The 56,100-nt window shown below is 65.1% G+C and carries 50 protein-coding genes; 28 read left to right on the top strand and 22 right to left on the bottom strand.

Features of this window, described 5'->3' with window-relative positions:
• Window positions 1–19: 19 nt before the first annotated feature.
• Window positions 20–1,045, bottom strand: coding sequence for a PadR family transcriptional regulator (locus tag PQR02_RS26045; RefSeq protein WP_408237962.1), 1,026 nt, complete (start codon window positions 1,043–1,045; stop codon window positions 20–22).
• A gap of 495 nt (window positions 1,046–1,540) precedes the next feature.
• Between PQR02_RS26045 and PQR02_RS26040 the strand changes: the two genes are divergently transcribed.
• On the top strand, window positions 1,541–1,912 hold the full coding sequence (locus tag PQR02_RS26040; protein ID WP_408237959.1) for a YciI family protein: 372 nt from the start codon (window positions 1,541–1,543) through the stop codon (window positions 1,910–1,912).
• Window positions 1,909–3,177 (top strand): RNA polymerase sigma factor, encoded by a 1,269-nt coding sequence (locus PQR02_RS26035; protein WP_408237956.1) that lies wholly within the window; start codon window positions 1,909–1,911, stop codon window positions 3,175–3,177. Before PQR02_RS26040 ends, PQR02_RS26035 begins: the two co-directional genes overlap by 4 nt.
• A gap of 300 nt (window positions 3,178–3,477) precedes the next feature.
• Here the strand turns inward: PQR02_RS26035 and PQR02_RS26030 are convergent, their stop codons facing one another.
• The 3 genes from PQR02_RS26030 to PQR02_RS26020 all read right to left on the bottom strand — a co-directional run bounded on the left by PQR02_RS26030 (window position 3,478) and on the right by PQR02_RS26020 (window position 6,063).
• The gene (locus PQR02_RS26030) at window positions 3,478–4,218 is read right to left on the bottom strand and encodes an SDR family NAD(P)-dependent oxidoreductase (RefSeq protein WP_408237953.1); all 741 of its coding nucleotides are present in this window, start codon (window positions 4,216–4,218) and stop codon (window positions 3,478–3,480) included.
• A 272-nt stretch (window positions 4,219–4,490) separates the two neighbouring features.
• Window positions 4,491–5,138 (bottom strand): glutathione S-transferase family protein, encoded by a 648-nt coding sequence (locus PQR02_RS26025; RefSeq protein WP_408237950.1) that lies wholly within the window; start codon window positions 5,136–5,138, stop codon window positions 4,491–4,493.
• Window positions 5,139–5,316: 178 nt separating this feature from the next.
• Window positions 5,317–6,063, bottom strand: a complete 747-nt coding sequence (locus tag PQR02_RS26020; protein ID WP_408237947.1) for an SDR family NAD(P)-dependent oxidoreductase — start codon at window positions 6,061–6,063, stop codon at window positions 5,317–5,319.
• A gap of 183 nt (window positions 6,064–6,246) precedes the next feature.
• Here PQR02_RS26020 and PQR02_RS26015 point away from each other — a divergent pair, with 183 nt between their 5' ends.
• Window positions 6,247–7,146: a LysR substrate-binding domain-containing protein gene (locus tag PQR02_RS26015; RefSeq protein ID WP_408237943.1), complete on the top strand. Its 900-nt coding sequence runs from the start codon at window positions 6,247–6,249 to the stop codon at window positions 7,144–7,146.
• Here the strand turns inward: PQR02_RS26015 and PQR02_RS26010 are convergent.
• From PQR02_RS26010 to PQR02_RS25990, 5 genes are all read right to left on the bottom strand, one after another.
• Window positions 7,056–7,472, bottom strand: a complete 417-nt coding sequence (locus PQR02_RS26010; protein WP_408237980.1) for a glutathione S-transferase C-terminal domain-containing protein — start codon at window positions 7,470–7,472, stop codon at window positions 7,056–7,058. The two genes, PQR02_RS26015 and PQR02_RS26010, sit on opposite strands and share 91 nt — an antisense overlap.
• A 185-nt stretch (window positions 7,473–7,657) precedes the next feature.
• Window positions 7,658–9,274: an MFS transporter gene (locus PQR02_RS26005; protein ID WP_408237940.1), complete on the bottom strand. Its 1,617-nt coding sequence runs from the start codon at window positions 9,272–9,274 to the stop codon at window positions 7,658–7,660.
• A gap of 202 nt (window positions 9,275–9,476) precedes the next feature.
• Window positions 9,477–9,944: a CBS domain-containing protein gene (locus PQR02_RS26000; RefSeq protein ID WP_408237937.1), complete on the bottom strand. Its 468-nt coding sequence runs from the start codon at window positions 9,942–9,944 to the stop codon at window positions 9,477–9,479.
• A gap of 204 nt (window positions 9,945–10,148) precedes the next feature.
• Window positions 10,149–11,060, bottom strand: coding sequence for a MurR/RpiR family transcriptional regulator (locus PQR02_RS25995; protein WP_408237934.1), 912 nt, complete (start codon window positions 11,058–11,060; stop codon window positions 10,149–10,151).
• Between the two features lie 269 nt (window positions 11,061–11,329).
• A complete protein-coding gene (locus tag PQR02_RS25990) occupies window positions 11,330–13,480 on the bottom strand; it encodes a phosphocholine-specific phospholipase C (protein WP_408237931.1) in 2,151 nt (716 codons plus the stop codon).
• Window positions 13,481–14,014: 534 nt separating this feature from the next.
• Between PQR02_RS25990 and PQR02_RS25985 the strand changes: the two genes are divergently transcribed.
• Window positions 14,015–14,767, top strand: coding sequence for an AraC family transcriptional regulator (locus PQR02_RS25985; protein ID WP_408237928.1), 753 nt, complete (start codon window positions 14,015–14,017; stop codon window positions 14,765–14,767).
• A gap of 125 nt (window positions 14,768–14,892) precedes the next feature.
• Here the strand turns inward: PQR02_RS25985 and PQR02_RS25980 are convergent, their stop codons facing one another.
• A complete protein-coding gene (locus tag PQR02_RS25980; RefSeq protein ID WP_408237925.1) occupies window positions 14,893–16,470 on the bottom strand; it encodes a DHA2 family efflux MFS transporter permease subunit in 1,578 nt (525 codons plus the stop codon).
• Window positions 16,471–16,722: 252 nt separating this feature from the next.
• Between PQR02_RS25980 and PQR02_RS25975 the strand changes: the two genes are divergently transcribed.
• The 3 genes from PQR02_RS25975 to PQR02_RS25965 all read left to right on the top strand — a co-directional run bounded on the left by PQR02_RS25975 (window position 16,723) and on the right by PQR02_RS25965 (window position 19,785).
• Complete coding sequence (locus PQR02_RS25975) at window positions 16,723–17,382, top strand: alpha/beta hydrolase (protein ID WP_408237922.1); 660 nt, start codon at window positions 16,723–16,725, stop codon at window positions 17,380–17,382.
• 188 nt (window positions 17,383–17,570) lie between these two features.
• Complete coding sequence (locus PQR02_RS25970) at window positions 17,571–18,623, top strand: rod shape-determining protein (protein WP_408237919.1); 1,053 nt, start codon at window positions 17,571–17,573, stop codon at window positions 18,621–18,623.
• Between the two features lie 367 nt (window positions 18,624–18,990).
• Window positions 18,991–19,785 (top strand): alpha/beta fold hydrolase, encoded by a 795-nt coding sequence (locus PQR02_RS25965; protein ID WP_408237977.1) that lies wholly within the window; start codon window positions 18,991–18,993, stop codon window positions 19,783–19,785.
• Window positions 19,786–19,803: 18 nt separating this feature from the next.
• Here PQR02_RS25965 and PQR02_RS25960 read toward each other — a convergent pair whose 3' ends face one another.
• Window positions 19,804–20,205: a hypothetical protein gene (locus PQR02_RS25960; RefSeq protein ID WP_408237916.1), complete on the bottom strand. Its 402-nt coding sequence runs from the start codon at window positions 20,203–20,205 to the stop codon at window positions 19,804–19,806.
• Window positions 20,206–20,659: 454 nt separating this feature from the next.
• Here PQR02_RS25960 and gltA point away from each other — a divergent pair, with 454 nt between their 5' ends.
• From gltA to PQR02_RS25930, 6 genes are all read left to right on the top strand, one after another.
• Window positions 20,660–21,958, top strand: a complete 1,299-nt coding sequence (gene gltA / locus PQR02_RS25955) for a citrate synthase (protein WP_408237913.1) — start codon at window positions 20,660–20,662, stop codon at window positions 21,956–21,958.
• A gap of 278 nt (window positions 21,959–22,236) precedes the next feature.
• On the top strand, window positions 22,237–24,516 hold the full coding sequence (locus tag PQR02_RS25950) for an amylo-alpha-1,6-glucosidase (RefSeq protein WP_408237910.1): 2,280 nt from the start codon (window positions 22,237–22,239) through the stop codon (window positions 24,514–24,516).
• A gap of 97 nt (window positions 24,517–24,613) precedes the next feature.
• A complete protein-coding gene (locus PQR02_RS25945; protein ID WP_408237907.1) occupies window positions 24,614–25,468 on the top strand; it encodes a MurR/RpiR family transcriptional regulator in 855 nt (284 codons plus the stop codon).
• A 143-nt stretch (window positions 25,469–25,611) separates the two neighbouring features.
• Entirely contained in the window at window positions 25,612–26,670 is a 1,059-nt protein-coding gene (locus tag PQR02_RS25940) for a C45 family autoproteolytic acyltransferase/hydrolase (RefSeq protein WP_408237904.1), read from the top strand.
• A 32-nt stretch (window positions 26,671–26,702) separates the two neighbouring features.
• Complete coding sequence (locus PQR02_RS25935; RefSeq protein WP_408237901.1) at window positions 26,703–28,031, top strand: aspartate aminotransferase family protein; 1,329 nt, start codon at window positions 26,703–26,705, stop codon at window positions 28,029–28,031.
• 33 nt (window positions 28,032–28,064) lie between these two features.
• Window positions 28,065–28,619: a carboxymuconolactone decarboxylase family protein gene (locus PQR02_RS25930; RefSeq protein WP_408237898.1), complete on the top strand. Its 555-nt coding sequence runs from the start codon at window positions 28,065–28,067 to the stop codon at window positions 28,617–28,619.
• A gap of 237 nt (window positions 28,620–28,856) precedes the next feature.
• On the opposite strand, the gene PQR02_RS25925 is transcribed toward PQR02_RS25930, so the two are convergent.
• Entirely contained in the window at window positions 28,857–29,165 is a 309-nt protein-coding gene (locus PQR02_RS25925) for a DUF4148 domain-containing protein (protein WP_408237974.1), read from the bottom strand.
• A 372-nt stretch (window positions 29,166–29,537) separates the two neighbouring features.
• On the opposite strand from PQR02_RS25925, the gene PQR02_RS25920 reads away from it, so the two are divergent.
• The 4 genes from PQR02_RS25920 to PQR02_RS25905 all read left to right on the top strand — a co-directional run bounded on the left by PQR02_RS25920 (window position 29,538) and on the right by PQR02_RS25905 (window position 33,122).
• Entirely contained in the window at window positions 29,538–29,963 is a 426-nt protein-coding gene (locus PQR02_RS25920) for an OsmC family protein (protein WP_149669253.1), read from the top strand.
• Window positions 29,964–30,128: 165 nt separating this feature from the next.
• Window positions 30,129–30,767: a TetR/AcrR family transcriptional regulator gene (locus PQR02_RS25915; protein ID WP_408237894.1), complete on the top strand. Its 639-nt coding sequence runs from the start codon at window positions 30,129–30,131 to the stop codon at window positions 30,765–30,767.
• 31 nt (window positions 30,768–30,798) lie between these two features.
• Complete coding sequence (locus PQR02_RS25910) at window positions 30,799–32,373, top strand: MFS transporter (protein WP_408237891.1); 1,575 nt, start codon at window positions 30,799–30,801, stop codon at window positions 32,371–32,373.
• A 476-nt stretch (window positions 32,374–32,849) separates the two neighbouring features.
• Window positions 32,850–33,122 carry a YodC family protein gene (locus PQR02_RS25905; protein WP_408237888.1) on the top strand — a complete coding sequence of 91 codons (273 nt, stop codon included), beginning with the start codon at window positions 32,850–32,852 and terminating at the stop codon, window positions 33,120–33,122.
• 145 nt (window positions 33,123–33,267) lie between these two features.
• On the opposite strand, the gene PQR02_RS25900 is transcribed toward PQR02_RS25905, so the two are convergent.
• Window positions 33,268–33,576, bottom strand: coding sequence for a superinfection immunity protein (locus PQR02_RS25900; protein WP_408237885.1), 309 nt, complete (start codon window positions 33,574–33,576; stop codon window positions 33,268–33,270).
• 162 nt (window positions 33,577–33,738) lie between these two features.
• Here PQR02_RS25900 and PQR02_RS25895 point away from each other — a divergent pair, with 162 nt between their 5' ends.
• Together PQR02_RS25895 and PQR02_RS25890 are read left to right on the top strand one after the other, a co-directional pair.
• Window positions 33,739–35,202, top strand: coding sequence for a M20 family metallopeptidase (locus PQR02_RS25895; protein WP_408237882.1), 1,464 nt, complete (start codon window positions 33,739–33,741; stop codon window positions 35,200–35,202).
• A 98-nt stretch (window positions 35,203–35,300) separates the two neighbouring features.
• Window positions 35,301–36,404, top strand: a complete 1,104-nt coding sequence (locus PQR02_RS25890; protein ID WP_408237879.1) for a malate/lactate/ureidoglycolate dehydrogenase — start codon at window positions 35,301–35,303, stop codon at window positions 36,402–36,404.
• An 82-nt stretch (window positions 36,405–36,486) separates the two neighbouring features.
• Here the strand turns inward: PQR02_RS25890 and pdeR are convergent, their stop codons facing one another.
• A complete protein-coding gene (gene pdeR / locus PQR02_RS25885; RefSeq protein ID WP_408237876.1) occupies window positions 36,487–38,490 on the bottom strand; it encodes a cyclic di-GMP phosphodiesterase in 2,004 nt (667 codons plus the stop codon).
• Between the two features lie 268 nt (window positions 38,491–38,758).
• Entirely contained in the window at window positions 38,759–43,429 is a 4,671-nt protein-coding gene (locus tag PQR02_RS25880) for a DEAD/DEAH box helicase (protein ID WP_408237873.1), read from the bottom strand.
• 345 nt (window positions 43,430–43,774) lie between these two features.
• Between PQR02_RS25880 and PQR02_RS25875 the strand changes: the two genes are divergently transcribed.
• Window positions 43,775–44,824 carry an aldo/keto reductase gene (locus tag PQR02_RS25875; protein ID WP_408237870.1) on the top strand — a complete coding sequence of 350 codons (1,050 nt, stop codon included), beginning with the start codon at window positions 43,775–43,777 and terminating at the stop codon, window positions 44,822–44,824.
• A gap of 187 nt (window positions 44,825–45,011) precedes the next feature.
• Here the strand turns inward: PQR02_RS25875 and PQR02_RS25870 are convergent, their stop codons facing one another.
• Window positions 45,012–45,374: a carboxymuconolactone decarboxylase family protein gene (locus tag PQR02_RS25870; protein ID WP_408237867.1), complete on the bottom strand. Its 363-nt coding sequence runs from the start codon at window positions 45,372–45,374 to the stop codon at window positions 45,012–45,014.
• A 116-nt stretch (window positions 45,375–45,490) separates the two neighbouring features.
• Between PQR02_RS25870 and PQR02_RS25865 the strand changes: the two genes are divergently transcribed.
• The gene (locus tag PQR02_RS25865) at window positions 45,491–46,447 is read left to right on the top strand and encodes a cupin domain-containing protein (protein WP_408237864.1); all 957 of its coding nucleotides are present in this window, start codon (window positions 45,491–45,493) and stop codon (window positions 46,445–46,447) included.
• Here the strand turns inward: PQR02_RS25865 and PQR02_RS25860 are convergent.
• The 4 genes from PQR02_RS25860 to PQR02_RS25845 form a co-directional block, all read right to left on the bottom strand.
• The gene (locus PQR02_RS25860; protein WP_408237861.1) at window positions 46,444–47,025 is read right to left on the bottom strand and encodes an FUSC family protein; all 582 of its coding nucleotides are present in this window, start codon (window positions 47,023–47,025) and stop codon (window positions 46,444–46,446) included. The genes PQR02_RS25865 and PQR02_RS25860 overlap by 4 nt on opposite strands.
• A gap of 99 nt (window positions 47,026–47,124) precedes the next feature.
• On the bottom strand, window positions 47,125–48,444 hold the full coding sequence (locus tag PQR02_RS25855; protein WP_408237858.1) for a cation:proton antiporter: 1,320 nt from the start codon (window positions 48,442–48,444) through the stop codon (window positions 47,125–47,127).
• 105 nt (window positions 48,445–48,549) lie between these two features.
• A complete protein-coding gene (locus tag PQR02_RS25850) occupies window positions 48,550–48,960 on the bottom strand; it encodes a DUF3175 domain-containing protein (protein WP_408237855.1) in 411 nt (136 codons plus the stop codon).
• A gap of 151 nt (window positions 48,961–49,111) precedes the next feature.
• A complete protein-coding gene (locus PQR02_RS25845) occupies window positions 49,112–49,636 on the bottom strand; it encodes a PRC-barrel domain-containing protein (RefSeq protein ID WP_408237852.1) in 525 nt (174 codons plus the stop codon).
• A gap of 357 nt (window positions 49,637–49,993) precedes the next feature.
• Here PQR02_RS25845 and PQR02_RS25840 point away from each other — a divergent pair, with 357 nt between their 5' ends.
• Window positions 49,994–50,287, top strand: coding sequence for a hypothetical protein (locus PQR02_RS25840; protein WP_408237849.1), 294 nt, complete (start codon window positions 49,994–49,996; stop codon window positions 50,285–50,287).
• A 234-nt stretch (window positions 50,288–50,521) separates the two neighbouring features.
• Here PQR02_RS25840 and PQR02_RS25835 read toward each other — a convergent pair whose 3' ends face one another.
• Complete coding sequence (locus PQR02_RS25835; protein WP_408237971.1) at window positions 50,522–51,823, bottom strand: DNA topoisomerase IB; 1,302 nt, start codon at window positions 51,821–51,823, stop codon at window positions 50,522–50,524.
• Between the two features lie 189 nt (window positions 51,824–52,012).
• Between PQR02_RS25835 and PQR02_RS25830 the strand changes: the two genes are divergently transcribed.
• The 5 genes from PQR02_RS25830 to PQR02_RS25810 all read left to right on the top strand — a co-directional run bounded on the left by PQR02_RS25830 (window position 52,013) and on the right by PQR02_RS25810 (window position 54,736).
• Window positions 52,013–52,357 carry a chemotaxis protein gene (locus PQR02_RS25830; protein ID WP_408237846.1) on the top strand — a complete coding sequence of 115 codons (345 nt, stop codon included), beginning with the start codon at window positions 52,013–52,015 and terminating at the stop codon, window positions 52,355–52,357.
• A gap of 139 nt (window positions 52,358–52,496) precedes the next feature.
• Window positions 52,497–53,048, top strand: a complete 552-nt coding sequence (locus tag PQR02_RS25825; RefSeq protein ID WP_408237843.1) for a type 1 glutamine amidotransferase domain-containing protein — start codon at window positions 52,497–52,499, stop codon at window positions 53,046–53,048.
• 94 nt (window positions 53,049–53,142) lie between these two features.
• Window positions 53,143–53,706: a DUF4142 domain-containing protein gene (locus PQR02_RS25820; protein ID WP_408237840.1), complete on the top strand. Its 564-nt coding sequence runs from the start codon at window positions 53,143–53,145 to the stop codon at window positions 53,704–53,706.
• Entirely contained in the window at window positions 53,703–54,047 is a 345-nt protein-coding gene (locus PQR02_RS25815; RefSeq protein WP_408237837.1) for a DUF1488 family protein, read from the top strand. Before PQR02_RS25820 ends, PQR02_RS25815 begins: the two co-directional genes overlap by 4 nt.
• A gap of 104 nt (window positions 54,048–54,151) precedes the next feature.
• Window positions 54,152–54,736, top strand: a complete 585-nt coding sequence (locus PQR02_RS25810; RefSeq protein ID WP_408237834.1) for a hypothetical protein — start codon at window positions 54,152–54,154, stop codon at window positions 54,734–54,736.
• Between the two features lie 133 nt (window positions 54,737–54,869).
• On the opposite strand, the gene PQR02_RS25805 is transcribed toward PQR02_RS25810, so the two are convergent.
• Window positions 54,870–55,115 carry a hypothetical protein gene (locus PQR02_RS25805; protein WP_408237831.1) on the bottom strand — a complete coding sequence of 82 codons (246 nt, stop codon included), beginning with the start codon at window positions 55,113–55,115 and terminating at the stop codon, window positions 54,870–54,872.
• 357 nt (window positions 55,116–55,472) lie between these two features.
• Between PQR02_RS25805 and PQR02_RS25800 the strand changes: the two genes are divergently transcribed.
• Window positions 55,473–55,922, top strand: coding sequence for a PA2169 family four-helix-bundle protein (locus PQR02_RS25800; protein ID WP_408237828.1), 450 nt, complete (start codon window positions 55,473–55,475; stop codon window positions 55,920–55,922).
• Window positions 55,923–56,100: the final 178 nt, after the last annotated feature.

Raw genomic sequence — 56,100 nt, 5'->3', positions numbered from 1 at the left:
AGGGACGCGGGGTGTGAATTCAGGCGGTGGGCTCGCTGTTGGCGTCGTTGCCGGCGTCGTCCGCTTTGTCTCCGCCTTCGATTTCTCGCGCCGCGCGCATCAGGATCGCGGCGATGCGGCGCTGTTCGGCGGCCGGCGCGTTGTCACGGCGCAGCAGCGCATGCTTCAGCGTGCGGCGCGCTTCGGTCAGCTCGGGCAGCCAGCCGCCTTCGCTAATATCGGCTGGTTCCTCGCCGGCAAACGCGCGGCGCACCGAATCCATCTTGCGTGCGATGTGCGTCAGACGCGCCAGCATCAGTTCGACGCGCTCGCGGTTGGCTGCCAGATAGTCGCGGCCGGCCTGCGCCAGTTCGTAGCGCTTGCGGTTGCCTTCGAGTTGCACGGTCACGTAGCCCAGCTCTTCCAGATACGTGAGCGCCGGATAGACCATGCCCGGGCTCGGGCTATAGAAGCCGTTCGAGCGCGTTTCGAGCGCCTTGATCAGCTCGTAGCCGTGGCTCGGCTGGGCGTCGATCAGCGACAGCAAGAGCAGTTGCAGGTCGTCGGAGCTGAACTTTCGGCCGCGCGGGAAGCCTTCGCCATCGCCGCCGAAACCGCCCGGGCCACCGCCGAAACGCCCGCCACGGCCGCCGCCGTGCGCGTCGTGATGAGGGCCTGTCGCGTGCCACAGCGCGTGCAGCGCGAAGCGGGCGTGGCCGTGATGCGCTTGACGGCCGTGGCTGCGCGGATCCGCCTGGAAGTCGCGGCGGGCCTGGCGGCCTTGCCGGCCTTCGCGGGTCGGGGCGTCGCCCTGAAACTCCCGTTGGCCTCGACGGCCCGATTCATAGCTGGCGAACTCGGCGGGTGGCTGGTCGTTGCCGTGGAACCCACGCCAGTCGTCGCGCTCGCCGTGACGGCGCGCGAATTCGGCGCGTCCGCGCCCGCCGTGAAACGTCTGATGGCGTGCGAAGGCGTGCCAGAGCGCATGGAGCGATGCGCGCTCGTGGCCCGCGTTGACATCATCGTCCACGCTGCGCGGATGGGAAAAGCGATATGGGTGACGCATTCTGGGTTCCCCCGTGAATATCTTACAGGGAGGCGTTGTTCCAGGCGCAGGGTAGCGTGTGGCCGGCGCCGCGCATCGAAATGATCGACGGCTTCAATTCGGGGTGGATCGATTTTGAACACGCGGGCAACGAGCGTGTGATCGGCGCGACGGCTTATCAGAGTGTGCTGGCGGAGTTGGCCGCGCGTGCGGGATGAGCGAAGCGGGGGGTGCGGCGGGCGCGGGCGGAATTTGCCGACATTCAGACAGTGTTGCGATACCTGCGCAAACCGGGCTTTAATGCGATCAGTGGTCCCCTTGACGGTGAAAGCCGCGCAGTGGATGGCGGCTCGCCCGAAGTGACCGCGCGGGGTTCTCGACCGAGCCGGACTAACCACGCAGATGCGCCGTCCGCGATTTTTTCGAGGTCGCCTGTCCGTCAGCACGCGGCGCGCGCGTCATTGTGATGGCGGCCCGATGTACTTCACCCGCCTCAACCCCATGACGGAGGCTCATATGCAATACCTGTTGATGATCTATTCAGAAGAAAACGGCTGGAACCGGATGAGCGACAGCGAGCGGCAACAAGGCGTCGCCGCGTATCAGGCGTACACCGAGTCGTTGAAAAAAGCGGACGTTCTGGTGGGCGCCAACCGGTTGCAGCACACGAACACGGCTACCACGGTGCGGCTCGTCGACGGCAAGCCACAGGTACTCGATGGACCGTTTTCCGATTCGAAGGAGCAACTCGCCGGCTACTACCTCATCGACGTTCCCAACCTGGATGCGGCGATCGCGTGGGCGTCACGTTGCCCCGGCGCGGCGCACGGCCTCATGGAAGTGCGCCCTGTCTGGACTGCCCCATACGATGCGCCATCTGCTGCATGAGTCCGCACGGCTGCGGCGGTGACGCTGACGGCGCCGCGCGTTCGATTGCCGAGACGGTCGCCCGTCGCAGCTACGGCAAGCTCGTCGCGCTGCTGGCGATGCGCACGCGCGACGTCGTCGCCGCCGAGGACGCGCTGGCCGACGCGTTTGCGGCCGCGCTCGCCGACTGGCCGGAGCGTGGCTGCCCCGCGAATCCCGAAGCGTGGCTGATGACGGTCGCGCGCCGCCGGGCGATCGACGGCGCGCGCCATCGCCGCGTCGGCGACGAAGTGACAAACCAGCTCACGATCCTCGCCGACGAGATCGACGACCGCGAAACCGGCGCGTTGCCCGACCGGCGGCTTGCGCTGCTGTTCGCGTGCACGCACCCGGCGCTCGAGGCCGCGATTCGCACGCCGCTGATGCTGCAGGTGGTGCTGGGGCTCGAAGCGAAGACGATTGCGTCCGCGTTCCTGATGTCGCCCGCCGCGATGAGCAAGCGCCTCGTACGAGCGAAGAACAAGATCCGCGAAGCGGGCATTCCGTTCAGCGTGCCCGAGCGCGAGGAGTTGCCGGGCCGGCTCGCTGCGGTGCTGGAAGCGGTCTATGCGGTGTATGCGGAAGGGTGGACCGACCCGGTCGGCGGCGATACCGAGCGGCGCGATCTCACCGGTGAGGCACTGTTTCTTGCACAACTGCTCGTCGAACTGCTGCCCGAGGAGCCGGAGACGCTTGGTCTGCTCGCGCTGATGCTGTATGCGCAGGCGCGTTGCGACGCGCGGCGCGATGCGGCCGGCGACTATGTGCCGCTGTCGGCTCAGGATCCGGCGACATGGAACGCGCCGATGATCGACGCAGCCGACGCACTGCTGCGGCGCGCGAACGCTTTCAACGCAATCGGACGCTTTCAGCTCGAAGCCGCGTTGCAGTCGGCGCACGTGCACCGCTGCCGCACGCACTGCCCGAACTGGGACGAGATCGTGCAGCTCTATGATGCGCTGCTCGCGATCGCCGCGTCGCCGGTGGTCGCGGTGAACCGCGCGCTCGCGCTGGCGGAACGGCACGGCCCGCAGGCGGCGCTCGACGCGCTCGAGCCTTATACGGACGATCCGCGGCTGGCCGACTACCAGCCGTATTGGGCCGCGCGCGCCGATCTGCTCGCGCGCGCCGGCGCGACGGCCGAAGCGCTCGGCGCGTACGATCTCGCCATCGGACTCGAGCGCGATCCGGCAGTGCGCCGGTTTCTGCAGCGCAAGCGCATGGAGCTGCTATCGGCGGGAAATTAGATTGGTGCCTGGCGTTTGCCACGCGAGGTTGCAAAACGGGGCGCTGAAGCAACTCGGGACCGCAGCCCCGTCGCGCCGTCCGGACGGTCCCGTTGCAAGCGGAATCGGGTTGAGTCCGTGTGATTGCAAACGTCCATGGTGTAGAACGTTTCTCGGACTGGCGCTCTCGGCCAACAGGAGCCATTCGGCTGAGCCGCTTCGAGTTAATGGAGAGTCGGCTCCGTTACCTCATCGACTCCCCGTCGCGTCCGCATGGACGTCGCCCTTCTTCAAATCCGTAGGTCGAAGATGCGCGGAGGCTCAGGCATTCATCCCACCATCCACCGTAAGATTTGCGCCGGTTATGTAAGAGGCCTCCGGGCCGGCGACGAAAGCGACCATTGCGGCGATCTCCTCAGCGCGCCCATAGCGACCGAGTACTGTGGCCGCCTTCTGCGGCACGGCCCAATCGCCTGAGGCGGGATTCAGGTCTGTATCGATCGGACCCGGCTGGACGTTGTTCACCGTGATGCCCCGGCCTCCCAACTCTCGCGACAGCGCCTGAGTGAACATCCTGACGGCCGCCTTCGTGGCCGCGTAGGGCACCAGTCCGGGCGCAATGGCTCGCTCGCCCACCGCCGAACCGATCATGATGATGCGGCCACCATCACCCAGATGCTTCAGCGCAGCCTTGGTCGTAGCGAACACGCCGCGGATGTTGATGTCGATCACTCGATCCATCTCCTCCAGTGTCGTGTCTTCGAACGGCTTCGGAATGGCCGTGCCGGCATTGTTCACCAGCACGTCCAGCCGGCCGAAGGTCGCAAAAGTCTCTTCGACTGCGGCCTCGACAGCTTTGACGTCGGTAGCGTCCGCCTGGATCGCGATAGCCTTTCCGCCATTGAGTTCGATCTCCTTGACTACGGTCGAAGCCGCGCTGGCGTCCTTCGCATAGGTAAAGGCCACCCGCGCTCCATCCGCGGCGAGACGCTTCGCGATTGCCGCACCGATGCCGCGTGAACCGCCGGTAACGAGCGCCACTTTTTGAGCTAACTTGGACATGTGATTTCCTAAGGTTTTCGTGAGCGGTTCACCGCGTCACTACTCCAGTTAATGATTGACTGTTGTCGCTGTCCGGACCATTTTCCAAAGAGCTATTGGCGCGTCGGGGCAACGGGTCGTGCCCTCTGGCTGAGGGTTTTGTGCTGGTCGGGCTTGGTGACAGCCATGTCAATCTCCGTGAAAGGCCGAGCGTCGTGCGCCATGGGTTGCTCCTTGAGTTGGCGCTGCAAGGGCGTTCGTTCTCGCCAGCCAGTCAGCGCCGGGGTAATGCGTTATGCGACGGCGCCTGGCCGGGCGGATACCTCGTCGTACCATCGCTGAAACGCGGTGTGTCCGGCTGGAATCGGCATCTTCAGCGCGTTGGCGGCAAAGTCGACCGTCACGAGCGTCGTGATGTCCGCCGCGGAGAACTCATCGCCGGCGACGAACCGGACCGTTTCGAACCGCTCGTTGAAGTCGGCGAAGAGGTCGGCTACGCGCTGTTTGCTTCGCGCGATCAGTTCGGGAATCTGGTCATAGGCATGCGGACCTGACAGCGCACGGCCTTTCAGGCCCGCGACCGCATTACGCACGCCTTCCATGACCGGCGCCAAGCCGTCCAGTTCTGCGCGGCGTTCCCACATCGTGACGAGGGCCTTCGACTTTGCCGTCGTGCCCAGTAATGGGGTCTGCGGATACGCTTCTTCCAGATAACGCCAGATGGCGAGCACTTCGGCGATGACGAGGCCGTCGGCGAGGGCCAACGCCGGCACCTGGCTGCGCGGATTGATTGCGCGGTAGGCATCGGAAAACTGTTCTTTGGCGCCCAGGTCGACAGGCTTCGTCGGGATGTCGATGCCCTTCTCCGCGATGAAGATGCGCACACGGCGTGCGTTCGGAGAGCCCTTCGATTCGTACAGTATGGGTGCAACGGTTGTCATTTGAATCGTCCTCTCGGATGTTTCGTATAAATATGGATGCCTGATTAATCAGTCTTCCCGAAGACTCGCGAATGCGAGCGCACTGGCGCGGCCGATGTCGCGTGAGGCGCCCGGGACGAGCGCGGTCTATCCGGCGAGGTGGCTCATGACAATGCTCCTGATCGCTGTGGGTTCGGCGTCAGCCCGCCGTTTTGCCGCCGTCGACGCAGACGATCTGGCCCGTCACGAACGACGCTGCGTCCGATGCGAGAAACAGGATCGTGCGGGCGATATCGTCTGGCTGGCCGATGCGGCCCAACGGCACCGTCGAGGCAAGCACCCTCTTGCGCTCCGCCGTGCCGGTGAAGCGGTCGAGCATCCCGGTGTCGGTCGGTCCCGGCGCGACCGCGTTCACGCGTACGCCTGACGCGGCGGCTTCGAGCGCGGCGGACTTCGTCATGCCTTCGACCGCGTGCTTGCTGCCGGCGTAGACCGACGCGTAAGCCGCGCCTTCGTGGCCGTACGTGGACGACACGTTGACGATGCTGCCGCGCTTCTGTGCCTGCATCACGCGCAGTTGGTGCTTCATGCTGAGCAGCGTGCCGAGCACGTTGGTCTCAAAGGTCGCGGCGTAGCTTTCCGCTGACTGGTCGACGACGGCACCAGGCTGGCCCTCCGTGCCGGCATTGTTGATCGCCACGTCGATGCGGCCAAAGCGGGCGACGGCCTGATCGACGAGGCCGCGAACATCATCGTCGTGACGGACGTCGGCGCGGACGAAGACGGCATCTGCGCCGAGTTCGCGAAGTTCGGCTTCGAGCGCTTTGCCTTCGGCTTCACGGCGGCCGGAAATGACGAGATGCGCGCCGCTGTCCGCGAAGGCCAGTGCCGTCGCACGGCCGATGCCTGTCAGCGCACCGGTAATCACAACAACTGGACTGTCCATTTCAGGATCTCCAAAGATATAGATGCGAGGTATGGGGCGAAGGCGGGTATCAGTCCGGTGGGATTGTCTGGTAGACGCTGCGTCGCTGCCTGATTGCCAATCTAGTGGTCGATTGCGAAAAGAAAAAAGACTTTATAAGCTGGTGAGCATGCCTGTGAGGCATGGCATGCGGGCGAGGAGCATATGGAACTTCGACATCTGCGGTATTTCATTGCCGTCGCGGAGACGGGCAGCCTCACGGTGGCGGCCGAACAGCGTCTGCACACGTCGCAGCCCTCGCTTAGCCGACAGATTCGCGATCTGGAGGACGAGGTCCGCGCGGAACTGTTCAGCCGCAGTGCGCGCGGCGTCGAACTGACTGCATCGGGCAAGGCTTTCCTCGACCATGCGCGGCTTGCGCTCGCGCAGGTCGACGCCGCGACCGAGGCAGCGCGCCGCGCCGCGCAGCCGGCGAAACAGTCCTTCGCGCTCGGCTTTCAGACCGGCGAGGAAATAACGTGGCTGTCGCGCGCGATGCAGGTTCTGTGCGATCAATTGCCGGATATCGAGGTCACCGTATCGAGCAGCTATTCGCCGGACCTCGCCGATGCGCTAGCGCGTGGCCGGCTCGACCTCGCATTTCTGCGGGCCGAACCGGGATTCGACCTCGACTATCGCGTCGTCAGCAGGGAGAAGCTCATTGTGCTGATGCCGAGTGACCACCGGCTGACCGCACGCACAGCGATCCGCCCGCAGGATCTCGTGGGCGAGAAGTTCATCATGGCATCGAACAAGGCGAGGGTGCTGCACGACGTGATCGAGCGGTATCTGCAACAGAGCGGGGTCGATATCAGGCCCGACCACGGCGTCGACAATCTCGCGATGGCGATGTCGCTCGTGGCGTCCACGCGCGGGCTGGCGTTGATGCCGGAGTATGCGAACAATCTGCTGCCATGGTCGGTCGTCAGCCGGTCCCTTGAAGGCGATGCACCGACGGTTGATCTCGTCATTGGCTACAGCAGGTCGAACACCTCTCCAGTCCTGAAGCTCTTTCTTTCGAGAGCGGAAGAACTCTCGGCACCGTTCACCACACTATCCACATGAGGAAAAGCCCGGCGTAGTGCAAGAACGCATGCGCGCCGAAGCAGGTTCCGGCCGCGATTCGAGGCTTCGGACTCCAATCGAACGCCGCCCAGGGTTATTTCACTTCCGCCCTGAGCGGGGGCAGCCAGGCGCATCGAGCCCTGCAAATGGATCCCTCCAGGCGGGGATCTCCATGAGCCGCGCATGCCAGGCTTCGACGCGCGAGAGAAATCGGCGAGCGGCAGGCCGGCGAGTTCGGCGAACGGGAGCACGCAGGCCACGCGAAAATCGGCGTAGGTAACCTCGTCGCCGACGAGCCAGTCCCTGCCCGTGAGAAGCTGCTCCAGAATCGCGGCCTAGGAGGCGAATTCGCTCAAGCCCGACTCGACGACCGTCCGCTTCGTGAGAAGTCGGCAATGACGACACGAACTGACGCTGCCGGACATGCCTACATGAGCACGCTAGACGCGGGGCTGGTCACCGCGCCGGGAGGATTTCCGCTCGTGGAAGGCGTCCGGCGCCGCGAAGCACATCACTTGCGGGGCTGGATGGTCGCCATGGCGAGTCCCGCTCCTGCGAATGCGCACGCGGCGGACACCAGCGCGACGGCGCGCAGCGCGTCAGCGATGGCATCGGCTTCCGCCTGCGCCACGGGGGTGTGGGGCGGCGTAGGGGCATCGCCGGCTGCCGTCCCGCCTTGCGCGTCCGGCTCCAGCAACTGCCCGGTCTGGCGCGCGCCCTGAGGCACCTGCAGTTCGTCGAGCCGCGCCGACAGCGCCGCGTGGTGCGACCACACGAACACGATGCCGAGCACGGCAACCGCCAGCAGGCTCGCCACGCGTGCAACCGCGTTGTTGATGCCGGAGGCGACGCCAGCGCGGTCGCCCGGCACCGAGCCCATCACGGTCGTCGTGAGTGGCGCGACCGTGATGGTCATGCCGAGCCCGAGCACGGCGAGCGCAGGGAGGAACCCGGCCCAATAGCTACCGCGCACGAACGGCAGCGCGAGCATCACGAACCCGATTCCGGCGACGCCCGGACCCACGCTCAACAGAACCCGCGAACCGAAGCGGCTCGTCAGGCCACCGGTGAAGCGCGACAACGAGCCGATGATGACCGGCATCGGCAGCAGCGCCGCGCCCGCTTCGGTTGCGGTGTAGCCATGTGCGCGGATCAGCGTGAACGGCAGAAAGAACAGTGCGCCGCCCAGACCGAAGTAGAGCAGCAGCGTGACGAGGTTGGCGCCGGTGAAATCGCGCGAGCGGAACACGTCGAGCGGCATCATGGGGTCGCGGCTGTTGGCTTCGATCAGCACGAAGGCGGCCAGCACGAGCACGCCGGCACCGATCGCGCACAGTACGAGCGGATGCGCGAAGCCACGCGCCGACGCCTGGGTCAGACCATAGGTGAGAGCGGCGAGCCCCGCTGCGGCACTCAGCGCGCCGGGCCAGTCCAACTGCCGAGGCGCCTCGAGCTTGTGGCTGTTCGGCACCGACGAGATCGCGAGCGCAATCGTCACCGCGGCAAGCGGCACGTTGAGGAAGAAGATCGCGCGCCACGACCACGCGTCGACGAGCAAGCCGCCCGCCACCGGCCCCACCGCCGACGTGATCGCGCCGACGCCCGCCCAGGTGCCGATCGCCCGTCCGCGCTGTTCGCCTTCGAATACGGCGCCGATGATCGCGAGACTGCTGGGTACGAAGAACGCAGCGCCAATGCCCTGCACCGCGCGCCCGGCGATCAGTGAACCCGCGTTCGGCGCGAGCCCGCAAGCGGCCGACGCCAGCGTGAAGACCCCGATGCCCGCGATGAACACCGTGCGGCGCCCGAGCTTGTCGCCCATCGATCCGCCCACCAGCACGAGGGAGCCGAGAAAAAGCAGGTAGGCGTTGACGATCCACTGCATCGCCGCGACGCTCGCGCGGAGCTCGCTCTGAATGGCGGGCAGCGCGACATTGACGACGGAGCCGTCGATAAACGCCATGCTCGAGCCGAGGATGGTCGCGGCGAGCGCAAGCCGCTTGCGCCGGCACGGGCGGTCGACCGCGGTGGGCTGCGTGCGGATGATGAGCTCGTCGCACGGGCTCGCTTGCGCAGCGACGATGTGCGCGGTCTTCTGGTCGCTATCGAGAACATCCGGGTTGGCCAAGCTCGCTCCCGTGCTGGTCGATGGTGATTAGCATAGCAACTGGAGCGCCGGACCGCAGGTGCGGCCAGGCCGCGGGTCTGACGTCAGCAACGCCGAGTGAATCGGGCGTTCGAATGCTGGTTTGGTGGGTCGGACGAACCGCAACTGTTGGCCCGGTTGGACCCCTGGGCACCCACGCCCATGCCTCGTCGCGTACGAATGTCTAATAGGCGCCGCCGGTATCGATGCTCAGGTAGAGCATGTCATGCTCGAGGATGCTGATGAAATGTTCGTCCTCGTCGATCAGTTCCTCGAGGACGTCACTGTTGGAGAGCACGCCGATCACCCGCCCGGAATCGATGACCGGCAGATGCCGGATCCGCCTGGTATGCATTAACGCCAGGCACTGTTCACAGGTGTGCTCGGGCGTGACGTACAACACCTGGGTGGTCATGATCTCGCCAACCTTCGTCTCGGCGGCGCTGCGGCCAGCCAGTTCGACCTTGCGGGCGTAGTCGCGCTGGGACAGGATGCCGGCAAGCTCGCTGCGGTGCAACACCAGCACGGTGGTGACATCCTTGTCGGCCATCAAACGCAGCGCCGTCAGCACTGAGTCAGCGGGGCCGACCCAGATCACCTCGCGAGGGTTCTCAGACAGAATTTGCCGAGCCGTCTTTCTTTCCTTTTTCATGGTCGTCTCCAGTAGGGGACCGGCATTGGCACACGCCAGCGCCATCGATCTGCTCACGAAGAAAGGGTAGCGTCCGTAAAACCTGCGCAGTCACCGAACAGAATTTCGGCCGACGTGGCCAACGTCTATTATTTGCCTGCCCATTTTTCAATCATGGTCGAATTGAAGTGTAGTCCGCTTCTCTGGCGGCGCTGCCCGCGGCCGTCAATATCGTTTGAGCGACAGCACGTCGAACGTATGGCGGATGGTTTTCGCCGATTTCTCATAGTCCGATAGCGCGAGGCACGCAATCAGCACGTCGATGATCGCCAGTTGCGCGAGACGGCTCGTCATGGCTTCCGTGCGAAATTTAGTCTCGCGCGCCATGGTGAACAGCACGATGTCGGCAAAGGCCTGAATCGGGGAACGCCCGTAATTCGTGAGGCAGATGGTGTGTGCGCCGGCTTCCTTGGCGAGGCGCGTTGCCGTCACTGTTTCGAGCGTGCTGCCCGAGTGGGAGACGGTGAGGGTCGCCACGGTGGGGTCGCAAAGCGACGCGCTGATGACCTGGATGTGCGGGTCGGTTACCGCGCGTACGTTCAGCCCGATCCGCAGCATGCGGTAGTACGCATCTTCGGCGATCGACGCCGAGCTGCCCACGCCGTAGATTTCAATGCGGCGGGCGTTGCGGATCACCTCGACCGCCCGCTCGAGTTCGCCCACGTCGAGTGTGGACTGGGTTTCATGCAAGGCCTGCACGTTCGAGCTGAAGATTTTCGAAACGACCGCCGCCGCGTGGTCGCTGGGTTCGAGATCTTCGTGGATCAACTGCACCGGGCGCACGATTTCCTGCGCCAGCACGATCTTGAGCTGCTGAAAGCCGGTGGCGCCGAGCGCCTTGCACAGACCCACGACGCTGCCTTCGCTCGCACCCACACGCTCGGCGACCTCGCTGACTGACATGTGCACCACTTCCTGCGCGTGCTGGCGGATGAAGCCGGCGATGCGCTGGCCGGCGGCGCCGAAGGTCGGATAAAGCTGCTCGATGCGCGACAGAATCGCCGATACCGAAATCGGCTGCGCTGGCGTCCCGGCCGCGGCCTCGGCACTCGCCGCGCTCTTCTTTGCGGGTTTCATCAAAGCTCCTGTGAAAAAATCCGTCGAGCCTCCGGCACGCCGCGCGAGGCGCGGTTCGGGTCGCCCAGCGCGCGATCGCAACCGGGCCCGACAAGGCAGCCGCAAGGATAGCGTGACTGCTGGATTTGATGACAGCGGCGAACCTCAAAAAGGCGAGGCAAACTCGGTTGACCCGCCGCATTGATATCGATCAGTCGAATGAGGTTTGCGATGTCCTCGACCCGCCGGCCGGCGCAAGCCAGATGCCGCCTCCTCCGGCCGCAGCCACTTCAGCTCAGGTGAAGTGCCATGGCGGGATCGCTAACCGTCGGCTTGCCCGTTTCGATACGGCCGGAGAAGCGGCGCATGAAGTTGTCGCCCGTTACGGTGAAGTCGTACCAGTTGCCGCTGCGCGAGAGCTCCCAGTGCTGCATGCCGACATCCCCGGCGGCAACCTTCATCTGCCAGGGGCCATCGGTGCGGTAGGCGTTGGACTGCACCGTCACCGTGCCGGCCGCGGTACCGGTGTTGTGCAACTTCAAGTAGACCTGACCGGCATCCGTGTCGTAGCAGACCTGCACTTCCGGCATGAAGGTCGCGGCACTGGCGGCCACTGCGTTGCCCGCGAAGGTGCGCAGGAAGCCGTTCGGGCCATAGACCCAGAGCTCATATTTGCCTTGGTCGGTCTTTAACGTGTCGTCCCAGTAGTCCTCGAGCGTCTTGCCGGCTTCGACCGTGTATCGGCGCGGGATGCGGTCCAGGTGACTCTTGTCGTACACATGGAACACTGCTCCTTGCTTGCCCGTATTGCTGAACATCAGCTTGACGAGACCGGGGCCTTCGATGCGTGCGCTGGTATGCAGTTCATAGGGCAGCGCACGTGAATAGCGCGTGCCCGGCTCCTGGAACAGCGGCTGCGGCGTGGCCGGCGGCGCTGCGATGGGGAGTGAGGATTGGGCGGCAAGCACGGTCTGGTAGTTGGTTGTATCCGGCAGTTTGGGAAAGACCGGATCGTTCGGCGAAACAAAGTCAAAACACGAAGTCAGGTCGCCGCAGACTGCGCGGTGCCACGGACTGACCGCGTCGACAGTGAGATCGAAGCGCTTTTCCAGAAACAGGCTCATCGACGTGTGGTCGAAAACCTGGGAGTTGACCCATCCGCCTTTGCTCCACGGCGAGATGACGTACATCGGCACGCGCGCGCTGAGACCCCACGGCCGCACGTTGCCGCTGATGGTGTCGTTGGGGTTCAGGTACTTTCTCGCCGGATCGGAGAAGTACTCGCCGTCCAGCGGGAACGTGGCCTTGCCGGCCAGTGTGCCGTCCAGGTTGTACGAGGGTGGCGCGGGCGGCGGCACATGGTCGAACAGGCCGTCGTTCTCGTCGTAGGTCAGGAAGAATGCGGTCTGGGCCCAGACGTCTGGATTGGCGGTGACCGCGTCGAGCACCTCGGCCGTGAAGTTCGCCCCGATCGCCGGATTGCTGTTGCCGGAGTGCTCCGAGTTGGCTGCCGTGCACAAGATCCACGACACTTCGGGCAACGTGTTGCTCATCACATCGCTTTTCAGGTCCGCAATCGAGTAGTCCGTCAGGCCCTTCACGTACAGCGGATCGCCGGGCTTGGCGGTGCGGAAGTCTTCGAAAGCCAGCCCGCCGTGCATGGCGCCGGTCCAGTTGTCGTTGGTGTCCTGATAGATTTTCCAGCTCACACCGGCGTTCTCGAGCACTGACGGCAGGGAAAGCCAGGTGAGTGCGTTGTCCGGATACGTATAGCCCGGCGTCGGCATCGTGCCGGTGATCCAGCAACGATCATTGTTGGGTTCGGAGGTCCGGTCGGTGCTGTTGATGCCCATCTTCGCCAGCTTCGGATCGAAGCCCGAGCCCGAGAAGAAAACCACGCGGTTCGGGTCCGTGCCGCTCGTGGTCGAGCAAAAGTTGTTGTCACAGATCGTGAACGCTTCGGCCAGCGCGAAATGGAACGGAATGTCGTTGCGGGCAAGATAGCCCATCGTGTACGGCGTCTTGTAAACGGGCCAGTGGCCTGACTTGCCCTGATTCCAGGCCGCCTGCATATCGGAGAAGCTGTGCGGCGTGCTGGGCGATTGCAGTGCCTTAACCTCGGTCATATCCATGTGATACGGCGGGATCACGTTGCCGCTCGCGTCCTGCTGGTACCACACGTCCTTGCCGCTCTCGAGTGGAATCGGCAAGCGGTCACCGTAGCCGCGTACGCCCCTCAGGGTGCCGAAGTAATGATCGAAGCCACGGTTTTCCAGCATCAGGATGACGATGTGCTTGATGTCCTTGATGGTGCCGGTGTCTACCGCAGCTGGAATGGCAAGCGCGCGGGTGATACTGGGCGGCAGCATACCCAGCGCGAGGGCGGCGCCTGCCGACTTGGCGGCACCGGTGAGGAAACTGCGTCGATCGAGTTTTTTCATGGTCTTGGCTACGTAGGGATTGAGCACGGGACAGCACTTCGCGGCATCAGGGCGCGCAACTCAGCTTGGCGCCAGGTGCGGCGGGTGACGCCCGATTGGCGGTAGCAGAGGCGTCTGCGCTTGACGGGTTTGTCGAAGACCCGCCGCAGGCGGTTAGCGACAAGCTCAGAACGATGCAGGCCGCTACGGCACGGCCATACAACAGGAATTGGGTCATTGGCGGGATCTCATCGTCAGGTTGACAATTAGTAATACTGATCATGAAAACAGTTGATCGATCTACGTGGTGATCTGATCTGGTCTGAACACGACGCTAAAGCCCGGGCAGTGGCGAGTAGCGGCACAAAGAATAAAAAATGAATGTGTCAGCGAAATGAATACATTTCAATTGAAAGTTGTATCACAGCTGAGTAAAGTTCAATTCGGATGGGCCGTTGAGGCCACGATTCTGCTGGCGAGCCGCCGGGCAGGGTTCGACGGCGAGGCGTGCTAACCTTGCTGCCTTCGTGGAAGTAACGCGGCACAGCACACACCATGACGGAAGCCTTCGATCCTGACGGCGTCGAGCAAGCGGTCTTCGTGGTCGGCGAGCGTCACGAGACGCTGGACGAACCGTGGCGGGCCTATCACCGCGCACGGCTGATTCACGTGAGCGAGGGCGTGCTGACCGTGCGCACCAAGACCGGACGATGGGTCGTGCCGCCCGGGCATGCGGTGTGGATCGTGCCGAATCTGCTGCATTGCCTGTGCGCCAGGCGTGCCGTGCAACTGTATTCGTTGTATGCATCGGCGGACGCTGCGCCGCTGCTCGCGCAAAGCGGCGCGCTGGTGCCCGACGCGCTCGTGCAGGCGCTGCTGGCCGCAGCCGCCGATCTGCCGCGCGACCAACCATTCGACGAACCCGCCAACCGGCTGCTGCAAGTGCTGCTGGATCGGCTGCCGGGCTTGCGCGCCGCGCCGCTGCGTCTGAACTGGCCGGGCGATCCGCGCGTCCAGCGGATCGCCGACGCGCTGAGCGCCAATCCGGCACACGCCGCGGTTCTCGAAGAGCTCGCCACGGCCGCGGGTGTCACGGCTCGTACGGCGGCGCGTCTGTTCGTCAAGGAAACCGGGCAGACCTTCGGCCAGTGGCGCCAGCAATTGCGGCTGCTGGCCGCGCTCGAACATCTGGGCGCGGGCGCGAGTGTCACGCAGGTCGCGCTCGAAGTCGGCTACAACGACGTGTCGTCTTTTATCGCGGTGTTCCGCGACGCGTTCGGCGATACGCCCGCGCGCTATTTCCGTTGACGCGGCGCGGCTGTCGCCGCGCTGTCACGCGAAAGAATCAGCAAGCGCGAGTTCGCGTAAAGGCAGTAACCAGAACCGCAGGCGAAAGCGAAAGGAAAGCGAAAGCGAAAAGGCAACGCCCCCGCTCAATGCGCGCCCGCCGCATCGGGACCACCGCCGCCTTTAGCCGGCCGCGTAATCCAGATCAACGGAATGATCAGAATGAAGATGATCGCCGACACGAAGAAGATATCGTTCAGGCCCATCATCGCGGCCTGACTGTTCACGGTGAAATCGAACAGCGCGTGCGCCGATTGCGTATTCAGATGCAGCAGCGTCTTGGTCGAATCGATCTGCTGGGCGAACACGGGATTGTTGACCGTGGCCTGTTCGGTGAGCCTCGCGTGATGGAGCACCGTGCGGTTGTTCCATTCGTTGCCCGCGATCGACGTGCCCACCGCACCGCAAAACACGCGCACGAAATTCGACAGGCCCGCCGCCGCCGGAATCCTGTTCGGCGGCTGGCCCGACAGGATGATCGCGGTCAGCGGCACGAAGAACATCGCCATCGGAATGCCTTGCAGCAGTGTGGGCATCACCAGGTGCCACGTGTCGATTTCGATCACGTACTTCGAACGCATGTAGAACACGATCGCGAAGCCGATGAACGCGAGCGTCGCGATCACGCGGGCATCCGAGCGCGGCAGCACGCGACCCATCACCGGCGCGAGTATCACCGCGAACACGCCGAGCGGCGCGGTCACGAGGCCGGCATCCACGGAGCGGTAATTCAAGTACTCCTGCATCCATTGCGGCAGCAACACGAGGTTGCCGAAGAACACGCCGTACGCGACCGAAATCGCAATCGTGCCGCCGAGAAAGTTGCGCTGCTGGAACAGCCGCAAATCGACGATCGGATTCTCTTCGGTCAGCTCCCACACGAGAAAGAACGCGAAGCTGATCAGCGCGGTGATGCCGAGCCCCACGATCACCGGCGACTGGAACCAGTCGAGGTCCTTGCCCTTGTCGAGCATGATCTGCAACGACGCGACCCACGCGATCAGAAGGCCGAGCCCGATGACGTCGATGGGTGGCTTGCGGGTCGGCGACTCGCGGGTGCGATAGATCATCCACGTGACGCCGGCTGCGAACAATCCGACCGGAATATTGATGTAGAAAATCCACGACCAGCTATAGCGATCCGTGATCCAGCCGCCGAGCGCCGGGCCCGCGATCGGCCCGACCGTCGCGGTCATCGCCCAGAGCGCGAGCGCGGTCGAGGACTTCTCCTTCGGATAGGAGCCGAGCAGGATCGCTTGCGACAGCGGAATCAGGGGGCCCGCCACCGCGCCCTGGAAAATCCGCGCGAGCAGCAGGATCGGCAACGTCGGCGCAATGCCGCACAGCCACGAGGCCAGCACGAAACCCAGGATCGCGCCGACGAACAGCTTCACCTGGCCGATGCGCTGCGTGAGCCAGCCGGTCAGCGGAATCGCCACCGCATTGGCGGCGGCGAACACGGTGATGACCCACGTGCCTTCATCGACCGAGACGCCGAGGTTGCCTGAGATGGTCGGAATCGCGACGTTCGCGATCGACGTGTCCAAAACGTTCATGAAGGTGGCGAGCGCGACGGCGATGGTCGCCAGCACCAGTCTGCCGCCTTCGAGCGGCGGCGGTGGCGCGGGCGGCGCGGAAGCGGGCGCGGCGGTGGGCTGGCTCAAGCGGCTCTCCAGATGGAATGCTGCGGGCGTCTTGGACGGTTGAAGGTTGGGCTGAGGGCGGTGCTATTTACCACGGGCCCGACGCGCGCGACAGCGGGCCCGTCGAATGCTCGCGAAAGCATACCTGCATTCGGATTTTGGCGTCGCGGGCCGATGCAGTCTGGCCGGCGCGAGCGAGGCGGCCGGCGTATGCTCGCGGCTTGGGTGCGGTACCACGAACCACGAATCAACGCAGAAAGAAAGGAAACCGATATGGCCTGGGAGCAATTCGAACACGGCTGGCGGCGCGCGCCAATTAGCGCGCCGGCAAAAGGACTCGTCGTGCTGATGCACGGCGTCGGCAGCAATGCGCGCGATCTGATGCCGCTCGCCGACATCTGGAGCGAAAGTCTGCCTGATGTGGCGTTCACGTCGCTCGACGGTACGGATGCGTTCGACGGCGGTTTCGGCGGCCGTCAGTGGTTCAGCCTGCGCGACGTCACCGAGGGCAATCGCGAGGCGCGCGTGGCCGCTGCGTATCCGGCGCTGCGCCGCATGCTCGACGCCGAACTCGCGCATTGGCAGGTTGCTTTCGGTCGGCTTGCACTGGTTGGCTTTTCGCAAGGTTCGATCATGGCGATGCATCACGTGGCGACCAGCGCGGAAGGCGCGACTGGCGTCGTCGCGTATTCGGGGCGGCTCGCGTCGGCGATCGTCGCGCAGAACGGCACGCCGCTCACGCTGATCCACGGCGAGGACGACGAAGTCATTCCGGTTGGCGAGCTGGAATATGCCGCCGACGCATTCAGTAACGCGGGCTACAGCATCGACGCCTACGCGCTGCCGGGCATCGGCCATACGATCAATGCCGACGGTATGGAGCTCGGCCGGCAGGCGCTCACACGTACGCTGGGCGCATTGTCGCGCGGCTGACACGGCCCGGATTGAAAAGCGCGTTAAAGGTTCTGATCTGCTTGCCGTTAATAGGGCATTAGCTTGAAAATCAGCCCCGCCGCGCGGACCGCGCAGCGCCCAGCAGGGCGTACTGGGCGGCTCGCAGTTCCGGGGGCGCATTTTCAGGCTGCCCGCGTGGGCGGATAACGAGACATTAGAGCCTCCATATGGCCAGACCGACGCCGTATTACCCGCTTTTCGAGCGACTGTTCCGTCATTCCGTGACGGTGGACCTGGGCACGGCCAATACCCTGATCTATACCGACGACGGCGGCATCGTGCTGAACCAGCCGTCCGTCGTGTGCTTTCAGAAAGAGGCGGCGGTCGGACCCAAGCGGGTCGCGGCGGTGGGCGTCGAAGCGCGCCGGCTGCTGGGCCGCGCGCCGCGCAATCTCGAAACCGTTCGGCCGATGCGCCACGGCGTGATCGCCAACTTTTCCGCCGCCGAGCACATGATCCGGCAATTCGTCGACATGGCGCGCCCGCGCTCGCTGTTCAGCCGGCGCGCGGCATTCACGCTGTGCGTGCCGGCGGGGGCGACCCAGGTCGAGCGGCGCGCGATCAAGGAAGCGGCCGAGGCGGCCGGCGCGTGGAAGGTCAGCCTGATCGGCGAATCGCTGGCGTCGGCGCTCGGCGCGGGCTTGCCGGTGACCGAGGCGACCGGATCGATGGTGGTCGACATCGGCGGCGGCACCACCGAAGTCGGCGTGATCGCGCTGGGCGGCACCGCGTATAGTGGCTCGATTCGGGTGGGCGGCGACAACTTCGACGCGGCGATCGTGAGTTATGTGCGCAATCTGTACGGCGTGCTGCTCGGCGAGCAGACCGCCGAGCACGTGAAGAAAAGCATCGGTTCGGCGCTGCGCAACGTGCCACTCGAACACATGAACGCGACCGGCCGCAGTGCCGACGACGGTTTGCCGCGCACGGTCCAGTTGAGCAACCACGATATCGCCGAGGCGATCGAAGGGCCGCTGCTTCAGGTGATCGGCGCGGTGAAGCGCGGGCTTGAAATGGCGCCCGCCGAGCTGGCGACCGATATCGCGCACAACGGCATCGTGCTGACGGGCGGCGGCGCGCTGCTCGGCAACCTCGAGCGCCGCCTGACCAATGAGATCGGCCTCAAAGTGCGGGTCGCGGACGAACCGCTGACCTGCGCGGTGCGTGGCGCGGGCGTGGCGGCGGCTGCGGGTTGGGCCGATGAGGCTGGGTACGAGTGAGTGTTGGCGGATGCTGCCGGTGACGGTTGCGCACGGGTGGGTGTTGTGGCGCGCGGGTCGCGAGAGTCTGCGTTCTGACCGGCATCGCGGCTGGACAGGTGCAAACGGTAGCGCCATCGCTGAAGTTCGACATTGCGACCCGCGCGCCGGATGCGCCGTCGCACACTTTTAGTGGCTATGTGAGAATACGCATCGCGTTCGAAACCTGAGGACGCGTGCACGTTTTTCCCTGGTTGCTATCTCCAACTCGTTTCTCGCGCAGGCACCCCACGAACCCGCGTGGCGCCGCGCTGTCTGCGACCCCCCCGTGAATCAATCTGCTTCCGCTTCGTCCCCGTCATTCATCGAACTGCAAAGCGGTCTGCGCATGCCCTATGTGGAAGCCGGCCAAGGCGAATTGCTGCTGTTCGTGCATGGCTCACTATGCGACTACCGTTATTGGCAACCGCAACTCGACGGGCTCTCGAAGCAGTACCGTTGCGTGGCGGTGAGTCTCACGCACTACTGGCCGGCGGCCGCTGCCCAGCCCGGCCATCCGTTCAGCTGGAGCCGGCATGCCGACGAAGTCGCGGAGTTCATCGACCGCTTCGGCGCGGGGCCCGCGCACGTGGTCGGGCATTCGCGCGGCGGCAGCGTGGCGTTTCAATTCGCGCGGCGCCATCCCGGGCGGCTGCGTACGTTGACCCTCGCGGACCCGGGCGGCCAGTTGCAGATTGCCGGGCGGCCGCGCGCGCGTGTGCCGGCGACGGTCAACGTGCTGCGCGCGAAAGCCGCGCAACTGATCGAGGCGGGCGACGTGGAAGGCGGCCTGCAACTGTTCGTCGATTCGGTCAGCCGGCCCGGCTTCTGGGCCATGAGCACGCCGGGCTTTCGCAGGATGGCGATCGATAACGCGCACACGCTTGCGCTGCAACTGGACGATCCGCTGCCCGCGTACGTGCCCGACGAAGTGGCCGAAGTGCGCTGCCCGGTGTTGCTGATCGACGGCGAGAAGAGTCCCGACATGTTCCGGCGCACCGCGGCCGCGCTGCAGCAGTGGCTGCCCGATGCGCGCCGCGAGACGGTGCGCGGCGCGTCGCACGGCATGAACCTCACGCATCCGGGTGCGTTCAATCGCTACGTCGACGGCTTCATTCAGGCGGTGAATGCGCGCGAGGCGTGAGCATGGCGCGCCGCGATCTCAGCCTTTGCGATGCGCGTCCTTGTCGAGCGCAAGTTCCGCCGCTTCGCCAACGAGCCCGTGATAGTACAGATGCACGCCGATTGCGAGCGAGTCGTTGCGAATTTCGTGGAAGGCTTTCCACGCCTTCACGGGGTCTTTGAACAGCAGATAGTGCGCTTCCTGAGCGACCAGGTCCGCCACTTGATGCAGGCCGTGGCCGTGCAACACGTCCACGAGCGTATCGAGACTGCGGTGCGTGCGCGCGTCGGTGCGCGGATAAAGCATGTGCAGCACCGCCACGTCCTGCGACTTCAGCGCGGCTGACAACGCAACCACGATGTCCTGGTGATTCAACGCACTGACGACTTTGTCATCCGCGTGCACGTGATCCGGAAATAGCGTTTCGAGAGAGGCGTTCATCGGGTCCTTCCAGTTTTTCTGGCTGATTAAAAAGGCCCGCCGTAGCGCGGCGGGCCAAATGCAGCAGTGTGTTAGCAGGGAAGCAAAACACGAATTCAGTATCGCAGATGCGCTTCTCTTCGCGCAGTCCGGCCGCCGCAAAACATTGTTGCAACAAGTGTCCCAACTTTCATTTCGCTGGCAATGCGGTGAAGCCAGTCAAGAGCGCATCCTTTGGGCGGCGCATTGGCGCGTGCGGCAGACAACCAATGACAATCAACGGCAACGAATGTTGCGTGAGCCGAGATGCATTGTTGCGGTCAATCGTCGCAATCAACGACGCCGTGGCCCGTAGAATGCGAAGCGGAGCCTGGCATGCCGCTGCGCGCATGACGAAACGACATGGCGCGATACGACGCTATGACGAGCAGGCATGCCGGCACGTGTGCGACAGGAAAGTAAAAGGACCGTGTAGATGAACTCGAAGACACACGCAACGCTGAGCTTCTCGGACAGCGATCAGACCGTTGAACTGCCCATCTATCAGGGCTCGCTCGGACCGGATGTGATCGACATTCGCAAGCTGTATGGACAGACCGGCAAGTTCACCTACGACCCGGGCTTCATGTCGACGGCGGCATGCAATTCGGCCATCACGTATATCGACGGTGACAAGGGCGAGCTGCTGTATCGCGGTTATCCGATCGACAATCTGGCGCAGAACGCCGACTTCCTCGAAACCTGCTATCTGCTGCTCAAGGGCGAATTGCCGAATGCGCAGCAGAAGGAAGAGTTCGAGAACACCGTCACGCAGCACACGATGGTGCACGAGCAGATGCATTTCTTTTTCCGCGGCTTCCGCCGCGACGCGCACCCGATGGCGATTCTGGTCGCCGCAGTGGGCGCGCTGTCCGCGTTCTATCACGACTCGCTCGACATCAGCAACGAACAGCACCGCGACGTCTCCGCGATCCGCATGATCGCGAAGCTGCCGACGCTGGTCGCGATGGCGTACAAGTACACCGTCGGCCAGCCGTTCGTGTACCCGAAGAACGATTTGTCGTACAGCGCGAACTTCATGCGCATGATGTTCGCCAACCCGGCGGAAGAGTACCAGGTCAACGACGTGCTGGTGCGCGCGCTCGACCGTATCCTGATTCTGCACGCGGATCACGAACAGAATGCGTCGACCTCGACCGTGCGTCTCGCGGGTTCGTCGGGTGCGAATCCGTTCGCGTGTATCGCTGCGGGTATCGCGTGTCTATGGGGCCCGGCGCACGGCGGCGCGAACGAAGCCGCGCTGAACATGCTGGAAGAAATCGGCTCGGTCGACAACATCCCCGAGTTCATCGCGAAGGTGAAGGACAAGAACTCGGGCGTGAAGCTGATGGGCTTCGGCCACCGCGTGTACAAGAACTACGATCCGCGCGCGAAGCTGATGCGCGAAACCTGCCACGAAGTGCTGGAAGAGCTGGGCCTGCACGACGACCCGCTGTTCAAGCTGGCCATGGCGCTGGAAAAGATCGCATTGGAAGACGACTACTTCGTGTCGCGCAAGCTGTACCCGAACGTCGACTTTTACTCGGGCATCGTGCAGCGCGCACTGGGCATTCCGACCGCGATGTTCACGTGTATCTTCGCGATGGCGCGCACGGTCGGCTGGATTGCACAGTGGAACGAAATGATTGCCGATCCTGAGCAGAAGATCGGGCGCCCGCGTCAGCTGTTCGTAGGCGAGACGCAGCGCGTGGCGACGCCGGTAGCACGGCGTTGATGTGTCGAGACGGTCGTGCAGCCGGTGGCTGCGCGGCGGTTTTTTCTACGGCGAACCAATCCGGCCTAGCCGCGCCGCAAGACAAACCCCTGCACGTCCTGTGCCACGGAAAATTCACAAAAAGCCTCGCAAAAAAAACCGAAACTCCCCTGTGATAAGTTCGTCTGACGCGGACAGACCCTCTACAATCGGAAGCGACCGGCCAGCATCACGCGGCCACCGAAAGTGAAGCTGAACGCAAACCGTACGCGCAAGCGAACCCATAGGAGTGACCCCTGATGCAGCAGCCAGAAGCCCTCGGCGGTGTGTCCCACACGGGCGGTGTCGATCACCGTGAACCCGAGCCGGACGGCGTATTCATCCCGACGGAAAACCTCAACGTCGCAAGCGCCACGCAGCACGTGTTGAAGTCGGGCGACACCTTCATCGTCAACGATCCGCTCGGCGACATCACCGGTCACGACGACGGCCTGTTCGTCAACGACACCCGCGTTCTCTCGCGACTGCGCCTGACCTTCGGCGGGCGCGCGCCTTCGCTGCTGTCGGGCAGCGTCAGCAGCGACAACACGTCGTTCACCGCGCATCTGACCAATCGACCGCTGCCGCCGCTCGGCGGCGACAGCACGCCGGAAGGTGTGATCCACGTCGAGCGCGTGCGCGTGCTGTCGGGCACCGTGCTCAACGAGGCCATCGAACTCACCAACTACGGCACGAGCGACGCCGTCGTGCCGTTGTCCATCTCGTTCGCCAGCGACTTCCGCGACATGTTCGAAGTGCGCGGCTTGAAGCGCGACAAGCAGGGCCGCATCGAAGCGGCGCGGGTCGAGAATCGCGAGGTGCTGCTGGGCTATGTCGGCCTCGACGACGTGGCGCGCAACGTGCAGATCGCATTCGCTCCCGAGCCCGACAAGCTGTTCGCCGATCGCGCGGACTACACCGTCAAGCTGCCCGCTCAGGCGTGCGTGTCGATCTACCTGTCGGTGGCGGTGCAGGTCATCGCGAACCCGAGCAAGCCCGGCGCCGACGTCTCGCAACCCGTGCACGCGATGAGCGAAAGCCATCTGTCGCAAATCGATGCGGAGCGTCCGCGCGTGGGCCGCGCGGCGGTGCGCGCCGCACTGGTCGACGCCCACCTGGTGATGCGCGAGCGCCGCCGCGCGACCGCGCGCGTGCGTTCGAGCAACCCGCTGTTCAACGCATGGATCGACCGTTCGCTCGCCGACCTCGGCCTGTTGACCACCGATCTCGCGACCGGCCCCTACCCGTATGCCGGCATCCCGTGGTTCTCGACGCCGTTCGGCCGCGACGCCGTCATCACCTCGCTGCAGACGCTGTGGCTGCAACCGGAACTCGCCGCGGGCGTGCTGCGCTTTCTCGCCGAGCATCAGGCGCGCGAGAATTCGCCGTTTCGCGACGCCGCGCCCGGCAAGATCATGCACGAGATGCGCAAGGGCGAAATGGCGGCCGCCGGCGAAGTGCCGTTCGCGCTGTACTACGGCGGCGTCGACACCACGCCGCTGTTTATCGTGCTGGCGGGCGCCTATGCGGCGCGCACCGGCGACCTCGCGCTGATCGGCGAATTGTGGCCCGCGCTCGAACGCGCCGCGCTATGGGTCGCGGGCGTCTGCGACAAGAATCGTTATGGCCTGCTCGACTATCAGCGCGAGTCGGACGGCGGCCTTGCGAACCAGGGCTGGAAAGACAGCCACGACTCGGTGTTCCATGCCGACGGGCGCTTCCCCGATGGCCCCATCGCGCTCGTCGAGGTGCAGGCGTATGCGAGCGCCGCGTTCGACACCATGGCCCACTTCGCGAAGCTGCGCGGCCTGCGCGAACCGGCCGCGCGGTACAGCGAGCGCGCGAAGAAGATCCGCCAGTGCGTCGAAGAAAAGTACTGGATGGAAGAGTCGGGCTTCTACGGCATCGCGCTCGACGGTCACGGCGAACTGTGCCGCGTCATGGCGTCGAATGCGGGCCATCTGCTGGCCTTCGGGCTGCCCACCCGCGAGCGCGGCGAAGCGGTGGTGCGCGCGCTCGACTCGACCCTGTTCCACACCGGCTGGGGCGTGCGCACGCTGGCCGCGAGCCAGGCGCGCTTCAACCCGATGGCCTACCACAACGGGTCGGTCTGGCCGCACGACAACGCGCTGTGCGCGCGGGGTCTGTCGCAGTACGGCGGCAAGGCGGCGGCGGTGCGGTTGCTGCAGGCGCTGTTCCAGGCGGCGGTCAACTTCGACATGCGTCTGCCCGAGCTGTTCTGCGGCTTCCCACGGCGGCGCGGCGAGCCGCCCACCGCGTATCCGGTCGCCTGTTTGCCGCAGGCTTGGGCGGCGGGCTCGCCGTTCATGATGCTCGAAGCGTGTCTGGGCATCACGATCGACGCCGAGCGGCGCGAAGTGCTGATCGAACAGCCGATGCTGCCCGAAGGTATCGACTGGCTCGAAATCGGCGATCTGCGGGTAGGCGATTCGGCGGTGTCGATCACGTTCCGCCGCATCGGCGAGAAGGTGGTGGCGTCGGCCGAGCAGGGCGATGTGCGGGTGGTTGCGCTGCTGTAGCAGTGTGCTGAAAACACGCGACTGATGGTGTTGAATGCGAGGCGCCGGGTGGTAACATTTGTTGTCATCGTTATCGGCGGCTCGCCCGGACCCTCGCATGCCAGACAGCTTCGACCAGCTCGCCGCCCTGATCCGGGCGCGTTTTTCCGAACTGAGTCCGCAATTCCAGATGGGAGCAGGTTTCCTGCTCGATCATCCCGACGAGGTCGCGGTCTCGTCCATGCGCAAGGTGGCCGAGCGCGCGCAGGTGCAACCGGCCTCGCTCGTGCGCCTGTCGCAGCAACTCGGTTTTCCCGGCTGGAACGAATTGCGCAACCTGTTCGTCGCGCGCGTGCGCACTCGGCCGGAGCCGCTCACGAGCCGCGCGCGTTCGCTGGTCAAATCGAAAGACGCGCTGGCGAACGATCTGCTCATCGCGCAGCAACACAATCTTGACGTCACCGCCGCGCATAACGGCCGCGTGATCGTGGAAACGGCGCGGCTGTTGCGGCGCGCGCCGCACGTGCATGTGGCGGGCTTTCGCTCGTGTTACTCGGTGGCGTTCGGCCTCGTGTACGGGTACCGGTTGTTCCGGTCGTCGGTGTCGCTGCTCAACGGCGAAGCCGGCACGCTCGAAATGCAGCTGCGCACGATCGAGCGCGATAGCGCGACCATCGTCATCAGCTTCGCGCCCTATTCGGTCGAAGCGGCGCGCGTGGCCGAGGCAGCGCTGGAAAAAGGCAGCAAGCTGATCGCGATCACCGACAGCGCGGTTTCACCGATCGCGCTGAACGCCGACACGGTGCTGATCTTTTCGCACGAGAGCCCCTCGTTCTTTCCGTCGCTGGTGGCGGCCACCGCGATCGCTGAATCGCTGGTCGCGCATCTGCTCGCACTCGAAGGCGCGGGCGCCGTCGAACAACTGGCCGTTGCCGAGCAGTCCTTGCATGCGAAGGGCGCCTACGTGCCTTGAACATTCCCGTTTGGTCCCCGGTTTAGCCGGGTGGCGGTCCGGCGCGCAGCGGGATCTCTCCACCCGAATCATTGTCGTACCGTTTGACAACAAATGTTGTTTGACAGTATAAATACGGATCGATTGTTGAAAAGGTGCAAGCCGTGGCGGCGAAGCAGGAGTCGAGTCTTTTTCAGGTGAGCGGCGAGCCGTATGAAATCGGCTATCGGCTGGGTGAAATCGCACGACCGGTATTCGCCGAATACATGGGGCAAAGCCGTGCGTGGCGCGCGTTGCGGCAGTGGCGCGGCGAGCCGTTCGTGCAGGCGCTGCGCAACGCGGCCCGGAAGCATTTTCCGGCGCTGCTGACCGAGCTGGACGGCATGGCGGCAGGTCTGGGCTGGTCCGCGCAAGACGTGTTTCTGTGGAACTGCCGCGGCGAACTGATCCATCACGCGCCGGACGGCTGTACCACGCTGGCGGCCGTCGAAGGCGAGCGGCGCTTCATCGCGCACAACGAGGACGGCGACCCTTTTCTGCGCGATTGCTGCGCGCTGGTCGAGGTTCAACCTGCCGGCAAGCCCGGTTTCGTCAGCTTCTATTACCCCGGATCGCTGCCGGGGCACACGTTCGCCGCGAGCCGCGCCGGTATCGTTCAGGCGATCAATAACCTGCGGATCCGCGTGCCCAGCGCCGGCGTGCCTCGAATGCTTCTCGCTCGAGCCGTGCTCGACGCCGGCTCGCTCGACGATGCGCTGCACATACTGCGCACCGCGCCGGCGGCGAGCGGCTTTCATCACACGCTCGGCTGCGCGGGCGACGCGAGGCTCTTCAGTGTCGAAGCCAGCGCGCGGCGCTGTTCCGTGCAAAGCGTCTCCACGCTCGCGGGCCACGCGAATCATCTGATCCATCCGGGCTGCCAAGCCGAGACGCAAATCGTCACCGATTCGTCACGCGACCGGCAACGGCGTGTCGACGCATTGCTGCCCGCGCAGGCGAGCCCGTTGAAACCCGCTGCGTTGCTCGACGTGTTGCAGGATCGCGCGCCATCGGGCTTGCCGATCTACCGCGACGACCCGCTCGACCCCGACGACGAGAACACCCTCGCCAGCGCGCTCTTCGAGATCGGCGGCACGGGTGTGTCGATGAAGGTTTTCCGGCGCGGGCAATGCGATTTCGACACCTTCATTGCCCGCTCAGCGAGCGAGCCGACCGGCGCCTGAGCACGTTGGCGCAACCATCAGGAATTGAGACCATGTCCACTGTCTTTCATCGTTCGCCGAAGCAATCGCTGCCCGTGGCCGTCGCGGGCGACGGCATCGAGATCATCGACTCCACCGGCAAGCGCTATATCGACGCGTCCGGCGGCGCGGCCGTCTCGTGTCTGGGCCACAGCAACCAGCGGGTGATCGACGCGATCAAGCGCCAGGCGCAACAGTTGCCCTATGCGCACACGTCGTTCTTCACGACGGAGCCCGCCGAGGAACTCGCCGAGCATCTGGTGGCGCGCGCGCCGGCCGGGCTCGAACACGTGTATCTCGTGTCGGGTGGGTCGGAGGCGATCGAGGCTGCGCTGAAACTGGCGCGCCAATACTTCGTCGAGACGGGCGAGACGCAGCGCCGCCACTTCATCGCGCGTCGTCAGAGCTATCACGGCAACACGTTGGGGGCGCTGGCGATCGGCGGCAATGCATGGCGCCGCGAGCCGTTCCTGCCGATCCTGATCGAAGCGCATCACGTCAGCCCGTGTTACGCGTACCGCGAGCAGCGCGCCGGCGAAACCGACGAAGCGTTCGCGCAACGTCTTGCCGACGAACTCGAGCAGAAGATCCTCGAACTCGGTGCCGACACGGTGGCCGCGTTCGTCGCGGAAACGGTGGTGGGCGCGACGGCGGGCGCGGTGCCGCCGGTGCGCGAGTACTTCCGCAAGATTCGCGCGGTGTGCGATCGCTACGGAGTGCTGCTGATTCTCGACGAGATCATGTCCGGCATGGGCCGCACCGGTTTCCTGTACGCGTGCGAAGAGGACGGCGTGGCGCCGGACCTGCTGACCATCGCGAAGGGGCTCGGCGCGGGTTATCAGCCGATCGGCGCGACGCTGGTGAGCGACCGGATCTACCAGGCGATCGTCGGCGGCTCGGGCTTTTTTCAGCACGGTCATTCGTATATCGGGCACGCCACCGCGTGCGCGGCCGCACTCGAGGTGCAGCGCGTGATCGCGGATGACAGGCTGCTGCCGAACGTGCTGGCGCGCGGCGAGCAGTTGCGCGGGCGGCTGCACGAGCTGTATGCGCAGCATCCGCATATCGGCGACGTGCGCGGGCGGGGACTGTTCGTCGGCGTCGAACTGGTCAAGGACCGCGAGAGCAAAACGCCGTTCGACGCGACGCTGAAACTGCACGCGGCGATCCGGCGTGAAGCGTTCGCGCGCGGCTTGATGGTGTATCCGATGGGCGGCACGGTCGATGGCAAGACCGGCGATCATGTGCTGCTCGCGCCGCCGTTCATCTGCACCGAGCGCGATATCGACGAGATTGTCAGCCGGCTCGCCGACGCGATCGACGGCGCGCTGAACACCCTCTGAGCCATCCGACCCAACCGCAACCTGCGAACGATGATGACCGAGCGTTTGCCTCACTTCGACCCATCCGACGCCACGCCCGAACAGAAGGCCGTGCTGGACGAAATTCTGTCCGGCCCGCGCGGCAATCTGAACGGGCCGTTTCTCGGCTGGATTCACAGCCCGGAACTGGCGCAGCAGGCGCAGCGCCTGGGCGCGTTCTGCCGCTATCGGACCGGCTTGCCGCTGCGTCTATCGGAGCTGGCGATTCTGGTGACCGCGGCGCGCTGGCAGGCGCAGGCCGAGTGGTACATCCACTATCCGATCGCACTCGAGGCGGGCGTGGCCGAAGCGGACGCCGAGGCGATCCGGCAGGGACGGCGCCCGGCCTTCGCGGAGGCCGACGACGCGCTGATCCATGACTTCGCGAGCGAGTTGTACGACACGAGGCGCGTGTCGGACGCGCTGTACGCGAAGGCGGTCGAGCGGTTCGGGCATCAAGTGGTGATCAACCTGGTGGGCCTGCTCGGCTACTACGCGCTGGTGGCAATGACGCTGAACGTGTTCGGGATGCGGGCGGTGGGGCAGGAGAGCTTGCCGTTTGCTGAATAGCGGGTCGCGTGGCCGAGGCATTGGCTCGGCTGGCGCTTTTTTGGAGAACAACCCGCTTTGGCTTGCGCGCGGCGCAACCCGCAAACATGCGGGCGAGCAAGACGCAGCGCGCACGGTGCATGGCGCAGCGCAAATGAAAAACGCCCCGGTTGCGAATTGCAACCGGGGCGTTTCTACCTGCTACTGCCACATCACGCGCCTTCACTAACTACTCCGCCCACCGCGGGGCCTGGCAGCTTACTGGCCGCGATAGGTCGAAAACAGACGCTGCTGCACCGAGGACGACGCGCCGGCCGCCGACGAACCCGCGTTCACGCCACCCACGTCCTTCGAACCCTGCGTCGACGCAACCACCGCGTCAGCTTGCGGCACGGTCTTCGGATAGTCGGTGTCGTTCTGATACAGGAGGCCCGCCTTTTGCGCGGCCACGAGTTCAGCGCGTACTTCGGCACGCGTCACCGGACCGTTGTTCGCCTGCTGGGCGAACGACATTGCCGGAACAATGAGAGCGGATGCGACGACAACGGCGGAAAGAAGCGATTTCATGACGACCTCCAATATTCGATTGTTGAGAGATCGGGTGGAATCCATGTCCCGATCCGTTGAAAAGAGTCTATTGTTTGTGAGGTCGGCAAAAAAGCGGCTTTGCAAGGAAAGATTGTTACTGTTTTTGATGTAATGTTCGACGATGTCTTTCGTGGCATGGGGTTGCGGGATCGTCACGACGCAGGCACCCGGAAGCGCCTATGATGAAGTTCGGTCCACGCCCGCGCCTGCGGCGCCGCGCGACACGCCCGAAAGAAGCCACTCGGGGACTGGCGACCGATGCCTGAACCGCGAACATCCGGGCGAGACCGTCGCGGCGGACATCATCTTCGGTCGTCAAGCACGCGCAGCAGGGCACAACAGGAGAGAGCGATGAAGCGCAAGGCATCAGCAGTCTGGCAAGGCGGCCTGCAAGACGGCAAGGGCTCGATTTCCACCGACAGCGGCGTCCTCAAGGAGACCCAATACTCGTTTGCGACACGCTTCGCGGACGGCATCGGCACGAATCCGGAAGAGCTGATTGCGGCTGCGCACGCGGGTTGTTTCTCGATGGCGTTGTCGGCGGAACTGGGCAAGGCCGGCATCACGCCCGAACGCATCGGCACGACCGCCACCGTGACACTCGACAAGGACGGCGGCGGCTTTACGATCACCGCGGTGCATCTGGATGTGGCGGTGAAAATCCCCGGCGGCGACAAGGCCGCGTTCGACAAGGCCACCGCGGACGCGAAGGCAGGCTGTCCCGTGTCCAAGGTCCTGAACGCAACGATTACGATGGACGCGAAACTCGAAACCTGAGTTCGCGCGCTTTTTCAGCCAGACGTCACGCGATAAGGCCGGCGGTGGAGCAAGCTCCTGCCGCCGGCTTTTTCTATGTCGATCGGCAGGCTGCGCAACCCCTTGGCCGTTCCCTACGAAAACCCGGCCTTGATTTGTTGAACGGTTAGTCATAATATCAAGCCCATGAAGCAATCTGGTCCTTTCAAGCAATCCGCGAAAAAAGCCGGCGAAGTGTGTCCACGAGGCAGGCCGCGCGAGTTCGACACGGACACCGTGTTGAAAAGCGCGAGCCAGGTGTTCTGGCACCACGGCTACCACGCCACGTCGATCGACGACCTGTGCAAAGCCACGGGACTGTTGCGCGGGAGTCTGTACGGCGTGTTCGGCGATAAGCACGGCATCATGCTCGCCGCGCTGGAGCATTACGCGGAAGGCTCGGTCGCGCGGCTCGCCGAGCGGCTGAGCGCGCCGGTACCGCCGGAAGAGGCGCTGCGCAACGCTTTGCTGCATTACGCGCGGGCCGCCTGCGCGCTGACCGGCGAGCGCAGTTGCTTCATCACCAACACCACGCTCGAAATGCAGCCGGGCGACGAGGAACTGCGCGCCCGGGTTGCGGCTATCCAGCGCCGTATGGCGACGCTGCTGGCGGCGTCGGTGATTCGAGGCCAGGCGAGCGGCGCATTCAATTCGACGCTCGACGAAAAAGCCGTCGGCGATTTCCTGCTGTGCGTGATGCAGGGGCTGCGCGTGTTAGGGCGGGTCGCTCACAAGGAAGACGCGCTCATCGAGATAGTGGACGTCGCGATGCGCGCGCTCGTCTAAATTTTTTTGCCTAGTTTTTGAACGGTCAGTCATGAATAGCGAAGCGATCAAGTCCGCTCCTGCGGCATCTGTTGGTCCAGCGCGTGCGCTCGTGGGCGCCGTGGCCTGTCCGGGGACGGTGGCCGCCGGCATGGCTGCGGCCGTGTCAGCGGAAAAGGCCGCGGAAAAATCGGCGGAAAAAGCCGCGCCGCACTTCGAACGCCAGGGTCTCGCGCTCGCGGTGCTGTTCGTCGGCGCTTTCCTCGCGCCGCTCGACTATTTCATCGTCAATCTCGCGCTGCCGTCGATCCACACCGGCCTCGCCGCCACCGACGCGCAATTGCAGCTCGTAGTCTCCGCCTACGCGTCCGCGTACGCGGTGCTGCTGATCACGGGCGGCCGTCTCGGCGATCTGTTCGGCCGGCGCCGAATGTTCATGACCGGAATGGCCGCGTTCGTCGCCGCCTCGGCGCTATGCGGCCTGGCGACCAGCGGCCACATGCTGGTGATCGCGCGGATCGTGCAGGGCATCGCCGCCGCGGTGATGGCGCCGCAAGTGCTCGCGACCATCCGCGCGGTCGTGCCGCTGCATCAGCAGACCCGGGTGATGAGCCTGTACGGCTTCGTGTTCGGGCTGTCGTCGATTGTCGGTCAACTGGGCGGCGGCGCGCTGATCACGTACCACCCGTTCGGACTGGACTGGCGCATCATCTTCCTGATCAATATTCCGATCGGCATTGCGGCGTTTGTCGGTACGTGGAAGTTCGTGCCGGAGAATCTGCCTGCCACACGAACCGGCGTCGACCTGAAGGGCGTCGCGCTGCTGTCCGTGGTGCTGCTGCTGGTGATATACCCGATGACGCACGGCCGCGAAGCCGGCTGGCCGGCATGGACTTTCGTGATGTTCGCGCTCGCGGTCCCCGCGTTCGCGCTGTTCGTGGCGACCGAGCGGCGTGTCGAGCGCCGCGGCGGTCATCCGCTGGTGGACCTGCAACTGTTCCGCAACCGCGCGTTCGCGCTGGGGCTGGTGCTCGCGTTCCTGTTTTACTGCAATAGCGCGTTCTTCCTGACCTACGGGATCTTCCTGCAAACCGGCCTGCACTGGACGCCGCTCGCGTCAGGCATGGCGATCATGCCGTTTGCGATCGGCTTCGTGATCGGGCCGCTGACGTCTCCCGCGGTGATCAAGCGTATCGGTGGCCATGTGCTCACGCTCGGTTTCTCGATGATGACGCTCGGCTTCACGATCACCGGCTGGTCCGCGACCCAATCCGCTACGCCGGATCTGCTGTTCTACGCCGGGCTGGTGTGCGCGGGCGTCGGCCACGGCTTGCTGCTGCCGTCGATCATGCGCATCGTGTTGCACGAAGTCGCGCCGGAGAAAGCCGGGCTGGCGTCGGGCGTGGTGTCGTCGACACTGCAGATCGGGTCGGCGTTCGGCACGGCGGCGATCAGCGGCGCGTTCTTCGGAGCGATCGGCGGCAGCGCGGCACCCGGGGCGTACGCGCACGGGTTCCAGATCAGCCTCGCGATCAACGCGCTGCTGATGTTCGTGTGCATCGGTTTGAGCGTTTCGCTGGTGCGGCATCAGCAACTGGTGCTGCGCCGTTCCGCGCAGCCGGCTTGAAAATAGGACGGTGGTAATCGTTTTCAACCGTTGGTTTGCGCACATTATCGAGCGCATTAAATAACGGCATAGTAAGCCGGTTATTTACCCGTGGTTTTTTCCTTCATGGGTAACTTTCACGTCGGGACGACTGCGATAAACCCCGCGCTGCATTTGAGCCACGTTTAGATGTGAAGAATGTGCGGAGATTTTGTACTGAGTAGTGAGGCGTGCCCGGAGTGATTGGCGCCATAGTGCAGTGCGGCATGGCGGGCGGGTGGCAGCGGGCTTTCAGGGATTTTCCTGGTTTCAAACAACGCGGGCCGACATTGAAAGCCATTCCAGCGTCGATGAAAACGGTATCAATAAAAAACGCTTGCCGCATTTAAATTCGGTTGTTAATCTTTGCGAACTTTAGAGTCCTCCCTCGCAGGTCGAATGTCGAAAACCCGGCGCGCTGACTTAAATAACGCTCAAAGGTTCCGTAGGGGAATAATATGCTGACCGCTACCGTTGACGCATTCCACACACCGGCAGCCACCCACTTCAATGTCGGCGACGTCGTGACGTTGAAAGCCGGAGGCCCGCGCATGACCGTCACCTATGCAGGTCCGGTCGCCCTCAATCCGGGCCACTGGCTGATCTGCGAGTGGTTCGACGAACACGGCGAACTGCGCCGCGAGATGTTCGCTCCCGCCAGTGTGCGAGCCGAGCCGCGCTCGATTCCGGCTGGCTCCGTGCAATCGCAACGGGTTGGCCGTGCCGCTTGAATGGATTGAATGAGCCGAAAGGCGGTCGATAGATCCGGCCGCGTTTCGGGTGAACCGCTGCGGCCAACTCCAGCCCAGCCGGCCCCACCAAGCGGGCCGAGCGCTCTCCGACTGGCCACCTCCCGGCCCGAGCGCACCAGCAGAATCAATCTTCCTGACGGTTCCGCGCCGACCCGCGTTTCTGCACGCGCAGCATGAGCGCGGACGAAAACGCTCGCATTCGCACGATCTTGCGCGTCTGCACCACCTCGCCAGCGACGTTCTTCGGCGGGTTCGGCTGCAACGACCAGTAGAGCGCGAGCAGCCAGCCAAACCCGGTCCAGCCGACGCACGCATTGAAGAGCGCCAGCGTCAGCAGGTCGTGACGCTTGCGGCGGTCCGCGAGAAGGGCGGGCAGAAAATACAGCGCCAGCGCGGCCACCGCGCCGACTACCTGGATCACGTTGCCATGCATGAGAGGGCTCCTGAGACGCGCTCCATGGCGCGATTGTCGCGCGAATGGCCGATCCGCGCTCCGGCGCCTGCGGCGCGCCTGCGTGCGCCAAGGGGTTCAGCCGATCCCGCATCCGGACTATCATGGCCATTTCGACCGAACCGAACCGCCAGGACCGCCATCATGATTTCCGACGATACGACCCAGCAGACGCAACGCCTGAACCCCGAAACGCTGCGCGAATTCGTGGACCGCAAGTGGAACGACGAGATCGTGCCCGCGTTGACGGATTACATCGCGGTGCCGGCCAAGAGTCCGGCGTTCGATCCCGACTGGGTCAAGCACGGCTATCTGGAGCGCGTGATCACCGACGCCGCGCAATGGGCCGAACAGCAGCCCGTGCGCGGCCTGAAACTCGAAGTGATCCGACTGCCCGGCCGCACGCCGGTGATCTTCTTCGAAACGGCCGCGACCCGTTCGGGCAGCGAGGAAACCATCGTGCTGTACGGCCACCTCGACAAGCAGCCCGAATTCGACGGCTGGCGCGCCGACCTCGGCCCGTGGACGCCGAAGCTCGAGGACGGCAAGCTCTATGGCCGCGGCGGCGCCGACGACGGCTACGCGATCTACGCGAGCCTGACGGCGCTCGCCGCGCTGGACGCGCAAGGCGTCGAGCGTCCGCGTTGTGTCGGCCTGATCGAAACCTGCGAGGAGTCCGGCAGCTACGATCTGCTGCCCTACGTCGACGCGCTGCGCGAACGGCTCGGCAAGGTGGGTCTCGTCGTGTGCCTCGATTCGGGCGCGGGCAATTACGATCAACTGTGGTTCACCACATCGCTGCGCGGACTCGTCGCCGGCGACCTCGAAGTGCAGGTGCTCGACGAAGGCATCCACTCGGGTGGCTACGGCGGGATCGCGCCGTCGAGCTTCCGCATCATGCGGCAGTTGTTCGACCGGCTGGAGGACGCCGCCAACGGCACGCTGCTGCCGAGGGGTTTCCATTGCCCGGTGCCGTCCGACCGTCTGCGCGAAGCGGAAGCGACCGCGCAGATTCTCGGCGACGACGTCTGGAAGAAACTGCCGTGGGCGTGCGGCCAGGACGGCCGTCAGGTGCTGCCCACCACCACCGACCCTCAGCAAGCCTTGCTCAATTCGACGTGGCGTCCGTCGCTGTCGGTGACCGGCGCGGCTGGGCTGCCCGCGCTCGCCGATGCCGGCAACGTGCTGCGCCCGCGCACCGCGTTCAAACTGTCGCTGCGTCTGCCGCCGCTGATCGAAGCGGAAAAGGCCGTGGCCGAACTGAAGGCGCTGCTCGAATTCGATCCGCCGTACAACGCGAAGGTGACATTCAAGCCCGACGCGGGCGCAGCGAGCGGCTGGAACGCGCCCGACCTCGCGCCCTGGCTCGCCACCGCGCTCAACGGCGCGTCGCGTCGCCACTACGGCGCCGATGTCGCGTACATGGGCCAGGGCGGCACGATCCCTTTGATGAACGTGCTGAAGGCGGGCTTCCCGAAATCGCAGTTCATGGTGTGCGGGGTGCTCGGGCCGAAGTCGAATGCGCACGGACCGAACGAGTTCCTGCATGTGCCGTACGGCAAGAAGCTCACGGCCGCGGTCGCCGAAGTGATCGCCGCCGCGCCTTGACCGCCTTGAGCGCCTTGAGTGTTGTGGCCCGAGCGTCCTGCTTCGCTCGGGCTTTGACTGATGCGCTGTTCAAACCCGTCACTGACACCGACCATTGAATGACCCATAACGCGACTGCTCAACCCGCCACCCTCCGGATTCCGGCCGATCAACTGCATGCCTACGTGAAGGCGATCTGGGAGCAGGCGGGCAGCACGCCGCGCGAAGCGGAACTGGTCGCGGATCATCTGGTGGCGGCGAATCTGACCGGACACGACTCGCATGGCGTGGGGATGATCCCGCGCTATGTCGCGTCACTGGCCGATGCGCAACTGCAACTGAATCTGCATGCCGAAATCGTCAAGGACGCCGGCGCCGTGTTGACGGTCGAAGGCGGCAAGGGCTTCGGCCAGGTGGTCGCGTTCGAGGCGATGGAGCACGGCATCGAGCGCGCCAAACGGCTCGGCATCTGCGCGGTCGGCTTGCGCGGCGCGCATCACATCGGGCGCATCGGCCACTGGGCCGAACAGTGTGCGCGGGCTGGACTGGTGTCGTTTCACTTCGTCAACGTCGCGGGCGATCCGCTCGTCGCGCCGTTCGGCGGCGCGGACCGGCGCATCGGCACGAATCCGTTTTGCGCGGCGTATCCGCGGCCCGGCAAGCCGCCGCTCGTGCTCGACTTCGCGACCAGCACGGTGGCCTACGGCAAGATCCGCGTGGCGTACAACCAGGGCAAGCATGCGCCGCCCGGTGCGTTGATCGATCATCAAGGCTTTCCCACGCTCGAACCGAAGGTCATGCACGAAGCGCCGTTCGGCTCGCTGACGCCGTTCGGCGGCCACAAGGGTTTTGGGCTTGCGGCGATGTGCGAGATTTTCGGCGGGGCGCTGTCAGGCGGCTTCACGACGCACGCGGATACGCTCTGCACGACCCATGCGATCATCAACTGCATGCTGTCGGTGATCATCGATCCTGCCGCATTCGACGCCCCCGATGCGCAAGCGGAAGCGGATGCATTCATCGCCTGGGTGAAGGCTTCGCCGCTCGCGGCGGGCACCGAACGCATCTACGAACCGGGCGAACCCGAACGCGTGACACGCGCGCAACGGGAGGCCGCTGGCATCCCGGTGGACCCGGCCACCTGGACGCAGATTCGCGACGCGGCGCTGGCCGTCGGCATGAGCGATGAAGCAGCGGCCCGCTGGAGCGCGCGGTTGCAATAAAGGCGGCGTGGCATGCGCGGACGCGGCGTAGCCGATGCGCATGAGCCGAGCAGGGGCATCGGCCCATCGAGCCGCGGGAAGCTCAGGCGATCAGCCGGAGCCGCTGCCGATCCTGCATCCAGCGTTCGAATTCGGCGACCGGCATGGCGCGGCCATACAGGAAGCCCTGCACGTAGTCCACGCCGAGGCCCTTCATGAACATTTCTTCCGATTCAGTTTCGATGCCTTCGGCGACCACTTTGAAATCGAGTTCCTGGGCGACCGCCACCATCGAGCGCACCAGCGCTTGCGCCTTGGTGTCGGCGTTGATGGAGCGCACGAAGCTGCGGTCGAGCTTGATGACGTCGAGCGGAATGCGGCCCAGTTGCGACAGCGACGAGTAGCCGGTGCCGAAGTCGTCCAGATGAACCTGCGCGCCGAGCTCACGAAACTGCGTGATGAGTTCGATCGCGGCCGCTTCGTCCTCGATCAGACAGCTCTCGGTGAGTTCGAGGTCGAGCAGGCAGGGGTCGAGTTGGGCGTGCTGCAGCGCCTCGGTGAAATGCCGGACCACGGCGGGGTCGGCCAGTTGCCGCGCCGACACGTTGATCGCGACGCGCAGGTTATAGCCGTCCGCCTTCCATCTGGCAGCCTGCTTCGCGGCGGACTCCATGACCCAACGGCCCAGCACGCCGATCAGCCCGGATTCTTCCGCATAACGGATGAAGTCCGCCGGCATGATCTGTCCGCGTTCCGGCGAATTCCAGCGCACCAGTGCCTCGGCGCCCTGCACCGTGCCGCTCGCGAGCGACAGCTTGGGCTGGTAATGCAGCGTGAGGTGGCCCTCTTCGAGACCGCGCCGCAGATTCGTGTCGAGCCACATGTATTCGGCGACGCGGCGGTTCATGTCCGGCGAGAACACGCGATGTGTGCGCTTGCCGGCGTCTTTGGCGACGTACATGGCCGTATCGGCCGAACGGATCAGCGATTCGAGGCTGTCGCCGTGCTGCGGATAGCGCGCGATGCCGATCGAGCAGCCCGTGTAGACCTCGACGAGCCCGACGGCGAACGGCGCGCGCATGCGTTCCAGAATGCGCTGCGCGGTGGCTTCGAGTTCGTGCGAGGTGCCTCGCGCCGCGAGCACGATGAACTCGTCGCCGCCGAGCCGCGCGAGCGCGTCGCCCTCGTTCAGGCAGCCGCCGATGGCCGCCGACACGTCGCGGATCAGGTCGTCGCCGAACACGTGGCCGTAGTGGTCGTTGACCTTCTTGAAGTTGTCGAGATCCAGGAACAGCACGCCGACTTCTTCGTGCGGACCGGCGTGTTCGATTGCCGCGCGGATCTTGTCCTGGATCGCGTTGCGGTTGGACAGGCCGGTCAGCTCGTCGGTGTTGGCGAGTTCGGTGAGCCGTTCCTGCGCGAGTCTTTGCTCGGTGATGTCCGTGCCCGAGCAGATCAGGAGTCGTTCGTCGGCCCCTCTGCCGCTGTGGACGAATTTATTGCGGAACAGAAACAGCCGTTCGCCATGCACCGTTTTGATGCGCCGTTTCACGTCGTACGGCACGCCGCGCTCGAAGACGTCGGCGAAGTTCGCGCTGGCGGCCGCATCGTCCTGGGACGGCATCAACAGCGCCCACGCGTTGCTGCCGATGATGTTTGCTTCCTTGATGCCGCTGAGTTCTTCGGCGAGCCGGTTGAAGCGTTGTATCCGGCCATGCCTATCGACGATGACCACGACCGAATTGACTTCGGAGACGACCTGCTCGGCAAACGAGAGGCCCTGCGCCAGATCGCGCACGACCGACTCCGTGTCGTCGTAAGCCGACGCGGTGCCGGCCCAAGTGTCGCTATTGAGTTTCTTACCGACGAGATGCAGGCGCAACGGTGCGCCTGCGAGGTGCACGTCGACGACGATGTGCGAAGTCACGCCAGTGAGGCAGCGGATTTGCGATGTTTGTTGGGGATTCAGTGCAATCGCGACATTGGCAGGCACTTCGCCGGTCACGGGCGTGAGTTCGAGTGCGTTGCTGTCGGCCGACAGACGCCAGCAAGGGCTGCTTGTGCCGAACCGCGCATAAAGCAACCGGTCGTGTTGGTCGTCGTTCATGAAATCCCCGGGCGGTGTGTGCCGGTAGTCCCCGTCAAAGCGCGAGGCGGCATACAGTCTTCATACTTAAGACTGCCCCCATTGTAGCGAAGCGGTGGAATTCGGGCTTATAAACATTAACGGTCAATCGTTCGAGAGCTTGAGGGTTTTTTTCGGGCGGGTGGGGCCGCTATCCGTATGGTGTCGCGGGCTTCATGCGTTGCGCGAGTTCGACGAGCCATCGGGGTGCAACGGTTCGCTCACCTGCTCGCGCATGCGCGAAAAATTCCTAGAACCGTCGCGCCAGCAATGCGCGCGCCCGATCCCTCTCGGCCGGATGGGCCTCCACCGACGCGTCGAACCAGAATCTCCCGGCGACGAGCGTGGCCACCACCACGCCATCGCGGAACAGCAGCCGGTTTCCCGCGACAGCCGGCACCCGCTCGCCGACGAGCAGCGTTCCAGCGAGATTCAACGGATCGGTCCCGGCGACGCACACGAATGCACCGTCGTTCGCATGCCGCCGAACTTCGCGCAGCACGGGAATCGCCTCGGGCAACGCAAACTGCTCGCCGGCCAGACCGTGCACGAAGCGCCCGCCGCGAATCACGCCGCGCGCTTCGAGCCGTTGAAACACGCGCAGCAGATCGCGCCAGGGCGGCAGCCACTCGGCCTCGCGTTCGAGCAAGCGCCAGAACACCACGCCATAGCGGCGCAGCAAGGTCATCGCGACATGCTCCAGCACTTCGGGCGGCAACTGCCGGCGGCGCTGCGGCTCACGCTGCGGCGCCGGTTCCGTTGCAACGGCGCGCCGGCTCACGAGCGCCCAGCGGCCCGCGTCGTCCATCCCGCCGATCAGCGCGCTCGAACGCGCGCGCCGGTTGCTCGAAAACGCATTGCGCTTCGCGACCGGCTTCAGCAACGCGCGCAAGCCCGCGAAGCTGTCGGAGTTCGCGAGGCCGGCGGCGACCAGTTCGCCCAGCGCATTTTCCAGTTCCATCCGTAGCACGCGGACGTCGGCGAGCAATTCGTCGAAGAACATCGCGCCGTGTTGCGACAGCGTGTCGTACACGCTCTGCGCGAGCGCCGATAATTCCGGCGGCCTGGAGGTGTCGAGCAACGCCCGCCAGATGCGCACGTGGACGCGTGGCAGCAGCACGATCGGCGTGCTGCGGATCGGGCCCGCCGCGCCGCGCGCGCGCTCGGTGAGCCGGGTCCAGACGATCTTGCCGGCGCGGCATAGTTCGTCGAGCGAACTATTCATGTAGGTCTTCACGCGCGCGGGCAGGATGTCCTCTTCCCACGCGCCGGCGGCGGCCTGGTAGCCTTCGAGCTGGTCGAGCACGGCGGCCAGTGCGTCGCGGCCTTCGCTGCGCGTGTCCGGGCTCAGATGCTGCCATTCGAACAGAAAGCGCATGAAGTCATGCCGTTCCACGGGTTCGATCTCGCGTCGCAAGCGTTTTACCGTGTAGCGGTGAATCCGCGCGAGCAGGTGGCGTTCGCACCATTCTTCTTCGGCGGTTTGCGGCGTGAAGCGGCCGCGCATCAGATAGCCTTCCGCTTCGAGGCGCGTGAGCGCCTGCTCGACCGCGGCGGGCGGCAACCTCAACGGCTGCGCGATCGCGCTGACCGGCAGTGGGCCGAAGCCCGTCAGGCGCGCGCGCAGCACGTCGAGCAGTGCGTCGTCGGCGGTCCAGCGGTCGGTGTAGCCTTTCGGCGCCACAAGTTGCGGTGTGTAGGCGGCCCGCGGCGCGTCGGGGTAGAGCGCCTCGAAGCAGGTGACGCGCTCGGCGGGCAACCAGACGGCGGCATCGTCGGCGATTTGCAGACGGGTCGCGCGGCCGGAGTCGGCCAGCGACGCGAGCCACGCGGGCCAGCCTTCATGACCGCGCGCTTCAGCTTGCGTGATGCACGCGAGGCCGGTCAGCGCCTCATGCATCTCGTCGGCGTTGCGCGCCTCCGGCCACGCCTCGCCGCGCACGCTGTCGATCGCGTCGGCGTCGAGCGCGCCGAGGTCGTCGGCGCTGGCCGGATCGGTCCAGCGGCGGTTCAGCACGGCTTGCGTGCGACGCTCCTCGATCGGCGCGTCGTCGAGGTAAGCGTATGGCTTCGCGTTGAGGATTTCGGCGGCTAGCGGCGAGGGCGCCGGCAGATCGCGCGCCACCAGTCGCACCTCGCCCTGTTCGATACGGCGCAGCAGCGCGACCCAGCCTTCGCTATCCATGGCGTCGTGCAGACAGTCGTCGACGGTTTGGTCGACTAACGGATGATGCGGCAGCTCGCGTTCGCCGACCACGTTCTCCAGACATGCGGCCTGTTCGGGAAACACGCTCGCGAGCAGGTCTTCGCTGCGCATGCGCTGCAGTTGCGGCGCGGTCTTGCGGCCGCCGGTATAGCGCGGCAAGCCGAGCGCGGTGGTCGCGTTCCAGCGCCAGCGCACACCGAACAGCGGCGCGTCGAGCAAGGCCTGGATCAGCAGATGCTCGGCGCTGTTCGAATGCAGATAGCGCCACACGTCGTCGAGCACGAACGAGTGGCTGCCGGTCAGCGACAGCACGATCGCGTCCTCGGTGGCCGCCGCTTGCAGTTCGAAGTTCAAGTTCCGGCAGAAGCGCTTGCGCAGCGCAAGGCCCCACGCGCGGTTCACGCGGCTGCCGAAGGGCGCGTGGATCACGAGTTGCGTGCCGCCGGATTCGTCGAAGAAGCGCTCCATGACCAGCGTGCTCTGCGTGGGCAGCACGCTGAGCGCCGCGCGGGCGCGGGCGAGATAGTCGACGATCTGACGCGCGGCGGCTTCGTCGAGATCGAGGGTGTCGCAGAGCCAGCCGATCGCGCGTTCGATGCGCCCGGAGATGGGTTCGGCCTCGGACGCGGGTTCGTATTGCGCTACGGTTGCGGCGCGGGTCGATGTTTCCGCCGGCTCGGATGCGCTCACGGTTTGCGCTTTGGCCTCGCTTTTGCCTGTTGATTTCGCGGGGGTGGCCGCGCCAGTCCCCGCTTTAGCGCCGTGCGCTTTCGTGTTTTTCGGCGCTTCTGCCTCAGAATCGCGCCCCTCAAGCACCCGTCCAATCTCCTCGCGCAAACGCGACACCGCGAACGACAGTTCATCACTGCGTCCTGGCGCCTCGCCGAGCCAGAACGGAATGTTCGGCGGCTGCCCCTGCGCGTCCTCGACCCGCACGCGGCCGCTCTCGATACGCAGAATCCGGTACGACGCATTGCCCAGCTGAAACACGTCGCCGGCGAGACTCTCGACCGCGAAGTCCTCGTTGACGGTGCCGATGTTGATCGCCTGGGGTTCGAGCACCACCGCGTAGTCCGCGTTCTCGGGAATCGTGCCGCCCGAGGTCACGGCGACCAGCTTGCCGCCGCGTCGGCCGCGCAACGTGCCGCTCACCACGTCGCGATGCACATACGCGCCGCGCGGACCGTGGCGGCTCGTGTAGCCCTCGGCGAGCATGCGCAGCACCGCGTCGTACTGCTCGCGCGCCAGTTCCGCGTAGGGCGCGGCGCGCCGCATCAGCGCGAACAGCGCGTCCTCGTTCCATTCGGCGCTCGACACTTCGGCGACGACCTGTTGCGCGAGCACGTCGAGCGGCGCGCGTGGAATCCGCAGCGCGTCGAGTTCGCCGCGCCGCACGCAATCGAGCAGCGCCGCGCATTCGATCAGGTCGTCGCGCGAGGCCGGAAACAGCCGGCCTTTGGGCATGCCGCCGACATGGTGGCCCGAGCGCCCGACGCGTTGCAGGAACGGCGCGATCGCACGCGGCGAACCCATCTGGCAGACCAGATCGACGTCGCCGATATCGATGCCGAGTTCCAGCGACGCAGTCGCAATGAGCACGCGCAGTTCGCCGCGCTTGAGCCGTTGCTCGGCGTCGAAGCGATGTTCTTTCGCGAGGCTGCCGTGATGGGCGGCGACGACCTCCTTGCCGAGCCGCTCGGTCAGATGACGCGCAACGCGCTCGGCCATGCGCCGCGTGTTGACGAACACCAGCGTCGTGCGGTGCAGCGCGACCAGTTCGGCGAGACGGTCGTACACGCGTTCCCACACTTCATTGGGCATCACCGCTTCGAGCGGCACGGGCGGGATTTCCAGCGCGAGATCGCGCTCGCGCACGTGGCCCACGTCGACGATCGCGCAGTCGGCGGGAATCCCGCTGTCGATGCTCGCACCGCCCACCAGAAAACGCGCCACCGCGCTCACCGGCTTTTGCGTGGCGGACAGGCCGATGCGCGGCAGGCGCCGCTCGCATAGCGCGTCCAGACGTTCGAGGCTGAGCGCGAGATGGCTGCCGCGCTTGCTGCCGGCCAGCGCGTGGATTTCATCGACGATCACGGTGCGCACCGTCGACAGCATGCGCCGGCCCGAGTCCGAACCGAGCAGCACGTACAGGGACTCCGGTGTGGTCACGAGGATATGCGGCGCGCGCTTCCTTAGCGCGTTGCGTTCCTGCTGCGTGGTGTCGCCGGTGCGTACGGCCGTGCGGATATCGAGCGGCGGCAGTCCGCGCGCGTCGAGTTCCGCGGCGATGCCCTGCAGCGGCATCTGCAGATTCAGGCGGATGTCGTTGGACAGCGCCTTGAGCGGCGACACATAGACCACCATGGTTTCGTCGGGTAAGACACCGCCGTTGGCCTGGCCTTGCCGAACCAGATCGTCGAGCGCCGCGAGGAACGCGGTGAGCGTCTTGCCCGAACCGGTCGGTGCGGCGACCAGCGTCGAGCGGCCGCGGCGAATCTGCGGCCACGCGGCGGCTTGCGCTTCGGTCGGGGCGGGGAAGGTCTTGAGGAACCAGCCGGCGACCGCCGGATGGAAGTCGTCCAGCGCGCGGTGCGTCGAAGAAGGCGAAGCGCGGTCCGCGACGCAATCGGCAGCCGCGGAGCCGGGAGCCGCATCCAGTGCGGCGGAAGTCGTGGCCGAAGTCATGCTGACGTAGATGGGGGCGGGGCGTGCCATATCCAGAGGGCGGTCAATAACGGCCCGGTTGCGAAGGACAGCAGCCAGTCTGGCAGGTTTTTGCAGGCGTTGCCGACGGACTTTGATGGCCGCATTTTCTTTTTATACGTTGAACCGATCCATGAAGTCGGGACGGCTGCGCCGCGATTTTTCGTAGGCGGCCAAATCGCGCTCGCGAGCGTTCACTACCGCCGGTCATCACCGCCGCTGGGCGAATCGTAAGCAGGCTGAAACATCGCCGTAAACGATGGTGCGCCGAGGTCCGCGCGCGTCCTGCCGGATCGCGCCAATTGCAGTACTCTCTACCGCTCACCTCTTCACCCACGCAAAGATGGAGCTTCGACGATGCGATACAACCAGCTTGGCCGTACCGGTGTGTTTGTTTCAGAACTATGTTTGGGGACCATGACCTTCGGCGGCGGCGAAGGCATCTGGAAGCAGATCGGCGATCTGCAGCAGGGCGACGCGGAGCGGCTGGTCGGCCGGGCGCTCGACGCGGGCATCAATTTCATCGACACGGCCGACGTCTATGCGGACGGCCTGTCCGAGCAGATTACCGGCCAGGCGTTGAAGAACCTCAAGGTGCCGCGCGACAAGGTCGTTGTGGCGACCAAGGTGTTCGGCCAGACTGGCGAATTTGCGAATGCGCGGGGCGCGTCGCGCTATCACATCATCGACGGGGTGAAGGCGAGTCTGAAGCGCCTGCAACTCGATCACGTCGACCTGTACCAGATCCACGGTTTCGATCCGGCCACGCCGATCGAAGAGACCGTGCGCGCGCTCGATACGCTCGTGCGGCATGGACATGTGCGCTATGTCGGCGTGTCGAACTGGGCCGCCTGGCAGATCGTGAAGGCGCTCGGCATCGCGGAGCGCCTCGGGCTCGCGCGCTTCGAAACGCTGCAGGCGTACTACACGCTCGCCGGCCGCGACCTCGAACGCGAACTCGTGCCGATGCTGCACAGCGAAGGCCTCGGGCTGATGGTGTGGAGTCCGCTCGCGGGCGGCTTGCTGAGCGGCAAGTACGGGCGCGAGCAGCAGGGCGAAGCGGGCAGCCGCCGCACGAGTTTCGATTTTCCGCCGGTCGACCGCGAGCGCGCGTATGACTGTATCGATGCGATGCGGGAGATTGCCGGCGCGAAGCAGGTGTCGGTGGCGCAGATCGCGCTGGCGTGGCTGCTGCATCAACGCGTGGTCAGCACGGTGATCGTCGGCGCGAAGAAAGTCGAACAGCTCGACGACAATATCGCGGCCACCGACGTGACGCTGACCGCTGAAGAACTGGCGAAGCTCGATAAGGTCAGCACGCTGCCTGCCGAGTATCCGGGCTGGATGCTGGAGCGTCAGGGAGAAGGGCGACGTCAGCAGCTTGCGCAGACGCGGCGTGGGACGTAAGTGGGGGGTAGGTGGTTGCAGCGAGGGGTAGGGCGAGGCGCGGGAGGCGACGCGCAATGTGCAACGCACAACGCGCAAACTGCCGCGCCTGCCGCGCGCCGCGTGACGCCAAAGTTTGAGGCGAAACCGCGCCACTCCCAGCCGCAATAGTCTGCGGGCCGACGTGGCGCGGCCTGCCCTCTACCGCTTATTGTGCCGCGGCTGGGGTTGCCTCAGCGGTATAAGCCGCCACCGCATCCATCGTCCGGGCCGAGTACACCATCGTCGCGCCCGCATTCATTGCGACCGCCACGCCAAGCGCTTCGGCGATTTCCTCGCGCGTCGCGCCGTGCTTGAGCGCTTCGGCGGTGTGCACGGTGATACAACCGTCACAACGCAGGCTCACGGCCACCGCGACAGAAATCAGCTCGCGCGTTTTGGCGCCCAGCAGGTCGGCCTTCTGGCCGGCGCTCGACATCGTCTGATAGGCCTTCACGGTATCCGGCGACAGTTTGGCAATTTCGCCGATGCGGCCGAACAGCGCTTTGCGGTAATCGATCCAGTTCAACATGGCAATCCTCCTTGTCTGCTGCGCGTCGGCGGGTGCCGGCGTCGTGGGACAAAGTATTGCGCGGGGTCCCGATATCCTGAATACTCGTTTGGCTCAACTTTTAGCGCGATCGTCTCATGGACACGCTCAGCCGACTGATCGACCTCGCAAGACCGCAAGCCAGCCTCGATCTGCGCTGCCTGTTCTCGGGCGGCTTCGACATCGATCACGCGCGGCTGGAAGCGGGCATTGCGCCGTTTCATCTGGTGCTCGGCGGCGCGTGCCTGATCGAGACCGCCGGCGGCGCACAGGTGCCGCTGCAGGCGGGCGACTTCATGCTGTATCCGCGCGGCGCCGCGCATCGCGTGCGTGACGTGAAACGTTCGGGCAGCGGCGCGCCGGTGACGTCCGGTCACGACGGCATGTTGCCTTTGCGGCGCAACGACGGCAGCGAGCCCACGCCCACCCGATCCCGTACCGACCTCGACCTGCTCTGCGGCCGCTTCGTCTATGCGCCGGGTTCATCCGCGTTGCTGCTCAACGCGTTGCCCGATCCGTTTCATGTGTCGCTGGGCGACGCGCAACCACTGGACGCATTGCAGACGGTGATCGGGCTGATGCGCACGGAAGCGGAGCATCGTCAGCCGGGCGCGCTCGCGATCGTCACGGCATTGAGCCACGCCCTGTTCGCGATGGCGCTGCGCGTGCACGGCGAGCACAACCCGGCCACTTCCGGCGTGCTCGGCCTGCTCGCCGACGCGCGCCTCGGCGCTTCGGTGCAAGGCATGCTGAACGCGCCCGAGCGCGCGTGGACGATCGCCGAACTCGGCGATCTCGCCGCGATGTCCCGCGCGACCTACGCGCGCCATTTCAACGAACGCGCGGGCATGACCGTGATGGACTTCCTCACGCGGATTCGCATGACGATCGCCTGCGATCTGCTGCGGCGCACGCAGCGCAGCGTCGCGGAGATCGGCGAAACGGTGGGCTATCAGTCCGAGGCCGCGTTCGGCAAGGCATTCGCGCAGAGCGTCGGCGTGACGCCGGGGCGTTACCGGCGTCAGCCGCAGGAGGACGCCGCCGCGCAAAGCTAGCGCGGTTGGCTGGATCGACCGGGTTTGCCGAACCAGCGCTGCTCGATCCGCGCCATCAGCCAGGCCACCAGCAGCGCGCAGATCGTGCCGATCGTCACTTCGCCCAGACGCAGCAAGGCTTTGTCCCACGCGGGGCCGACGCCCGGCGCCAGCAGCATGATGGTCGCGGTGATGCCGCCCAGGCGCGCCGCGCTACCCACGTTCACGATCCAGCTGATCACGATCGCCACCGCCACGGTGGCCGCATAGGCGGCCAAGTGGCCTGGGCCGAGCAACGCCCCGGCGAGTCCGCAGACGCCGCCGACCATCGCGCCGATGAACTGATCGCGCGACAGGTTGCGAGTGTCGATATAGCTGTGCTGGCTCACCGCGATCGCGGTGATCGCGGCCCAGAAGGCCTGCTCGGTATGCAGCGCGCGGCCGATCGCAATCGCGAGACTCGCGCCGGCGACCGCCTGCACGGCCATGAAACCGCCTTCGATCAGCCGCTCGCCGAGCGGCAGCGCCTTCAGAAAGGCAAACAGCGAATTGGCCGCGCTTGCCCTGGCTGTTCGTCGTGAATCGTCGGGTGAGGTCATCGAAGGGAAGGCGCGTTGGCGCGGCACGAAGGTTTCGTATTCTAGCGACTCCAGTTTTCGACCGGACACACCAGACGAGACGGAGCGAGGCGGCAGCGGCTATTTTTCACCGCCGCGCAGCCGGTGATACCAGTTCATCAACGGTGTCGCCGACACGCCATGAATCACCACCGACGCGGCGACCACGGCGAGCACGAGCGGCATCAGCGGCAGCACGTCGGCGGCCGTGCCGTGTTCGAGCGCGAACGCGAGATAGTAGAACGAGCCGATGCCGCGTATGCCGAACCAGCTCATCAGGCGACGCTGCGTCGGCGTCGCGCTCGATCCCAGCAGCGAGAGCTCCACCGACACCGGCCGCACGATCACGAACAGCGCGGCGCTCAACGCGACCGTCTGCCACGTGAAGAGCGGCGCTTGCAACGTGGCGAGCACATTGCCGACCATCGCCATCACCGCCACCTCGGCGATGCGTTCGAGTTCGATCGTAAAGCCCATCACCGACTCGGTGATATACGCGTGCGCCTTGCTCGGATTGGCCGCGGTGGCTTCGACGTCTTCCGAATCGACCGTGCCGATCGCCTCGCGCGGCGACTGCCCGCCACTCGCCCGATGCTCGACGCGGCGCATCGCGACGCCCGCCGCGAACACCGCGAGAAAGCCATAGGTCTGCGCGAGTTGCGCGGCCCCGAACGACAGTTCGATCAGTCCGAGCGCGAAGAAGCCCTCGAGGCCGAGCGCCTGCGCATGACGGGTGCGCAGCCAGGCCAGCGCGTGCGTCGTCGCCCAGCCGAGCATCCCGCCGATCGCCAGCGCGCCCACCACGCCCCACACGACGCTGCCCGCGAGCTTCAGATTCAGCAATTCGGCGCCCTGACCGGAGGGCGCCGCGCAGAGCGCGAGGCCGAGCATCGCGAAGGGCAGTGCGATGCCGTCGTTGAGACCGCCTTCGCCGGATAGCGCGAAGCGCAGCAGGTCGTGATCGCCGGGCGTGTGCACCTGCACGTCGTGGGCCAGCACCGGATCGGTCGGCGCGAGGATCGCGGCGAGCAGCAAGGCCGGTCCCCAGGCAAGCTGGAGAACGTACACGCCGAATAGTGTCAGCAGCGGAATGGTCGCCAGCATGGCAAGGACGCCGAGGCGCAGCGGCACGGTCCAGAGCTTTTCCAGTACGCCTAAGCGTAGACGCAGGCCGATGGCGAACAGCGAGACGAGCAGCGCGACTTCGGTGATGATGCGCAGCAGCCGGGCGTCCGCTGTCATATCGAGGCGCAATAGCGCGATGCCGGGCAGCCCGAGCGCATAGCCGATCGCGAGGTAAAACATCGCGGCGCTGACGGGTAGGCGCCGCAGCGTCGTCGCCGCGATCCCCATGAATACCAGGACCCCGCCGACTATGAGAAACCACAATGTTTCGCGCATGAATTCCCGCTGGAGGCCGGCATTGTTCGATCATGCCAGATGCCGGCTGGTTGAAAGAGGCCGGCGGCTAAGCGCGTTGCGTCGTGGCCCGCTCGGGAGGCCCGCTCAAGGCGCCCGTCCGAATGCTTCGCGCAGCTTGCGCTTGGCCTGCTGCAAGGTGGCGCGGCGTTCCTTCGGCAGATTGCGGCCCGCGCGATTGATGTAGAAGTTGAGCATCGACATCGCCGATTGATACGGCGTGCTCTTGCGGCGGCGGCTTTTCGTCGAGGAGTGCTTGAGCGACTGCGCGATCGACTCGGCGCTGCCGGATTTGAAGACATCGTGTTCGATATCCATCGCGTCGCTGGTCTCCATCACGTGATGCGACCACTTGCGCGAACTGGATGCGCGGCCTGATTTCGCAACTTTCGCGCGATGCGCGGCATGGGCCTGCGCGTGCCGCTGGCGGGGCGGTCGTCCCGATCTGCCGCGCGCGACCGGACGTTTCGATTTGCGGGTGGGTCTTCGGGCGGCCATGGGTTTGCCTCCTTATCGCGCTATGTTTGCCGCTATACGGCGGAGTGACTGATTCGAGTGCGTGGCACGCGCATGGACGCAGTGGAACGCGCCGGCTGCCGCGAACGTGGCATGCCGGCGCATGATGCGTGGACCCCCGCAGAGACGCGGACTACAGCTTCAGTCCGCCAGCCTCGGGCGCGTCCGACGATCCCGGCCGAATCGCGCCGACGTCCACATCGTCGCGCCGCGCGTAGCTGTCGCCCCAGTACGGTTCGCTGCCGTAGTACTGATGCACGGAGGTCGCCCACGTCTGGTCCGCCATCGACGGCCAGTGATCCTTGTCAAAGCCAGGGGCGTTCTTCACGCGTTCGGCGACCATGTTGAGCACGAAGCACTTCTGCTGCGTGTCGAGCGTCAATGCGTGCCATGGAATGGCGAGCAACTTGTCGCCGATGCCGAGAAAGCCGCCGCTCGACAGCACCGCATAAGCGACGCGGCCCGAGCGGACGTCGAGCATGATGTCCTTGATCTTGCCAATGTCCTCGCCGTCGCTGCTGATGACGCGGTTGCCGTCGAGCGTGGCGGCCGCCATCACGTCCGGCCCGGGACCGTCGGCCGTCGCGGCGCCCTTGCCGACGATACGGGCTCCCTGGCTTTGCGCCGTGCCGCTTTGCGTCTGTGACTGATTGAGCATGATGTGACTCCCCTCCAGGATGGATGTACCGGAGAGTTGAGCAACCGGCGTTCCATCGCTGGGTGAAGATCGTCACGGCGGTGGGCGGAACGCATTCATCAACGGCACACGTAAAGCCTGCTCGCGCGTTTGAAAATATTTCGGCGACTCGGGCGAGCTGCACGAGCAGAACCAGTCCATATGTCTGCGGTTTGCGGCGCTAACGAGTCGCGCGAACCGTACTTTGTGCGGCATAGCGCTTGCTGGATATTGGATGGACACTGGCGTAGGCCACCGTCATCGCCGATCGCAAACGATAGGCATGATGCGCTCGGCGAGCGTCATCAATACGCTGCCTATCTACTCAAGGAGATATCGATGAAATTTTCAAAAGCACTGCTGGTCTCGGCACTCGTTGCAATGTCGGGCGCGGCGTTCGCGCAAGCGGGCGGCGGCAACGGCAATGGCGGTAACGCCGGAACCGGCGGCTCGGGCAATGCGCATGGCGCCGCGACTGCCGGGGCGACCGCGGGTGGCGAACCCGCATCCGGGGCGATGAGTTCCGGCAAGATGAATCACATGTCGAAATCGAAGACCCAGGCGAAGAAGCCGATGAACGATACGACCAACATGCCCGGCGCGAATGCAAGCAGCGACACGAAGGGGCAGTGAACGATGGCGGGCGCGTTTGCAATGCCTGTATGCGAGATCGTTCCGCTTTGCAGTTGAAAGAGCAAAGTGGGAGAGGTCGGATCGGCGCGCCCAGTGCCGATCCGTTCGAATCCGCAGCGTTTTGCGCACGCGCGCGCGGGCGACGCTTTATGGCCGATTGCTTCGGAACAGCGATACGAATAAGTGAACAGGTGTTTGGCAATAACGCATTCGCTGTTCCGGCGCTCTAGCGGCTCAACGAGCCGCGCCTTTTGCCTCACGCTGCGCAACCGCAGCGCCTGTCTGCGCAATCGCTCGCGCGGTTGACGGCGCGGCTTTCCCATTAGCCTTCGCCGCGGCTTTTTTGCGCGCCACGCGCGATTTCTTCAGCAACGTCGTCAGCGACCCTTCGATACTGTCGGCCACCGCCGCGTCGCGCATCTTGAGGCCCTTCGCACCAGCCTGAAGCGCGAGTTTCGCCGCGCGCTGCTCCGCATGCGCGAGCAGCGCGGCAAACGCGGCTTCATCCACTCTCAACCCGCGTCGCGAGCGGCCAGGTTGCAGGCTTTGCAACTCGTCCGCTTCGAACGCGCTGATCACGGCGGGATGGATATAGCAACGGCGGCAGACCGTCGGCGTATTGCGCAGCAAGGCCGCCACGTCCTTGATGGTCGCGACGATATGACGGCGCGCTTCCGCCGCGCTGCCGCACATCAGCCGCCGCAGCGCGGCCAGTGCGTAGACGCTGCCGGCCCACGTCCGATAATCCTTCGCGGTGAAATCCGCGCCGCTCGCACGGCGCAGATAGTCGTTGATGTCGGCCGAGCCGACGGTGTGCCGCGTGCCGTCCTCGTCGAGATACTGGAATAGGTCGTGGCCGGGCAAATCGGCGCAGCGGCGCACGATGCGTTTGATGCGCGGATTCTCGACCGTCACGTCGTGCTCGATGCCGCTCTTGCCGCGAAACTTGAAGCGCAACTGGCCCGCTTCGATCTTCACGTGCTTCTTGCGCAGCGTCGTCAATCCGTATGACTGGTTATCGCGCGCATATTCGACGCTGCCGATGCGGATCAGCGTGGTGTCCAGCAATTGCACGATCGTCGCGACCACTTTGTCGCACGGCATGCCCGGCAGCTTGAGATCGCGGGCGACACGCGCGCGAATCTTCGGCAGTGCGCGGCCGAACTCGGCCATGCGCTCGTATTTATCGGCATCGCGCGTTTCGCGCCAGCGCGGGTGATAGCGGTATTGCTTGCGGCCGCGCGCGTCGCGGCCCGTCGCCTGCAAATGGCCGCGCGGATCGGCGCAGATCCATACGTCCTCGTAAGCGGGAGGGATGGCGAGCGCGTTGATGCGCTCGATTTCGTCTGCGTCGACGATGCGCTTGTCGGCCGCGTCGAAGTAGGCGAAGCCGTCTTTTTCACGCTTGCGCGAGTAGCCGGGCCGCGTGTCGTCGGCATGCCGCAGACCCGGCGGCATCGCGAGCGGGGCGGATGGGTTCGCATTATCGTCCAGCGCTTGCGGACGGCGTGGCGTCGAAGAGGTCGTGGCGGCCATCGTTGCAGGTAGAAGTTTCAAGCAGTTTCAGCCATGAGGCGCGCGCGGCGCCGTGAATGGCTGCTAGCAAAGGCAATGCCCGGCGCGTCCAGCCGCGCGCCGCATCGTCAGGCGGCGTGAGGGCGGCGTGAGGCGGCGGAACGCTCCTTGCGCAGTTGCAGTGGTGACCCACGAACCAAGGAGAGCGCCATGAGCAGCACACTGAATCCCGATGAAGAGCCCCAACAGGTCGTGAAGCAAACCTCCGGCACCACCGGCGCGCTCGGCCCGAGCGATTCGTCCGATAGCGGCAGCGACGTCGCGGGTGCGAAGCGGCATGTTTTCGACGTCGACTCGGAACTGGACAACCACGCGCTCGAAATCGGCGACGCCGAACTCGCCAGCGACACGGATCGGGCCGGCACCGGCGAGCGCGCGTCCGCCGACGGCGATTCGACGCTGACGGCGGACCAGGATCTCGAACCCGATCGGGTGATCGATCCGCTCGCGCCGGATGACGACGACGGTCTCGACGAAGACCCGACCGGTCTTTAACGGTCTATACCGCGCGCGTGAGCGTTCGGCGCAAGACATCAGATAGGCATGTCTTTTGCTGAACATCCATGAACAAGCGAAACCGGCGGCGACTTCGCGCAATGCGCCCGGTCCCCGCGTCACAGGAAGGAGAGTACGCATGGCTAGCACGCTGAATGGTTACAAGGTGGCAGTACTCGCGGTCGATGGTTTCGAGGAGGCCGAACTGGTCGAACCGAAGCGGGCGCTCGCGGAAGCGGGTGCCACGGTGCACGTCATCTCAGCGAAGCCCGGCAAGATCCAGGGTTTCAGGCACCTCGACAAAGGCGACACCGTCGACGTCGATTCGACCTTCGACAAGGCGCGCGCGGACGACTACGACGCAGTGGTGTTGCCAGGCGGCGTGGTGAATGGCGACGCGATTCGTCTGCTGCCCCACGCACAAGCGTTCATCAAGGCCGCCGACAGCGCGAAGAAGCCGATCGCGGTGATCTGTCACGGCACGTGGCTGCCGGTGTCGGCGGGCATCATCAAGGGACGCACGGTCACGAGCTGGCCGAGTCTGCAAGACGATATTCGCAACGCGGGCGGCACCTGGGTGGATCAGGAAGTGGTCGAAGACGGCAATCTGATTTCAAGCCGCAAACCCGACGATCTTCCCGCTTTTAACAAGACGCTGATCGCGCAACTGTCCAAGCGGAAGGCGGCTTGAGCGGAGCCGATAGACGCGGCGCGCAGTACGAAGACCGGGCTGCGCGCGTCGAATCAGCCCGCTTTCGCCGTGGCGTCGAACAGGGAGAAAATGCATGAAATTCCGGTATTCCCTACAAGTCACGACTGTCGCGTTGGGTTTGAGCGCGGCATGCATCGGCGCGGCTTACGCGCAAGCCAGCGATGCGCCTGCGAGCGACGCGCCGGTCAGCCGCACGAAGCTTTCGCCGGCCGATCAGCAGTTCGTGCTGGACGCGTCGAAGGCGGACGCCACCGAGATCGCGGCCAGCAAGATCGCGCTGAAAAATTCCAACGATCCGCACGTGCGCAAATTCGCGCAGCAGATGATCGCCGACCATACGAAGCTATCGCATGGGATGGCGACACTCGTCGCGAAGAAGGGCTTCACGCCGTCGCCGGCCGCGGATTCAGCGTTGGTCGGCAAGCTGCAAAGCCTGAAAGGCAAGGAATTCGATCAGGCTTACGTGGAGCAGATCGGGGTGGAAGCCCATCAGCGCGCGGTCGATTTGTTCCAGCAGGAAAGCCAGAGCGGTACCGACTCGCAATTGAAGGCCGCTGCCGCACATGCGTTGCCGACCATCAAACATCACCTCGCGATGGCACAGCAACTCGCCGGCGACATGAAGGGCTCGTCATGAACGCGATCCTGCCGCGGCCGGCCTATGAGGACTCCCTTATGCAGATCAATTTTCCGGACGACAAGCCGGCCTTCGACGGCGCTAACCTGGTGGTTCGCTTCATGGCGCGGGTAGAGGGCGAGGCGGTGGTGTGCGCCATTACCGCCGAGGCGCTGGAAGATCACTTCGGCGCCGACTCCGCACTCGAAGCAGCATTGATGGAGGCGTTCGACAAAGGCCGGCAGCGCATCCGCTCGGTTTGCGCCGAAGCGCTCGACCAGAACCACGGAGAAGGCGTAGTGTTGCATAGCGGACTGTTTAGAGTGGAAGGCATGGAATCCGATCGCGGCGCGACGGCGTAGTGCCGTCGTGCGAGCGCGCGAGTGAGCGAGTGCGGCGCGGCCAGCCGCGGCACCTCGCGACGGCACGGTCCGCAAACGCTATCTCAACGATGCAAGGAGGCCTTATGTCACTCATCGTCGCAGCAAGATTCACCACCTTTCCGGCCGCTGAAAATGCGGCGCAACAGCTCTTTAACGCAGGTTTCGTCGAGGAAGACGTGACGCTCTTCTTCGTCAATCCGCGCGGCCAGCATGCGCGTTATCCGATCGGCGGCGACACCGGCACCGACGCCGGCGCGAAAGATGCGCCCAAAGGTGCGGGCATGGGCGTGACCATCGGCGCCGTGGTGGGCGCGGTGGTCGGCGTCGCGATCTTCGCGGCGTTCGCCGCGCCGCTGCTCGTGTCGCTGATCGCGGCGGGCGTCGGCGCGTACATCGGATCCCTGGTCGGGGCGATGTCGCGCACGCGAGAGACCGGTAAAACCAGCCATCATCATCTGCCGTTTCACGAAGAGGCGCGCGCGTCCGGCGTACTGGTGGCCGTGCACGTATCGCCTGACAATCAGCTCGACGCCGCGCGCGTGTTGCGCGAAGCGGGAGGCGCCGCGATCGAGAAGGCCACCGGCCGCTGGCAGCAAGGGCGGTGGGCCGATTTCGATCCGACGAGGACGCCGGAGCCGCTCAGCGAATACAGCGAGAAGCATGCGTGATGGCGGTCCGATTCGGCTTCCGACGCGGTTGAAGGAAAAACGGCCCGACGTTTGTCGGGCCGTTTTGCATTTGAGGTGTCCGGAATATCTGCGTTGCGCTCGACGCAAAGCGCGATTCAGTCGCCGATCACCTTCACACCCAGAGTTGCCGCGCGCCGTGAGGCGCCAGGGTGTGTTCGGTTTGACGTTCGTTGCGGGTCGGGTGCTCGCAGCCGGCTGGCATGAGGCCGTCATGCGAGGGTCCGCACGCGGACATCGGCGCTTGCGCATTCGCAGGCGGCGCGTCCTGCACTTGCGCATGTTCGCGAATCTGCAGCGCCGCGGCCGACGCGACGATCGCGACGCCCACTAGAAATTCCGCGCTTCTGATTTTCTTCATGGTGTTTTCTCCCTGTCGTTATTGCCTGCCCGCTGTTTTCAATTGTTCGCACGAATTGCAGTATGTCGATACGCGCACCCCGGGCGTGGTGCGCTGCGGGCGCAGCAACCGGCGTGCCAGTGGCGCTAACGCCGCTGGACCGGGCTTTCCCGGGCGTGCGAGCGCAACGCCGTGCGCAGCATTTACGCGCGTTCGCAAGAATTCCTGCGCCCCTCGGATCGGTTGCGAGCCGCTATGACGGCAGAAGACGCCAGGCACGGCCCGTGCGGATAGAGCAACGAACCCCGCTGCGGGCCGACCTGTGTATCGCGAGACCGGCGGCGGATTCCACGATCAACGAAACCCCGGAGGTATTGCATGGCTACGAACGTTGTTTCCGTTCTGAACGATCTGGTCGAAACGTCGAAGGATGGCGAAAAGGGCTTTCGCAAGGCAGCCGAGGATGCGCACGACGCGCAACTGAAAACGATGTTCCTGGCGCGTGCCGACGACTGCGCGCGCGGTGCGCGCGAGTTGCAAGACGCGGTTCAGGCCTTGGGCGGCAAGCCGGAAACGGGCGGCAGTATGAGCGGCGCGCTGCATCGTGGCTGGGTCGATGTGAAGTCGGCGGTCACCGATCGCAGCGACTACGACATCCTCGCGGAATGCGAAAAGGGTGAGGATGTCGCGAAGAAGCGCTATCACGACGCGCTCGAAAAGGATTTGCCGGTGGATGTACGCGCGATCGTCGAGCGGCAATATCAAGGTGTCCTGCAAAACCATGATCGCGTGCGCGATCTACGCGACCAATACGCGGCGCGGCGTTAATAGCTGCCAAGGTGGCCGGCGTCCCGGAGAGGGCGCTGGTCGCGTTGCAGCGAGTAACGGAACTGCACGAAACAGCAGCCACATGGAGAGCAAACAAGAAGGCCGTCCGCAACGCGGGCGGCCGTGTCCGGATTAAGAAACCGTAGCAAAAAGCCCGCGGTGGCCGGCCTCCACGCCC

Origin of the sequence: Paraburkholderia sediminicola (assembly GCF_046026895.1) — a bacterium.
GTDB classification, from domain to species: domain Bacteria; phylum Pseudomonadota; class Gammaproteobacteria; order Burkholderiales; family Burkholderiaceae; genus Paraburkholderia; species Paraburkholderia sediminicola_C.
The sequence above is the reverse complement of the archived record's forward strand: the minus strand, read 5'-3'. Positions and strand labels throughout refer to the sequence as shown.

What these genes read in the sequence shown, in the direction of transcription:
- PQR02_RS25925 (WP_408237974.1), bottom strand. Translation starts at nt 29,165, where the DNA reads ATGAAATCGCTTCTTTCCGCCGTTGTCGTCGCATCCGCTCTCATTGTT.
- PQR02_RS25915 (WP_408237894.1), top strand. Translation starts at nt 30,129, where the DNA reads ATGAAGCAATCTGGTCCTTTCAAGCAATCCGCGAAAAAAGCCGGCGAA.
- PQR02_RS25900 (WP_408237885.1), bottom strand. Translation starts at nt 33,576, where the DNA reads ATGCATGGCAACGTGATCCAGGTAGTCGGCGCGGTGGCCGCGCTGGCG.
- PQR02_RS25835 (WP_408237971.1), bottom strand. Translation starts at nt 51,823, where the DNA reads ATGGCCGCCACGACCTCTTCGACGCCACGCCGTCCGCAAGCGCTGGAC.
- PQR02_RS25815 (WP_408237837.1), top strand. Translation starts at nt 53,703, where the DNA reads ATGAACGCGATCCTGCCGCGGCCGGCCTATGAGGACTCCCTTATGCAG.
- PQR02_RS25805 (WP_408237831.1), bottom strand. Translation starts at nt 55,115, where the DNA reads ATGAAGAAAATCAGAAGCGCGGAATTTCTAGTGGGCGTCGCGATCGTC.
- PQR02_RS25920 (WP_149669253.1), top strand. Translation starts at nt 29,538, where the DNA reads ATGAAGCGCAAGGCATCAGCAGTCTGGCAAGGCGGCCTGCAAGACGGC.
- PQR02_RS25895 (WP_408237882.1), top strand. Translation starts at nt 33,739, where the DNA reads ATGATTTCCGACGATACGACCCAGCAGACGCAACGCCTGAACCCCGAA.
- PQR02_RS25960 (WP_408237916.1), bottom strand. Translation starts at nt 20,205, where the DNA reads ATGAACGCCTCTCTCGAAACGCTATTTCCGGATCACGTGCACGCGGAT.
- PQR02_RS26045 (WP_408237962.1), bottom strand. Translation starts at nt 1,045, where the DNA reads ATGCGTCACCCATATCGCTTTTCCCATCCGCGCAGCGTGGACGATGAT.
- PQR02_RS25935 (WP_408237901.1), top strand. Translation starts at nt 26,703, where the DNA reads ATGTCCACTGTCTTTCATCGTTCGCCGAAGCAATCGCTGCCCGTGGCC.
- PQR02_RS26015 (WP_408237943.1), top strand. Translation starts at nt 6,247, where the DNA reads ATGGAACTTCGACATCTGCGGTATTTCATTGCCGTCGCGGAGACGGGC.
- PQR02_RS25965 (WP_408237977.1), top strand. Translation starts at nt 18,991, where the DNA reads ATGCCCTATGTGGAAGCCGGCCAAGGCGAATTGCTGCTGTTCGTGCAT.
- PQR02_RS25890 (WP_408237879.1), top strand. Translation starts at nt 35,301, where the DNA reads ATGACCCATAACGCGACTGCTCAACCCGCCACCCTCCGGATTCCGGCC.
- PQR02_RS25905 (WP_408237888.1), top strand. Translation starts at nt 32,850, where the DNA reads ATGCTGACCGCTACCGTTGACGCATTCCACACACCGGCAGCCACCCAC.
- PQR02_RS25870 (WP_408237867.1), bottom strand. Translation starts at nt 45,374, where the DNA reads ATGTTGAACTGGATCGATTACCGCAAAGCGCTGTTCGGCCGCATCGGC.
- PQR02_RS25820 (WP_408237840.1), top strand. Translation starts at nt 53,143, where the DNA reads ATGAAATTCCGGTATTCCCTACAAGTCACGACTGTCGCGTTGGGTTTG.
- PQR02_RS26020 (WP_408237947.1), bottom strand. Translation starts at nt 6,063, where the DNA reads ATGGACAGTCCAGTTGTTGTGATTACCGGTGCGCTGACAGGCATCGGC.
- PQR02_RS25975 (WP_408237922.1), top strand. Translation starts at nt 16,723, where the DNA reads ATGGCCTGGGAGCAATTCGAACACGGCTGGCGGCGCGCGCCAATTAGC.
- PQR02_RS25865 (WP_408237864.1), top strand. Translation starts at nt 45,491, where the DNA reads ATGGACACGCTCAGCCGACTGATCGACCTCGCAAGACCGCAAGCCAGC.
- PQR02_RS25930 (WP_408237898.1), top strand. Translation starts at nt 28,065, where the DNA reads ATGACCGAGCGTTTGCCTCACTTCGACCCATCCGACGCCACGCCCGAA.
- PQR02_RS26000 (WP_408237937.1), bottom strand. Translation starts at nt 9,944, where the DNA reads ATGAAAAAGGAAAGAAAGACGGCTCGGCAAATTCTGTCTGAGAACCCT.
- PQR02_RS25945 (WP_408237907.1), top strand. Translation starts at nt 24,614, where the DNA reads ATGCCAGACAGCTTCGACCAGCTCGCCGCCCTGATCCGGGCGCGTTTT.
- PQR02_RS25880 (WP_408237873.1), bottom strand. Translation starts at nt 43,429, where the DNA reads ATGGCACGCCCCGCCCCCATCTACGTCAGCATGACTTCGGCCACGACT.
- PQR02_RS25840 (WP_408237849.1), top strand. Translation starts at nt 49,994, where the DNA reads ATGAAATTTTCAAAAGCACTGCTGGTCTCGGCACTCGTTGCAATGTCG.
- pdeR (WP_408237876.1), bottom strand. Translation starts at nt 38,490, where the DNA reads ATGAACGACGACCAACACGACCGGTTGCTTTATGCGCGGTTCGGCACA.
- PQR02_RS25850 (WP_408237855.1), bottom strand. Translation starts at nt 48,960, where the DNA reads ATGGCCGCCCGAAGACCCACCCGCAAATCGAAACGTCCGGTCGCGCGC.
- PQR02_RS25810 (WP_408237834.1), top strand. Translation starts at nt 54,152, where the DNA reads ATGTCACTCATCGTCGCAGCAAGATTCACCACCTTTCCGGCCGCTGAA.
- PQR02_RS25910 (WP_408237891.1), top strand. Translation starts at nt 30,799, where the DNA reads ATGAATAGCGAAGCGATCAAGTCCGCTCCTGCGGCATCTGTTGGTCCA.
- PQR02_RS25950 (WP_408237910.1), top strand. Translation starts at nt 22,237, where the DNA reads ATGCAGCAGCCAGAAGCCCTCGGCGGTGTGTCCCACACGGGCGGTGTC.
- PQR02_RS25860 (WP_408237861.1), bottom strand. Translation starts at nt 47,025, where the DNA reads ATGACCTCACCCGACGATTCACGACGAACAGCCAGGGCAAGCGCGGCC.
- PQR02_RS26025 (WP_408237950.1), bottom strand. Translation starts at nt 5,138, where the DNA reads ATGACAACCGTTGCACCCATACTGTACGAATCGAAGGGCTCTCCGAAC.
- PQR02_RS25995 (WP_408237934.1), bottom strand. Translation starts at nt 11,060, where the DNA reads ATGAAACCCGCAAAGAAGAGCGCGGCGAGTGCCGAGGCCGCGGCCGGG.
- PQR02_RS25800 (WP_408237828.1), top strand. Translation starts at nt 55,473, where the DNA reads ATGGCTACGAACGTTGTTTCCGTTCTGAACGATCTGGTCGAAACGTCG.
- PQR02_RS25825 (WP_408237843.1), top strand. Translation starts at nt 52,497, where the DNA reads ATGGCTAGCACGCTGAATGGTTACAAGGTGGCAGTACTCGCGGTCGAT.
- PQR02_RS25990 (WP_408237931.1), bottom strand. Translation starts at nt 13,480, where the DNA reads ATGAAAAAACTCGATCGACGCAGTTTCCTCACCGGTGCCGCCAAGTCG.
- PQR02_RS25855 (WP_408237858.1), bottom strand. Translation starts at nt 48,444, where the DNA reads ATGCGCGAAACATTGTGGTTTCTCATAGTCGGCGGGGTCCTGGTATTC.
- PQR02_RS26035 (WP_408237956.1), top strand. Translation starts at nt 1,909, where the DNA reads ATGAGTCCGCACGGCTGCGGCGGTGACGCTGACGGCGCCGCGCGTTCG.
- PQR02_RS25830 (WP_408237846.1), top strand. Translation starts at nt 52,013, where the DNA reads ATGAGCAGCACACTGAATCCCGATGAAGAGCCCCAACAGGTCGTGAAG.
- gltA (WP_408237913.1), top strand. Translation starts at nt 20,660, where the DNA reads ATGAACTCGAAGACACACGCAACGCTGAGCTTCTCGGACAGCGATCAG.
- PQR02_RS26030 (WP_408237953.1), bottom strand. Translation starts at nt 4,218, where the DNA reads ATGTCCAAGTTAGCTCAAAAAGTGGCGCTCGTTACCGGCGGTTCACGC.
- PQR02_RS25970 (WP_408237919.1), top strand. Translation starts at nt 17,571, where the DNA reads ATGGCCAGACCGACGCCGTATTACCCGCTTTTCGAGCGACTGTTCCGT.
- PQR02_RS25845 (WP_408237852.1), bottom strand. Translation starts at nt 49,636, where the DNA reads ATGCTCAATCAGTCACAGACGCAAAGCGGCACGGCGCAAAGCCAGGGA.
- PQR02_RS25875 (WP_408237870.1), top strand. Translation starts at nt 43,775, where the DNA reads ATGCGATACAACCAGCTTGGCCGTACCGGTGTGTTTGTTTCAGAACTA.
- PQR02_RS26040 (WP_408237959.1), top strand. Translation starts at nt 1,541, where the DNA reads ATGCAATACCTGTTGATGATCTATTCAGAAGAAAACGGCTGGAACCGG.
- PQR02_RS25985 (WP_408237928.1), top strand. Translation starts at nt 14,015, where the DNA reads ATGACGGAAGCCTTCGATCCTGACGGCGTCGAGCAAGCGGTCTTCGTG.